The organism is Streptomyces sp. NPDC048600 (assembly GCF_055587025.1).
Genome location: NZ_JBVJGZ010000020.1, coordinates 1 through 57671 on the forward strand (window position 1 = coordinate 1; position 57671 = coordinate 57671).

General features: G+C 71.7%; 44 protein-coding genes and 1 riboswitch. Of the genes, 27 read left to right on the top strand and 17 right to left on the bottom strand.

Translation table 11 applies throughout. The features are described from left to right. Positions 1 to 124: 124 nt before the first annotated feature. Positions 125 to 658 carry a TerD family protein gene (locus tag ACZ6SQ_RS25105; protein ID WP_469565821.1) on the bottom strand — a complete coding sequence of 178 codons (534 nt, stop codon included), beginning with the start codon at positions 656 to 658 and terminating at the stop codon, positions 125 to 127. A 148-nt stretch (positions 659 to 806) separates the two neighbouring features. Here ACZ6SQ_RS25105 and ACZ6SQ_RS25110 point away from each other — a divergent pair, with 148 nt between their 5' ends. From ACZ6SQ_RS25110 to ACZ6SQ_RS25120, 3 genes are all read left to right on the top strand, one after another. Then, positions 807 to 1412: a YdbC family protein gene (locus ACZ6SQ_RS25110; RefSeq protein ID WP_469565823.1), complete on the top strand. Its 606-nt coding sequence runs from the start codon at positions 807 to 809 to the stop codon at positions 1410 to 1412. 188 nt (positions 1413 to 1600) lie between these two features. Next, the gene (locus ACZ6SQ_RS25115) at positions 1601 to 2260 is read left to right on the top strand and encodes a histidine phosphatase family protein (protein WP_389326917.1); all 660 of its coding nucleotides are present in this window, start codon (positions 1601 to 1603) and stop codon (positions 2258 to 2260) included. A gap of 12 nt (positions 2261 to 2272) precedes the next feature. Further along, the gene (locus ACZ6SQ_RS25120) at positions 2273 to 3178 is read left to right on the top strand and encodes an ADP-ribosylglycohydrolase family protein (RefSeq protein ID WP_469565826.1); all 906 of its coding nucleotides are present in this window, start codon (positions 2273 to 2275) and stop codon (positions 3176 to 3178) included. Between the two features lie 463 nt (positions 3179 to 3641). Here ACZ6SQ_RS25120 and ACZ6SQ_RS25125 read toward each other — a convergent pair whose 3' ends face one another. After that, the gene (locus ACZ6SQ_RS25125) at positions 3642 to 5192 is read right to left on the bottom strand and encodes an MFS transporter (protein ID WP_469565828.1); all 1551 of its coding nucleotides are present in this window, start codon (positions 5190 to 5192) and stop codon (positions 3642 to 3644) included. Between the two features lie 193 nt (positions 5193 to 5385). Between ACZ6SQ_RS25125 and ACZ6SQ_RS25130 the strand changes: the two genes are divergently transcribed. The 3 genes from ACZ6SQ_RS25130 (at position 5386) to ACZ6SQ_RS25140 (ending at position 7502) form a co-directional block, all read left to right on the top strand. Continuing rightward, positions 5386 to 6009, top strand: a complete 624-nt coding sequence (locus tag ACZ6SQ_RS25130; RefSeq protein WP_469565830.1) for a TetR/AcrR family transcriptional regulator — start codon at positions 5386 to 5388, stop codon at positions 6007 to 6009. A gap of 81 nt (positions 6010 to 6090) precedes the next feature. Beyond that, a complete protein-coding gene (locus tag ACZ6SQ_RS25135) occupies positions 6091 to 6792 on the top strand; it encodes a ribonuclease HII (RefSeq protein WP_469565832.1) in 702 nt (233 codons plus the stop codon). Between the two features lie 68 nt (positions 6793 to 6860). Further along, the gene (locus ACZ6SQ_RS25140) at positions 6861 to 7502 is read left to right on the top strand and encodes a hypothetical protein (RefSeq protein WP_469565834.1); all 642 of its coding nucleotides are present in this window, start codon (positions 6861 to 6863) and stop codon (positions 7500 to 7502) included. A gap of 492 nt (positions 7503 to 7994) precedes the next feature. Here ACZ6SQ_RS25140 and ACZ6SQ_RS25145 read toward each other — a convergent pair whose 3' ends face one another. Together ACZ6SQ_RS25145 and ACZ6SQ_RS25150 are read right to left on the bottom strand one after the other, a co-directional pair. Then, positions 7995 to 8621: a hypothetical protein gene (locus ACZ6SQ_RS25145; RefSeq protein WP_469565836.1), complete on the bottom strand. Its 627-nt coding sequence runs from the start codon at positions 8619 to 8621 to the stop codon at positions 7995 to 7997. A gap of 286 nt (positions 8622 to 8907) precedes the next feature. Beyond that, the gene (locus ACZ6SQ_RS25150) at positions 8908 to 11073 is read right to left on the bottom strand and encodes a RecQ family ATP-dependent DNA helicase (protein ID WP_469565838.1); all 2166 of its coding nucleotides are present in this window, start codon (positions 11071 to 11073) and stop codon (positions 8908 to 8910) included. Positions 11074 to 11396: 323 nt separating this feature from the next. Here ACZ6SQ_RS25150 and ACZ6SQ_RS25155 point away from each other — a divergent pair, with 323 nt between their 5' ends. The 7 genes from ACZ6SQ_RS25155 (at position 11397) to ACZ6SQ_RS25185 (ending at position 22655) form a co-directional block, all read left to right on the top strand. After that, on the top strand, positions 11397 to 13127 hold the full coding sequence (locus ACZ6SQ_RS25155) for a DUF4192 domain-containing protein (RefSeq protein ID WP_469565839.1): 1731 nt from the start codon (positions 11397 to 11399) through the stop codon (positions 13125 to 13127). A gap of 509 nt (positions 13128 to 13636) precedes the next feature. Further along, the gene (locus ACZ6SQ_RS25160; protein ID WP_469565841.1) at positions 13637 to 15562 is read left to right on the top strand and encodes a glycogen debranching N-terminal domain-containing protein; all 1926 of its coding nucleotides are present in this window, start codon (positions 13637 to 13639) and stop codon (positions 15560 to 15562) included. Between the two features lie 265 nt (positions 15563 to 15827). Beyond that, entirely contained in the window at positions 15828 to 16586 is a 759-nt protein-coding gene (locus ACZ6SQ_RS25165; RefSeq protein ID WP_469565843.1) for an NUDIX hydrolase, read from the top strand. Between the two features lie 145 nt (positions 16587 to 16731). Then, entirely contained in the window at positions 16732 to 18627 is a 1896-nt protein-coding gene (locus ACZ6SQ_RS25170; protein WP_469565845.1) for an ATP-binding cassette domain-containing protein, read from the top strand. Positions 18628 to 18789: 162 nt separating this feature from the next. Further along, positions 18790 to 19677 carry a FadR/GntR family transcriptional regulator gene (locus ACZ6SQ_RS25175; protein ID WP_469565846.1) on the top strand — a complete coding sequence of 296 codons (888 nt, stop codon included), beginning with the start codon at positions 18790 to 18792 and terminating at the stop codon, positions 19675 to 19677. A 434-nt stretch (positions 19678 to 20111) separates the two neighbouring features. Continuing rightward, positions 20112 to 21656, top strand: a complete 1545-nt coding sequence (locus ACZ6SQ_RS25180; protein WP_389326879.1) for an RNA polymerase sigma factor — start codon at positions 20112 to 20114, stop codon at positions 21654 to 21656. A 138-nt stretch (positions 21657 to 21794) separates the two neighbouring features. After that, on the top strand, positions 21795 to 22655 hold the full coding sequence (locus ACZ6SQ_RS25185; protein WP_469565848.1) for a S1 family peptidase: 861 nt from the start codon (positions 21795 to 21797) through the stop codon (positions 22653 to 22655). 206 nt (positions 22656 to 22861) lie between these two features. On the opposite strand, the gene ACZ6SQ_RS25190 is transcribed toward ACZ6SQ_RS25185, so the two are convergent. After that, positions 22862 to 23092, bottom strand: a complete 231-nt coding sequence (locus tag ACZ6SQ_RS25190; protein ID WP_469565850.1) for a DUF7455 domain-containing protein — start codon at positions 23090 to 23092, stop codon at positions 22862 to 22864. Between the two features lie 438 nt (positions 23093 to 23530). Here ACZ6SQ_RS25190 and ACZ6SQ_RS25195 point away from each other — a divergent pair, with 438 nt between their 5' ends. The 3 genes from ACZ6SQ_RS25195 (at position 23531) to ACZ6SQ_RS25205 (ending at position 27887) form a co-directional block, all read left to right on the top strand. Continuing rightward, positions 23531 to 25654 carry a DNA gyrase/topoisomerase IV subunit B gene (locus tag ACZ6SQ_RS25195; RefSeq protein ID WP_469565852.1) on the top strand — a complete coding sequence of 708 codons (2124 nt, stop codon included), beginning with the start codon at positions 23531 to 23533 and terminating at the stop codon, positions 25652 to 25654. An 89-nt stretch (positions 25655 to 25743) separates the two neighbouring features. Beyond that, positions 25744 to 26295, top strand: coding sequence for a DUF485 domain-containing protein (locus ACZ6SQ_RS25200; protein WP_469565854.1), 552 nt, complete (start codon positions 25744 to 25746; stop codon positions 26293 to 26295). Further along, positions 26292 to 27887, top strand: coding sequence for a solute symporter family protein (locus ACZ6SQ_RS25205; protein ID WP_469565856.1), 1596 nt, complete (start codon positions 26292 to 26294; stop codon positions 27885 to 27887). The genes ACZ6SQ_RS25200 and ACZ6SQ_RS25205 overlap by 4 nt, the downstream gene beginning before the upstream one ends. Positions 27888 to 28015: 128 nt before the next feature. Here the strand turns inward: ACZ6SQ_RS25205 and ACZ6SQ_RS25210 are convergent, their stop codons facing one another. The 4 genes from ACZ6SQ_RS25210 to ACZ6SQ_RS25225 all read right to left on the bottom strand — a co-directional run bounded on the left by ACZ6SQ_RS25210 (position 28016) and on the right by ACZ6SQ_RS25225 (position 32894). Beyond that, positions 28016 to 28696: a response regulator gene (locus tag ACZ6SQ_RS25210; RefSeq protein ID WP_469565858.1), complete on the bottom strand. Its 681-nt coding sequence runs from the start codon at positions 28694 to 28696 to the stop codon at positions 28016 to 28018. Then, positions 28693 to 30369: a sensor histidine kinase gene (locus ACZ6SQ_RS25215; protein WP_469565860.1), complete on the bottom strand. Its 1677-nt coding sequence runs from the start codon at positions 30367 to 30369 to the stop codon at positions 28693 to 28695. Before ACZ6SQ_RS25215 ends, ACZ6SQ_RS25210 begins: the two co-directional genes overlap by 4 nt. 213 nt (positions 30370 to 30582) lie before the next feature. Continuing rightward, positions 30583 to 31524 (bottom strand): sucrase ferredoxin, encoded by a 942-nt coding sequence (locus tag ACZ6SQ_RS25220; RefSeq protein ID WP_469565862.1) that lies wholly within the window; start codon positions 31522 to 31524, stop codon positions 30583 to 30585. An 80-nt stretch (positions 31525 to 31604) separates the two neighbouring features. Further along, positions 31605 to 32894, bottom strand: coding sequence for a citrate synthase family protein (locus tag ACZ6SQ_RS25225; protein WP_469565864.1), 1290 nt, complete (start codon positions 32892 to 32894; stop codon positions 31605 to 31607). 109 nt (positions 32895 to 33003) lie between these two features. Here ACZ6SQ_RS25225 and ACZ6SQ_RS25230 point away from each other — a divergent pair, with 109 nt between their 5' ends. Beyond that, on the top strand, positions 33004 to 34173 hold the full coding sequence (locus ACZ6SQ_RS25230) for a citrate synthase/methylcitrate synthase (RefSeq protein ID WP_469565866.1): 1170 nt from the start codon (positions 33004 to 33006) through the stop codon (positions 34171 to 34173). Positions 34174 to 34290: 117 nt separating this feature from the next. On the opposite strand, the gene ACZ6SQ_RS25235 is transcribed toward ACZ6SQ_RS25230, so the two are convergent. Next, positions 34291 to 34530, bottom strand: coding sequence for a hypothetical protein (locus ACZ6SQ_RS25235; protein ID WP_386382806.1), 240 nt, complete (start codon positions 34528 to 34530; stop codon positions 34291 to 34293). A gap of 317 nt (positions 34531 to 34847) precedes the next feature. Further along, positions 34848 to 35420, bottom strand: a complete 573-nt coding sequence (locus ACZ6SQ_RS25240; RefSeq protein WP_469565868.1) for a DUF6082 family protein — start codon at positions 35418 to 35420, stop codon at positions 34848 to 34850. Between the two features lie 614 nt (positions 35421 to 36034). On the opposite strand from ACZ6SQ_RS25240, the gene ACZ6SQ_RS25245 reads away from it, so the two are divergent. Then, a complete protein-coding gene (locus tag ACZ6SQ_RS25245) occupies positions 36035 to 37225 on the top strand; it encodes a CobW family GTP-binding protein (protein ID WP_469565870.1) in 1191 nt (396 codons plus the stop codon). 86 nt (positions 37226 to 37311) lie between these two features. Here ACZ6SQ_RS25245 and ACZ6SQ_RS25250 read toward each other — a convergent pair whose 3' ends face one another. Next, positions 37312 to 39768, bottom strand: coding sequence for a DNA gyrase/topoisomerase IV subunit A (locus ACZ6SQ_RS25250; protein WP_469565872.1), 2457 nt, complete (start codon positions 39766 to 39768; stop codon positions 37312 to 37314). A 236-nt stretch (positions 39769 to 40004) separates the two neighbouring features. Between ACZ6SQ_RS25250 and ACZ6SQ_RS25255 the strand changes: the two genes are divergently transcribed. From ACZ6SQ_RS25255 to ACZ6SQ_RS25270, 4 genes are all read left to right on the top strand, one after another. Next, positions 40005 to 41411: a M16 family metallopeptidase gene (locus ACZ6SQ_RS25255; RefSeq protein ID WP_389326843.1), complete on the top strand. Its 1407-nt coding sequence runs from the start codon at positions 40005 to 40007 to the stop codon at positions 41409 to 41411. Beyond that, complete coding sequence (locus tag ACZ6SQ_RS25260) at positions 41408 to 42796, top strand: M16 family metallopeptidase (protein WP_469565875.1); 1389 nt, start codon at positions 41408 to 41410, stop codon at positions 42794 to 42796. The genes ACZ6SQ_RS25255 and ACZ6SQ_RS25260 overlap by 4 nt, the downstream gene beginning before the upstream one ends. 296 nt (positions 42797 to 43092) lie before the next feature. Beyond that, a riboswitch (cyclic di-AMP (ydaO/yuaA leader) is annotated at positions 43093 to 43255 on the top strand. Positions 43256 to 43268: 13 nt separating this feature from the next. Beyond that, entirely contained in the window at positions 43269 to 44036 is a 768-nt protein-coding gene (locus ACZ6SQ_RS25265) for a M23 family metallopeptidase (RefSeq protein ID WP_469565877.1), read from the top strand. A 305-nt stretch (positions 44037 to 44341) separates the two neighbouring features. After that, entirely contained in the window at positions 44342 to 45037 is a 696-nt protein-coding gene (locus tag ACZ6SQ_RS25270; protein WP_469565878.1) for a GntR family transcriptional regulator, read from the top strand. A 215-nt stretch (positions 45038 to 45252) separates the two neighbouring features. Here ACZ6SQ_RS25270 and ACZ6SQ_RS25275 read toward each other — a convergent pair whose 3' ends face one another. Beyond that, entirely contained in the window at positions 45253 to 45534 is a 282-nt protein-coding gene (locus ACZ6SQ_RS25275) for an HPr family phosphocarrier protein (RefSeq protein WP_266474265.1), read from the bottom strand. A gap of 225 nt (positions 45535 to 45759) precedes the next feature. Between ACZ6SQ_RS25275 and ACZ6SQ_RS25280 the strand changes: the two genes are divergently transcribed. The 4 genes from ACZ6SQ_RS25280 (at position 45760) to ACZ6SQ_RS25295 (ending at position 51220) form a co-directional block, all read left to right on the top strand. Then, positions 45760 to 48636, top strand: coding sequence for a bifunctional acetate--CoA ligase family protein/GNAT family N-acetyltransferase (locus tag ACZ6SQ_RS25280; RefSeq protein WP_469565880.1), 2877 nt, complete (start codon positions 45760 to 45762; stop codon positions 48634 to 48636). A gap of 98 nt (positions 48637 to 48734) precedes the next feature. Continuing rightward, positions 48735 to 49331, top strand: a complete 597-nt coding sequence (locus tag ACZ6SQ_RS25285) for a DUF5998 family protein (protein ID WP_389327099.1) — start codon at positions 48735 to 48737, stop codon at positions 49329 to 49331. After that, on the top strand, positions 49331 to 50521 hold the full coding sequence (locus tag ACZ6SQ_RS25290; protein ID WP_469565883.1) for an alkaline phosphatase family protein: 1191 nt from the start codon (positions 49331 to 49333) through the stop codon (positions 50519 to 50521). The genes ACZ6SQ_RS25285 and ACZ6SQ_RS25290 overlap by 1 nt, the downstream gene beginning before the upstream one ends. A 45-nt stretch (positions 50522 to 50566) precedes the next feature. Further along, positions 50567 to 51220 (top strand): thymidine kinase, encoded by a 654-nt coding sequence (locus tag ACZ6SQ_RS25295; protein ID WP_386382840.1) that lies wholly within the window; start codon positions 50567 to 50569, stop codon positions 51218 to 51220. A 25-nt stretch (positions 51221 to 51245) separates the two neighbouring features. Here ACZ6SQ_RS25295 and ACZ6SQ_RS25300 read toward each other — a convergent pair whose 3' ends face one another. Beyond that, positions 51246 to 52049 (bottom strand): VOC family protein, encoded by an 804-nt coding sequence (locus tag ACZ6SQ_RS25300; protein ID WP_469565885.1) that lies wholly within the window; start codon positions 52047 to 52049, stop codon positions 51246 to 51248. Positions 52050 to 52352: 303 nt separating this feature from the next. On the opposite strand from ACZ6SQ_RS25300, the gene ACZ6SQ_RS25305 reads away from it, so the two are divergent. Next, entirely contained in the window at positions 52353 to 53204 is an 852-nt protein-coding gene (locus ACZ6SQ_RS25305; RefSeq protein ID WP_469565886.1) for a sulfurtransferase, read from the top strand. A gap of 293 nt (positions 53205 to 53497) precedes the next feature. Here the strand turns inward: ACZ6SQ_RS25305 and sepH are convergent, their stop codons facing one another. The 3 genes from sepH to ACZ6SQ_RS25320 all read right to left on the bottom strand — a co-directional run bounded on the left by sepH (position 53498) and on the right by ACZ6SQ_RS25320 (position 57642). After that, on the bottom strand, positions 53498 to 54532 hold the full coding sequence (gene sepH / locus ACZ6SQ_RS25310; protein ID WP_469565888.1) for a septation protein SepH: 1035 nt from the start codon (positions 54530 to 54532) through the stop codon (positions 53498 to 53500). Between the two features lie 592 nt (positions 54533 to 55124). Continuing rightward, positions 55125 to 56444: a D-arabinono-1,4-lactone oxidase gene (locus ACZ6SQ_RS25315; RefSeq protein ID WP_469565889.1), complete on the bottom strand. Its 1320-nt coding sequence runs from the start codon at positions 56442 to 56444 to the stop codon at positions 55125 to 55127. Continuing rightward, positions 56404 to 57642 carry an MFS transporter gene (locus ACZ6SQ_RS25320; RefSeq protein WP_469565891.1) on the bottom strand — a complete coding sequence of 413 codons (1239 nt, stop codon included), beginning with the start codon at positions 57640 to 57642 and terminating at the stop codon, positions 56404 to 56406. Before ACZ6SQ_RS25320 ends, ACZ6SQ_RS25315 begins: the two co-directional genes overlap by 41 nt. Between the last annotated feature and the right edge of the window lie 29 nt (positions 57643 to 57671).

Sequence of the window (57671 nt, forward strand, 5' to 3'; positions counted from 1 at the left end):
CCCCCCCCCCCCCCCCCCCCCCCCCCCCCCCCCCCCCCCCCCCCCCCCCCCCCCCCCCCCCCCCCCCCCCCCCCCCCCCCCCCCCCCCCCCCCGAGCCCACTCGCCCTGGGCCGCTCCGAGCCGTCAGGGACGCTTTATGGCGCCCATGGAGGGGATGAACGCCGCCGGATCGTCCTCGAAGGCGTGCAGGCCCGGCTGGAAGTCCCAGTTGCCGGCCTCGTCACGGATGAACTCGGCGACGGTCACGGCGGTCGCGCCGAGGACCGTCCCGAAGTCGTCCACGGCGAGGTCGGTGTACCCCTCACGGATCCTCAGGCCCGGGTTGGCCACCGTGACGAAGGTCCGCCCGGCGGGCCGCTGCTGGAGGATGACGCCGACGACCACGCGCGCGTAGCGCGCATTGAGACGGTCCAGCTCGAAGATCATGACCTCGTCCCAGCCGAGGCCCTTGCCGTCCTTGCTGTCCCGGTTCAGATGGATCGTGCCGTCTGGGGAGCGGCTGTCGAAGTGGACCACGTAGGCGGGATCGCCGTACGGCGCGTCGCGCAGATAGGTGGCGGACACCAGGTCCAGGTCCGTGGGCGGCTGTCCCGCTGGGCTCGGATCCCACTTCAGAGCCACCTCGACCTTGTGGATGCCCTTGATGAGGTCGCTCACCGAACTCCCCTTCCCCGTTTCGTCTGCGGACCCAACTTCCGTGCGGCGGAAGCCGGTTGCCATCCTGTCACGTCCACGCGTACCGCCGCCGGGGAGCTGTGTGGACGAGCGCGACCCTCGCCACGCTCCGTGGCCTTACCATGGCGCGGTGCTGGTCAAGTGGATTCGCTGCACCGTGGTGGACCGCCGCGGTTTCGAGCGCGGGCAGCGGAAATGGGCGGGGCTTCCCGGCGAACCGGGTTTTCGCGGGCAGGGCGGCGGCTGGAGCCGGGGACGGCCGTCGGTGGCCCATGTCTTCGCCTTCTGGGAGAGCCGCGCCTTCTACGACTCCTTCATGGCGCGCTCGCACGACCGGCTCGCCGCGTCCCAGGCCGGCACCTTCAAGGATGCCCAGGTCAGGCTGTTCGAGTACCGCTTCGACGTGAAGACCGGTTTCGAGCCGCGCTTCACCGACGCGGACCTGATAAGGGTCGCCCTGTGCCGTGTCCATGAGCAGCGCGTGGACAACTTCACGCTGATGCAGGAGAAGGTCTGGAATCCGGCGATGGCCGGTTCGCCCGGCATGATCCGCGGGCTGTTCGCCGAGGCGCCGGGACACGAGTTCATGGTTCTGTCGATGTGGCGGTCGGCCGCCGAGCACGGAAAATACCGGACCGAGCGGGTGGAACGGCTCGCGCTGCGCGCCCAGACCGAGGCCGACGTGGCCGCCCTCACGGGGGACATCGTGGAACTGGAGCCCTCCTGGACGGTGTGACGGTTCCTCGGTCGCCGCGCGACGCGACGGCTTCCCGCCGGCCACGTCTCCACGGCCGCCACGGTCGTCACGCGCCCACGAGTGCCGTGTGCGCACGGTGTGTCCACGGGTGTGCGGATGGTGTGACCTACGCCGTATGGAGCCCGTACCGGTGCTCTGTACGGCCTCGCTCGATCTAGGGTTTTGGCATGGCACGACCACGGCGCATCATCCTTGTCCGGCACGGCGAGTCAACCGGCAACGTTGATGACACCGTCTACGAGCGCGAGCCCGACCACGCGCTCGCCCTCACCGAACGCGGCTGGCGGCAGGCCGAGGAGAGGGGCAAGCACCTGCGCGAACTGTTCGGCCGCGAACACGTGAGCGTGTACGTCTCCCCCTACCGCCGCACGCTCGAGACCCTCCGCGCCTTCCACCTGGACCCCGAACGCATACGCGTGCGCGAGGAACCACGGCTGCGCGAGCAGGACTGGGGGAACTGGCAGGACCGCGACGACGTACGGCTCCAGAAGGCGTACAGGGACGCCTACGGTCACTTCTTCTACCGCTTCGCCCAGGGCGAGAGCGGCGCCGACGTCTACGACCGGGTGGGCGGCTTCCTGGAGAGCCTGTACCGCAGCTTCGAGGCCCCCGACCATCCGCCCAACGTGCTGCTGGTGACCCATGGCCTGGCCATGCGGCTGTTCTGCATGCGCTGGTTCCACTGGTCGGTCGCGGATTTCGAGTCGTTGTCCAATCCCGGGAACGGAGAGATGCGGATGCTCGTTCTCGGAGACGACGACAAGTACACGCTCGACCGGCCATTCGAACGTTGGCGGGATCCTGAGCCGTACGGGATCACCGGATAGGGTGGCAGGGCGATGACCGCTGATTCCTCTTCCGCAGGGCGCTTCGAGCGCGCCCTGTCCAGCCTGCGCGGACTGGCGGTGGGTGACGCGCTGGGCTCGCAGTTCTTCGTGCCGGCGAACTACCCGCTGCTCAAGCGCCGTGAGCTCCCGGACGGCCCGTGGCAGTGGACGGACGACACGGAGATGGCCTGCTCCGTGGTGGCCGTGCTCGCCACCCACCACCGCATCGACCAGGACGCCCTGGCCCTGTCCTTCGCCGAGCACCACGACTTCGACCGGGGTTACGGCCCCGCCGTCAACCGCCTCCTGCGACTCGTCCGGGAGGGCGGCGACTGGCGCGAACTGGCAGCCGCCCTCTTCAACGGCCAGGGGTCCTGGGGCAACGGCGCCGCGATGCGCATCGCGCCCCTTGGCGCCTGGTACGCGGACGATCCCGAGCAGGCCACCCACCAGGCGGAGATCTCCGCCTACCCCACGCACCAGCACCGTGAGGCCGTGGTCGGTGCCATGGCCGTGGCCGCCGCGGCGGCGCTGGTCGGTGCGCCCAGCGGGCCGCCGAGCCCCGAGTCGCTCCTCGACGACGTGATCGCCCTCGTGCCAAGGAGCGCGGTGGGCGCCGGTCTGCGCCGCGCCCGGGACATGCTGGACTACGCCGACGCGGCCACGGTCGCAGCGGTGCTGGGATGCGGACGGCGTACGTCGGCCCACGACACCGTGCCCTTCGCCCTCTGGTCCGCCGCCCGCAGTCTCGGGGACTACGAGCAGGCGTTCTGGACCACGGCCCAGGTCGGCGGCGACGTGGACACCACCTGCGCGATCGTCGGTGGAGTGCTCGCCGCGGGGAAGGCCGGGGCGCCGCCCGCCGCCTGGGTGGACCGGACCGAGGCGGTACCGGACTGGGTGCCGACCGACGCCTAGCCGGGCCGGGCGGGTGGGCGGTCCTGGCCTTCCGCCTGCCGAGCCTTGTCGTGTCCCCGGGTGGGCACTGTCCGAGCCTTGGCGTGCCTCCGGGCGAGCAGGGTCCGACCCTTCGCGTGTCCGCGGGAGAACACTGTCCGCGCCCTGCGCACTGAAAACTCTCCGTGTCCGCCGGGAACTCTCCGTGATTGCCGGGCGTTGTCGGGGTGAGCGCTGCACGAGAGGGGTGCATGCGGATTCCGGACGACGGTGGCGGCGGGGGTGATCGGGCATGGAGTCGCTGTGGATGCTGACCGTGATCGTGTGCTGCGCGGTGGCCGCGGCGATTCGCCGGAGCGGGCGAACGGCCGTGCCGTCCGCGGTCGTGCGGACGGTGCCGTGGACGATTCGGCCCGGCAGCCCTGGGCGTCTCCCTGCGACGCCCGTCGGCCGACTGCCGGGGCCGGACCGGTGTGTTCCTCCGTCAGCCGCCCATCGGCCCGGCGTTGCCCGCCAGCGCGTCCAGGTCGCTCTTGCGGAACCGCACCACCGACACGGCGGTGACCAGGGCGAGTACGGCCATCGCGGCGGCCGGGACGAAGGAGGCCGCGATGCCGTGCGAGAGCACCTCGTACCCCCAGGGCGCGGGCAGTTGGTGTGTCTGAGCGAACTGCGCCTTCTGCTCGGCCGTGCCGTCGGCCATGAAGTCCGGCAGCTGCTTCTTCGCCTCATCAGCGCTGGCGGTGCCGAAGACGGTGGTCAGGATGGACAGGCCGAGCGAACCGCCGACCTGCTGCGTGGCGTTGAGCAGCCCGGACGCGGCACCGGCCTCGTGCTGGGCGACTCCGGAGACCGAGGTCACCGTCACCGTCACGAAGATGAGCCCCATACCGAAGCCGAACACCAGCATCGGCCCGAGCACCCCGCCCGCGTACGAGCTGTCCGGGGTGACGAGGCTCTGCCAGGCGAGACCGGCCGTCACCAGGGCGGAACCCGTGATCATGAACAGCTTGGGGCCGAGGGTGGGCAGGAACCGCTGCGACAGCCCCGCGCCGACCGCGATCGCGACCGTGACGGGAAGGAAGGCCAGGCCCGCCTTGATCGGGCTGTAGCCGAGCACGTTCTGCACGAACAGCACGATGTAGAAGAACATGCCGAACATCGCCGCGGCCAGGCACAGCATGATCACGTACGTGCCGGAGCGATTGCGGTCGGCGAACATCTTCAGCGGGGTGATCGGCTCCCTGGCCCTCGTCTCGATGAAGACGAACGCGAGCAGCAGTACCAGGGCGGCACCGAAGGAGCCGAGCGCCAGTCCGTCGCGCCAGCCGTCCTCGGCCGCGCGGATGAAGCCGTAGACCAGCGAAGCCATACCCAGGGTCGAGGTCAGCGCGCCGGCGATGTCGAAGCGGCCGGGATGCCGTTCGGACTCGCTGATGTAGATCGGTGTGAGGACGGCGATCAGTACGCCGATGGGCACGTTGACGAAGAGGACCCAGCGCCAGTCGAGCCACTCGGTGAGCATGCCGCCGGCGAGGAGACCGACGGCGCCACCGCCCGCGGAGACCGCGGCGAAGACGCCGAAGGCCCGGTTGCGTTCCGGGCCTTCGGGAAACGTGGTCGTGACCAACGCCAGCGCAGTGGGCGAGGCGATCGCTCCACCCACACCCTGGAGGGCGCGTGCCGCGAGCAGCTGCCAGGGCTCCTGGGCGAGTCCTCCCAGCAGCGAGGCGAAGGTGAAGAGCAGGATGCCGGCCATGAAGACCCGGCGGCGGCCGAGGATGTCACCGGCGCGTGCGCCCAGGAGCAGCAGCCCGCCGAACGTGAGTGTGTAGGCGCTGACCACCCATGTGAGATCGGTCGTGCTGAAGTTGAGAGCGCCTTGAATGTGCGGGAGTGCGATGTTCACAATCGTCGCGTCGAGGACCACCATGAGCTGGCAGGCCGCGATGACGGTGAGCGCGATGCCGGGATGCCCCGCCCGGCGCGCCTCACCTCGTTTCTGGTGCTGAGTCAATTGAGAGGTCGTCACCATGGGTCCCCCACAAATGCCTTAGTGAACGATGGCGTTCACTGTTGTGTCCACGGTAGTGAGGCCCTTGTAGAGAACGCAAGCGTTCACTGGCGCCGCCTCGGCGCGTCGATTCCCCCGTCCCCGCAAGGTGACGCGTCCCCGTTGTCCCGGACCGTTTCCGGGATTCCCCGCTTCTGTTCGCTGGAGAGACTCGATGGTTACCTCGCCCTGGACGGCCGCCCCCGCTCGGCCGGCCTCGGTCCGTCGGCGCGGCGCGGTACTCGAACGCGCGATCCTCGACGCCGCCCTGGAGCAGCTCGGCACGGTCGGCTGGAAGGGCCTGACCATGGAGGGGGTCGCGGCCGGCGCCCAGACCGGGAAGGCCGCCGTCTACCGTCGCTGGCCCTCCAAGGAAGACCTCGTCGTCGACGCTCTGCAGGCGGGACTGCCCCAGCTGGAAGGGGCGCCGGACCTGGGCGGCGTCCGTGAGGATCTGCTGGCCCTGTGCCGCCAGGCGCGGGACGCGATGTACTCCCGCCCCGGTCACGCCTTGCGTGCGGTCATTCACGAATGTGATCCCACTCAGGCCGAGCGCTTCCAGGGTGTGATCTTCGATTCGGTCGTGGAGCCGACGATCAAGCTGCTCCGAGAGGTCGTCACCCGTGGGATAGAGCGAGGCGAGGTGCGGGGCGACGCGGCCAACGGCTATGTCTTCGACGTCATTCCGGCGATGATGATGTACCGCTCGAAGATGTGCGCGAGTGAATGGAACGACGTGGATCTCGAGGAGCTCATCGACCTGCTGATGATGCCGCTGCTGCGGCCGGTCACCCTCTGACGGACGCCCCCGGCCGCTGGAAGCTCCACGGGGAAACCGGGGTGTCGCGGGGGCTTCCGGGCGTCGTAGGCTAAGGGCGTCATGGCGTACGAACCACCTACTCACACCGTCGAGCGCTCCCTTCGAGCCACGACCGGAGCGAAGATCGTCGCTGGTGTCGACGAGGTGGGGCGCGGCGCTTGGGCCGGTCCCGTCACCGTCTGCGCGGCGGTCACCGGTCTTCGCCGGCCCCCCGAAGGTCTCACCGACTCCAAACTCCTCACCGTCAAGCGGCGGACCGAGCTCGCCGGGGAACTCCAGAAATGGGTGACCTCCTACGCGCTGGGCCACGCCTCTCACGAGGAGATCGACCGGATGGGCATGACGGCCGCCCTGCGGCTGGCCGCGGGGCGCGCTCTGGACGCCCTGCCGGTGCGCCCCGACGCGGTCATCCTCGACGGCAAGCACGACTACCTGGGCGCCCCGTGGCAGGTCCGCACGGTGATCAAGGGTGACCGCTCCTGCGTCGCCGTCGCCGCGGCCTCGGTGATCGCCAAGGTCCAGCGCGACAAAATGATGGCCGAACTGGGTATCGAACATGCACACTTCGGTTTTGCGGACAACGCCGGGTATCCGTCGCCCGTGCACAAGGCCGCGCTGGAGGAATGGGGACCCACTCCCTTCCACCGGCTGTCGTGGGCGTATCTTGATGCGCTGCCCCAGTGGCGGCACCTCAAGAAGGCCCGCAGCTGGGCGGACGGAAGCGCTCCGGAAATCGAGGGTCAGCTCGGCTTCGATTTCTGACGGTTCCGCTCGCACGTATGTGCCACCCGCTGACGCGAGCCGCACCAACGTTTGATAGACATCAGCTCATGCCTCTCATCCCCGAGGAGCCTCAGATTCACGAGAGTGCCCAGGGTCCCCGCGCCACGCCGTCCAGCGGCCGTACCGCGCCGACCCCCCGCCCCGTACCCGGCCCCCGCCCCGTGGCGCCGCCGCGCCCCGGTCGCCCGGGACCGCTTCGGCCCACGCCGCCGGCCCAGCGCACCCCGCGCGACGTGGCCACCGTCGAGCCCGGCCCTTCGGGCCCGGCAACCCCCACCGCTTCCGGCAAGGCTTCCGCCGCGCCGCAGATCCAGCTGATCCCGGCCTCCGCCGAAGGCGCGCTCGACGCCGCCGACGAAGCCGTGGACATGCTTCTGGACTCGGGCCGAGCCCCGGGTGACGTTCTGGTGATCACCACCGGAGAACAGCACCCGTGGGCCGCGCACGAGCTCTCCTTCGGAGAGACCGCCTACTGGGCTCTGCACGACTCCGGTGACGACGTCTTCTACGCCGACGCCTCGCATGTCGGCCGTGCGGCGACCAGGCCCGTGGTCGTGGTCGCGGTCAACGGCGGGTCCGACGCCGCGGCCGCCCAGACGCTGCCGCTGGCCCTCACCCGGGCCGGTGCTCTGCTGGTCGTCTGTGGAGACCCGCAGCAGATCAACTCGGTTCTGGGCGCGGGCGTCTGACCCCGTCCTGAGACGTTCGGGACGAGACGGGGCGACGAGGCCGCCGCCTCGGCCGTCACCTCACAAGGGCCGAGGCGCGGACGACCGGAAGCGCGCTGATGCGTGCCTCCGCTTGGTCTGCGCCCGCGTGCGCCGCGGCTCGCGGTGCGGCGCGGAGCCTTAGGAGCGGTGCGACTGCGGGCAGGCCGGGTTCACCGGCCCGCCCGGTGCCGACCTGGCCGGTTCGAGCCCTGGGGCGAGGCACCGCCGCCTTCTCCCAGGCGGCAACTGCCCGATCTCTCTGCCGAAGCCCCCAATGCGAGCCGCAGCGCACTGCGGAGATCTGTGAGCACGCTGACGGGGCCACCAGGTGTGCCGCCGCCACCCGTGCGGTTCCTCACCCGAACCGACTGGCCGCCATCGGTGAACACGACGTCGGAGCAGCGGGCCGCCGCCCGCCCGCTCCCGTCGGAACCGGCGCGCCGCCGCGCGTGAGAGCGTCGGCGGATTCGTTCAGCGGGCCGCCACGCGCCGCAGGCCGTCGGATCCCGCGCCGCCGGTACGCGGCAGCGCCGGAGGGACCTGGATGGCGTCGAAGGGTTCGGGAGCCGAGTCCACGCTGGGGCGGCGACCGGCTCGGCCCTCGCCGAGCACCTGCCAGCCGTCGTGCGTGAGCGTGATGTACGCCCCGCACCGCAGCCCGTGCAGTGTGCAGGCGTCGCGCAGCCCCCACATCCAGGCGCCGTCCTCCTCGGTCCAGCGGGCGTCGCCGTCCCGGCAGTAGAGCAGGATCGCGGTGCGCGCGGGTGTACGGCGCCGAAGGTCGTGCGGGATGACCCGGCGGAGCTGGGCCAGCAGGGAGTTGCGGAACATCCAGCCGTCGGCGGGCGCCGACCGGCGGGTGAACGAGGCGCTCGCCCGCAGCCGTTCGTCCTGGTCCAGCACGGCCACGATCGCCGTCGAGAGCCCGGGGCGGTGCCGTGCGTGCAGTCCGCTGACGACCTCGCGGGGATTGCGCAGCAGAGGGATACCGGCCGCGGCCCATTCCGCAGGCTCCAGCACACGGGCGGCGGAAGCGGTGGACAGGTCGGCGGACGTCGACGTCGATGCCGTGGGAGACGGAGCGAATCCGAAGGTCACGATCCTCCCTTCGGCTACGCGCCCACACTGCGGGCGGGGTGGAATTCAGGGGAGCGCGCACCGCAGTGAAGCCCTTCCGGGCCACGGACCGGGCCGTGCGGGGAGCGGACTCCAATTCTTCCTGTCGAACTGGGATGCGGCAACGAGCAATTGGGGCCACCGCCCCTTATCAAGCGATGCGTGGCTTATATCACTACCCCGTGAGGCCCCAGATGATGCCCGGAAGACCGTGACGCACCGGGAACCTCACGGGGAACTGTAGATGCCGGACGGTGGACCGGCCGGTTCAGCCCTGGACGGCAAGCACCAGGGGCAGCACCCCGGCCGCACCCGACTGGCGGAGCATGCGTGCCGCCACCGCGAGAGTCCAGCCCGTCTCGGTGAAGTCGTCCACCAGGAGGACCGGTCCCCGCGTTTGATCGAGCGTCGCCTTCAGAGCGGGAGGTACGACCAGCGCCCCGTCGAGGGCCTTGAGGCGTTGCGCGCTGTTGCTGCGGGAGATGTGCGACCCGTCGTGCGCGTACTCCACGGCGCCCAGCAGAGGCAGCCGGCCGACCTCGGCGATCCGTGTCCCCAAGGAGCCGATCAACTGGGGGCGGGTGCGGGAGGCGATGGTGACGACACCCACGGGGCGGGGTGGCGCGTCCGCGTCGCCGGATGCCCAGCCACCCGGGCCCCTGGCCCAGTCCGTGAGGACACCCACGACCGCGCGTGCCACGTCGTCCGGAACGGGACCGTCCCCAGCCTGCGGCGCGAGCATCGGACGCAGCCGGTTCCCCCATCCGATGTCCGACATCCGCCCCAGGGCGCGCCCCGGCGCGGCCTGCTCGTCGGCAGGAATGCGTCCCTTGAGATTCACGCCGATCGAGGGAAGCCCCGTCGGCCACATGCGCCTCGGCTCGACATCGACTCCGGCCCGCCCGAGGTCGACCCGTGCGGCGTCCACAGAGGCGTCGGTGGTGTCCGCGGTGAAGCGGGCCCCCGCGCAGTTGTCGCAGCGACCGCAGGGGCGGGCCGCCTCGTCGTCCAGCTGGCGCTGGAGGAACTCCATCCGGCAGCCCGTCGTCGAGGCGTACTCCCGCATGGCCTGCTGCTCGGTGGCACGCTGGCGCGCGACCCACTCGTAGCGCTCGCCCTCGTACGTCCACGGCTGCCCCGTCGCGATCCATCCGCCCTTGACCCGCCGGACCGCCCCGTCCACGTCGAGGACCTTGAGCATGGTCTCCAGCCGGGATCGCCGCAGTTCCACCAGTGGTTCGAGGGCAGGCAGCGAGAGCGGGCGGTCCGTACTAGACAGGACGTCGAGGGTACGGCGGACCAGGTCCTCCGAAGGGAAGGCCAGGGAGGCGAAGTACTGCCAGATCGCCTCGTCCTCCTTGCCGGGCAGCAGCAGGACTTCGGCGTGCTCGACGCCGCGTCCGGCGCGGCCGACCTGCTGGTAGTAGGCGATGGGGGAGGACGGGGAGCCGAGGTGCACGACGAAGCCGAGATCGGGCTTGTCGAAGCCCATGCCCAGCGCGGAGGTGGCGATGAGCGCCTTGACCTTGTTGTTCAGCAGGTCGTCCTCGGCCTGCTGACGGTCGGCGTTCTCCGTCTTGCCGGTGTACGAGGCCACGGTGTGACCGCGTTGCCGCAGGAAGGCCGTGACCTCCTCGGCGGCGGCGACGGTGAGGGTGTAGACGATGCCCGAACCCGGAAGGTCGTCCAGATGATCGGCGAGCCAGGCCATGCGGTGCGCGGCGTCGGGAAGCGCCAGCACGTTGAGGCTCAGGCTCTCCCGGTCCAGCGGGCCCCGGAGCACCAGTGCGTCGGACGACCCGCCCGTGCCCAGTTGCTCCGCGACGTCCGCCGTCACACGCGCGTTGGCGGTGGCGGTGGTCGCGAGCACGGGCACGCCCGGTGGCAGGTCGCCGAGCATGGTCCGCAGCCTGCGGTAGTCGGGACGGAAGTCGTGCCCCCAGTCGGAGATGCAGTGGGCCTCGTCGACGACGAGCAGGCCGGTGGCCGCCGCGAGCCGGGGCAGCACCTGGTCGCGGAAGTCGGGGTTGTTGAGCCGCTCGGGGCTGACGAGCAGGACGTCGACCTCGCCGGCCGCGATCTCGTCCTGGATCGCGTCCCAGTCCTCGGTGTTCGAGGAGTTGATCGTCCGGGCATGGATGCCGGCCCGTGCGGCGGCCTCGACCTGGTTGCGCATGAGCGCGAGCAGCGGGGAGACGATCACGGTGGGTCCGCTGCCCCGCGACCGCAGCAGCGACGTGGCGACGAAGTACACCGCGGACTTGCCCCAGCCCGTGCGCTGCACGACCAGGGCTCTGCGCTTGTCGGCGACCAGTGCCTCGATGGCCCGCCACTGGTCCTCGCGCAGCCGTGCCGTGCCGGTGGCATCTCCGACGAGGCGGGCGAGGACCGAGTCGGCCTCCGTCCGCAGATCCGCGTTGCTCACGTGCTCCATGGGTCCATACAACAGGACGCCACTGACATCACGCGGTCGCGCCGCTGACTCTCGCGAGGTTGCGCCGCTGACCTCCGCGAAGTCGTGCGGCCGACTCCCGCAAGGTACTGCGGCTTACCCGGCGAGGTCGCGGGGCCGACCCCGCGAGGTCGTTCGACCGCTCCCGCGAGGCCGTACAGCGCCCGACGAAGCGTGGGAGCACGCTGCCACCGAACTGCGCGGCCGACGTGAGCCCGCTGGCATCCGCCGGTCTGTGGCATGTCCCCGACCGGAGTTATCCACAGGGTCAAGCGGAAATCGGCGATCCACGAGATCGTCTGCGCATGACGAATCACAGCGAAACGACCGGATCGTTCGGAAACGACGACATCACCGGCGAGGGCGGACACATCAGGCCGAACGGCTGGGACGGACACATCACGCCGAGCGGCGACGGTGTACGCGGTGGGTCCACGCCGCCCGCGGATCACGCACACCCCCTCACCACGGGCGCGCTCGGCCCGCACCAGGTCACCCTGCGCACCCCGGCCGAGCTGGCCGACGCGCTGCCCTACCTCCTCGGTTACCGGCCCGAGGACAGCATCGTGATGGTCGCCCTGCACGACGCGGACGGTCGCGGCAGGTTCGGCGGCCGGGCCCGGCTCGGTATCCCCGCGAACAAGGAGGACTGGCCCGGCGCGGCCAAGCAGCTCGCGCACGGCCTCATCACGGGCAGCGTGCGGCGCGGCTCCCCACCCGAGCAGATGGTCGTCTACCTCTGCCAGGAGCCCGAGGAGGGGGAGACGGGCCGACAGGTCATGAACCGGCTGAGGCCCCTCGCCCACGACCTGCGCGTCGAGTGCGGAAACCACGAGGTGCCGGTGATCGAGGCACTGTGCGTCTCCGACGGCCGCTGCTGGTCGTACTGCTGCGACCGGGACGACTGCTGCCCGTCCGAGGGCCGCCCGATGGGCCTGCCCGGTACGTCGGTCCTGGCCGCGGCCGCCACCTACGCCGGCCTTCAGGTCCGCGGGACCCTGCGAGAACTGCGCGCCCGGCTCCAGCCCTGGGAGACCTCCGCCGCGCTGCAGCAGGAAATCGCCCTGGACGCCGCGGGAATGGCCCTCGTCCCCAGGATCCTCGACGAGGAGAGCCGCGCAGCCGTCGCCCAGGAGACCCTCGATCTGGCCCGTCGCGTGATGAGCCGCCTCGCGCACGCTCCGTCGGTACAGGGCGCCTTCGCCGCGGACCTGCGCGACGACGAACTGCTCGGCCACGACGAGGCGGCCGCCCTGATCCTCGGCCTCCAGGACCGTGGAACCCGCGACCGTGCCGCCGAGTGGATGGAAGGTGACGAGGTCGGCCCCGCCCTGCGTCTGTGGCGGGCCCTGGCCCGGCGCTGCGTGGGTCCCTATGCCGAGCATGCCGCCGCCCCGCTGACCCTGGCGGGCTGGGTCGCCTGGTCCAGCGGTGACGAACTCGAGTCCCGCGAAGCCCTGGCCATGGCCCTGGGAGCCGACCCCGACTACCTCTTCGCCCGCCTCCTGCACCAGGCCTGCAACGAGGGCCTCGACCCGGAGTCCCTGCGCCGCTGCCTGCGCGTGGAGCGCGGCGAACGCGAGGGCGGGGGAGCGGAAAGCACACGCCAGGGAGCGGAACTGGAAAGCGCCGGGTGCGGCCCGGTCGACGCGACACGTGACGCCGACGCGCTGGTCCCCACCGAGGGCGCCCCCGGCGACGGCAGCTGTTGCGAGCCGTCGTCGGCCCGGCCCCTGAGCCCGGCCGCGCGACGCTTCCGCGCCGACCGCGCCCGAACCGTCACCGCCGATGTGAGGTCCGACGGCACCCACCAGACCTCTTCGCCCGGTGCCCGACGCACAGGACGTGGAACGGCACGGCCGGACATCTCCCGTCCTCCGCGGCAGGGCTCCCGTGCCTCGCGAGACGGCTCCCCTGCACGGCGCGACGCCTCCCGTCCCCCGCGTACGTCGGCGAAGGACGGAGGCCGGCACAAGGGTTACGACCCCTCCACGGCCGCGTGGCCCGAGCACGACCGCGCGCGGGACGACTCGTGAGCCGCCACGCGGTCGGGGCCGTCGGCCGGTGCCGGGCGGTGGCCGGGTGGGTCGTGCGGGCGGTCGTGGCAGTCCAGAACCGTCGACGCCGCCATTCGGCTCGGTCCCGGGGGCCAAGGCGTGACCCAAGGAACCCCGGCCCCGTTCACCTGGGTGACGGATGTCCCTCGCGGCCCAGCCGTACCGCCACTTCACACATGCCCCGTCGTATCCGTCGACCGCCACCGCACCCGCCCGAGGCGAACCCACCGCAGAAAAGCCGCCGTATGCACCAGCCGCCCCCATCCCCTGCCGACGACGCCCGCCCAACCCCCAGCGTTCCTGGCCCTTCGAGGAGGGCGGGAACCACACTGCCGTCGCCGCTGACGGAGGCCACGAACCGACGGCCATCCGGACCGCGCGCCGACACGGATCGACCGGTCGGAGGTGCGAGCCGGCAGCCGCAACACCCCCCAGGCGCCCTTCCTCCACCACGCAACCCCGCCGAACTGCCGCCCGCCCACGCGGTCATGATCTGCGTCGCCCTCCCGAGCCTCGCCATCTCCACCGATCAGGGGCAGTTGACGGGCCGGGGCCTGGAGGGGGTCTACCACGCGGGCCGACGAGTACTGTCCCGCTCCCTGGTCCGGGTCGCGGGGCGTGAACCGCTGGCGATTCGGGCGTGGATGACCGGGGCCGACCGGGCCCGGTTCGTAGGCACGGTGCGGACGTCGCCGCAAGCGGGTCCGGACCCGGACGTCGTGGTCGAACGTGTCCGTCACGCCGACGGCGCGGAGCGCATCACCCTGCACAGCTCGGCTCCCCGCCCCCTGCGACTGCCCGTCGAGATCGCGCTCGGCGCGGACCTCGCCCCTCTCGGGGCGATCGCCGCGGGCGGAGCGGGACCCGAACTGCCTGCAAGTGTCCATGCATTGGGCCTGCGATGGTCAGGCCCCGACGGTGGTTCCTCGGTCACGGCAGAACCGCCGCCCGCCGACGCCCTGGCCTCCGCCGGACTGCTCCGTTGGGAGTTGGAGATCCCGCCGGGCGGCAGTACCACCGTGGAGCTGCGGGTCCGCCCGGACGCGGCGGGCTCCGGTGCCGCCCGGCCGGTCGGGCGGACGGCCGCCAACCCGATCTCCGTGGCAGAGGCGAGCGGCGACGACGCCGGAGTCACGGCGCTGCTGAGAACCGGTGTCGAAGATCTCCAGGCCCTGCTGATCAGAGACCCCGCCCAGCCCACCGACATCTGTCTGGCGGCCGGCGCACCCTGGCGCTGCGGCCTGGCCCCGGCCGAGGCGCTGGCGGCCGCCCGGATGGCACTTCCGCTCGGCACCCGTCTGGCGGCCGGAACCCTGCGCACCCTCGCCAGGACCCAACTCGGAGGCTCCGGGCCGCAGTCGGGCATGATTCCCGGACCGCGCAGGGATGCGGGCGCGCATCTGCCCCCGGCCTGTACCGGCACCGAGGCCACACTGCTGTTCCCCGCCCTGCTGGCCGAGGCCCGCCTCTGGGGCATGCCGGACCAGGAGACGGAGGCACTGCTGCCCGTGGCCGAGCGCTGCCTGGACTGGCTGCTCAGAGCCGTCGGTGACGGCGTCTACCTGGCGGACCCGCAGCCCGCGGGCCCCGCACGCGCAGAGACCCAGGCGCACGCCCACCGGGCGGCCTGTCTCGGAGCCGACCTTCTCGACGCCTGCGGCAGACCGGGTGGCGCCGGACTGTGGGAGTGGGCCCGGACGCTGCGGGTGGCGTTCCGGGACGAGTTCTGGATCGAGGACCGAAGCGGAGGCCGCCCGGCCGCTGCCCGCACCCCCGGTGGACGTCTGCTCCCGCACCTGGGCGCCGGCGCCGCGCACCTCCTCGACACAGGCCTCCTCGGCGGTGGACGGTACGCCGACGGGCTGCTCGGCACAGCGCAGATCGAACAGCTGGCGCGGCTGATGGGCAGCCCGGTGTGGGATTCGGGCTGGGGCCTGCGGAGCCTGGGCACGAAGGAAGCCGGATACAACCCCTTCGGCCACCGCACGGGAGCGGTGCGCTTTCACGAGACGGCGGTAGCAGTGGCCGGGCTCGCAGTCGCGGGCCATGAGAGGGAGGCGGCCGCCCTGCTGCGGGGGCTGCTGGCCGCGGCCGACGCCTTCGGCCACCGGTTGCCGGAGATGTGCGCGGGGGAGCAGCGCACCGACGCGAGTGTCCCCCTTGCCCACCCGGCGGCCTGCCGCCCCGCGGCCACAGCGGCAGCGGCGGGGGTGCTGCTGCTGACCGCACTCGTCGGCATGCGCCCGGACGCCCCGGCCAGGACGATCACACTGCGCCCCCTGCGCGGCGCACCCCTGGGCGAGATCGCCCTGACCGGCCTGCGGGTCGCGGCCGCCCCCTTCTCCGTGCGGGTGAGCAGGCTCGGCCTCGCGATGGTCGAGGAGGCGGCGGACGGACTGCAACTGGGGTCGTGACCGCCGCGCCACCCGAGCCGGACACGCCCGCCACCACGCCTGAACCCAAGCACGACCGAAGCCCGAGCCATTCCCGAAAGGGCGTCTGACCTCGTACAACTGGCCCCCGAGCCCGCCTACGGCCACCAGAACGATCACATGTGACTCCGCCCGCCCCACCGCCCGGACCGCCCCGGCACCCGCATACCGGTCAACGAGACGATCAGCCGCCGATGCGGCCGAGGAAGGGAGTGTTTATCGTCAGGAAGACGACTATGATCACGGCATGCCCTACGACCCGTCAGCCTTCCCGCCCTTCGCCGTCACCGTGGATCTGGTCGTGCTGACCGTGCGACGCCATGCTCTGTGCGCGCTGGCGGTGCGCAGGGGAGAGCAGCCGTTCCAGGGGCGCTGGGCGCTGCCGGGAGGGTTCGTACGGGAGGACGAGGATCTGTCGCAGGCCGCGGCGCGCGAGCTGGTGGAGGAGACGGGGCTGCATGCCCACGACCCGTCCGTGCCGGTCCAGGACAACGGTGCTCACCTGGAACAGCTCGCCACCTACGGCGACCCCAAGCGTGATCCGCGGATGCGGGTGGTCAGTGTCGCGCACCTCGCGCTCGCCCCGGACCTGCCCGCGCCCCGTGCCGGAGGGGACGCGAGCAACGCCCGCTGGGCCCCGGTCGAGGAGCTGCTGAAGCAGGGCGGCTACGGCCGTGACGGGGAGCCGATGGCGCCGCTCGCGTTCGACCATGCCCAGATCCTGGCCGATGGCGTCGAGCGGGCGCGTTCGAAGATCGAGTACTCGTCGCTGGCGACGGCGTTCTGCACGCCGGAGTTCACCGTCGGTGAGCTGCGCCGCGTCTACGAGGCGGTGTGGGGCGTCGCGCTCGACCCGCGCAACTTCCACCGGAAGGTGACGGGTACGCCGGGTTTCCTGGTGCCCACCGGCGGTACGACCACGCGCCAGGGCGGCCGGCCCGCCCAGCTTTTCCGGGCCGGCGGCGCCACGCTGCTCAACCCGCCCATGCTGCGCCCCGAGGTGTGAGGCGGGCGTCGGCACAGCGTCGGCCGACCTCAGGACCGGGAGCGGTCGGGGCGACGGGCTCAAGTGCCGCACTGGGGCGTCCCGCCTTTTCCAACGGGCCGTTCGGTGCCGGGAAAAAGGGACATAGCGCGCTATCTTGCTGCGGGTGATCCAGGCCTTCGGATTGACCAGCAACTCTCGTAAGGGACTTCCGGCCGCCGTCGACGACGTCTCGTTCGACGCCCGCGCGGGACATCTCACCGCGCTGCTCGGGGCCCCTGGTTCGGGCAGGACGACCGTGCTGAGGCTGATGCTCGAACTCCAACAGGGCCGCGGGATCACCTACTTCAGAGGCAGACCCCTCCATCGCATCGCGCACCCCTCGCGCGAGGTCGGCGTGCTGCTGGGAGATGTGCCCGGCCATCCCGCGCGTAGCGTCCGGGGGCACCTGCGCATGCTGTGCGCCGCGGCGGGCGTACCGGTGCGGCGAGCGGACGAGGTGCTCGAAGTCGTGGGCCTCGTCAGCCTGCGCGACGAACGGCTCGGCACCCTCTCCCGTGCCATGGACCGCAGGCTTGGCCTCGGCTGCGCGCTGCTGTCCGACCCACACACGTTGGTGCTCGACGACCCGGCCGACGGGCTCTCCGCACGGGAAAGCCGTTGGCTGTACGGCGTTCTGCGGGCGCACGCGGATCAGGGCGGCACGGTGCTGTTCACCCTCGACGACCCCAAGGAGGCGGCCCGCACGGCAGACCGGATCGTCTCGCTCGAAGAGGGCAGAGTCGTCGCCGACCAGGACGCCGGGGACTTCGCCCGCACACGACTGCGGCCCCGCGTCGCCGTCCGCAGCCCCCACGCCGCCCGCCTGGCGACCCTGCTGGCCAAGGAGGCCCGCACCAAGAGGCGCTCCGTGGAGGTCGTACGCGAGGACGGAAACCGCCTCTACGTCTACGGCAGCACGTGTGCCGACGTCGGCGAGACGGCGTTCCGGCACGGCGTCCTCGTCCATCAACTCGCAGATGAGATTGGGGACATGGGAGCGAGTGCTGCCCGGCGTGCCGAGGAGGGCGAGCCGGTCGCGGTCGCCGAGCCGGTCGCTGACAGTCCGGCTTCCGTACGGCCCGACCCGGACGTCACCGCGGACACCGAGCCCGCGACCGAAGCGCAGGCGAATGCGCCCGAGGGCAAGGCCGGGACGGACGTCCGAGAGCCACAGGCCGGCCTCCCCGAAGACGCCAAGCCCGCACCGAACGCGCTGTCCTCTCTGCCGCCCCCCATCTCGGTCCGATCCGCTCCCAGCCCTCTACGCCCGCTCCGCTACGAGCTGCGCAGGGCGGCCGGGATCGGGACGGGATTTCTCACCGGGGCCGCCGTGCTGGTCGTCTCCGCGCTCACGGCGGTGATCCTGGCGCGGATCGGCCACACCCCACAGGCGAGGCTGCTCGCCGCCTGGCCGAGGGAACTGCCGCTGCCACCCGCGGCACTCGGCGCGGGCCTGCTGGGCGCGCTCGCCTTCGGGGACGAGTTCCGCCACCCCGCCCTGGCCGCCGACCGGGGCACGGTGCCCCGCCGGCTGGGGCTGCTCGTCGCCAAGCTCCTCGTCGCCGCGGCCACCGCCCTGGCCCTGGCCGTCCTCACCGTGGGATGCGACGCCGAGGCGCTGTACCTCGTATACGGACGGGAGCTCTCCCGAGTTCCCGCGGACTGGCTCTCTCTCGGGGCGAGTTGGATCGGACTCGTGGTCGGCTGTGCCTGGGCGGGCGTACTGGCGGCCGGGATCTTCCGGTCCTCGACGGCGGGGCTCGCGGCCGTCGTCGCGGTGCCGGTGGTGGTCGTACCACTCGTACAGAAGGCCTGGGAGGGACCGTCCGTGCGAAACGCGGCCGGATTCCCGGTGCGGTTGCGTGAGGTGCTGCTGTCGCAGTGGCCCTTCGGCGGAGAGCGCTATCTGGGCGGTGTGGTGCGGGTGCTGGCCCAACCCGTGGGTGGTGCGCTGGCGTTGTCGCTCACCGCGCTGTTCTGCGCATATCTGCTCATGACCCTGCGCGGGAGGGTTCGATGACCGGTGTCCGGGCGGTTCCGGACCCGGGCTGCGCACAACTCCCCCGAGAAAGCCCATTTCTTTCCGATAAGGCGTCAATTGCGACGGGGTGAGCGATCACCCTTTCGTGTGCTTTTCACCAAAGCCCTCAAGGGAGTTGGAGGCAACGCCGACAAAGGATGCGTGAGTACCCTTGCGCACACCATGATGACCCCCGCCCGCACCGCCGACGCCGGTCTCGCCGGTCCGGGCGAACTCGACCGCTACCCCTACGCGGAGGCCCCCGCCGCCGACCGCGTCGGGCCCCCTGCCTGGGAGAGCGCGGACCCCGAGCTGGGCCGCGTGGGCCGGCGCGCCGCGGGCAGCCGCGGACGCGGACTCCACGGCCAACTCGTTCAGCAACTCGGCCAGATGATCGTCTCCGGCGACCTGGGAGCCGACCGTCCGCTGGTGCCCGAGGAGATCGGCCAGCGCTTCGAGGTGTCCCGCACCGTCGTCCGTGAGTCGCTTCGTGTCCTGGAGGCCAAGGGCCTGGTCAGCGCCCGCCCGAACGTGGGCACGCGGGTGCGCCCCGTCAGCGACTGGAACCTGCTCGACCCGGACATCATCGAATGGCGCGCCTTCGGGCCGCAGCGCGACGACCAGCGGCGTGAGCTCACCGAGCTGCGCTGGACGATCGAGCCGCTCGCCGCGCGCCTCGCGGCTGGACACGGCCGGGAGGAGGTCCAGCAGCGGCTGGCCGACATGGTCGAGATCATGGGCCACGCCATGGCTCAGGGTGACGCGCTGACCTTCTCGCGTGCCGACGCCGAGTTCCACTCGCTGCTCATCCAGGTCGGCGGCAACCGCATGCTCGAGCACCTCTCCGGGATCGTCTCCGCCGCCCTCCAGGTCTCCGGCGGCCCGGTCACGGGCTGTGACCGCCCGAACGAGGCCTCGCTGGCGCACCACGGCCGGATCGTCGACGCTCTCGCCACGGGGGACGGCGCGGGGGCGGAGGCTGCCATGCGCCAGCTGCTCATCGTCCACCCCGAGGTGGAGCGCGTCGTGCCCGCCCCGCGCGAGCACTGATCGCGCGCCACGGGCGGCCCGCCGGGGGATGCCTCTCCCCTCCTGTGGCATCGTCGGCCGGCGGACCGCTCCCCGTCGGACCCCGCAGGACCTTCTTCCTGCGGGGTCCTGCGGGGTACCGCGGCGCCGAGGTGCGGCCCGCTCGTCCCGGCGAGCCCGCGTCTGCACCCGCCCGGCGTTCTTTGTCCGGGCTTGACTGCTTTTGATCGCTTACGGGGTGTGACTCGGGCCACGCGGATTGGGCGTAACGCTCGCGGGAGCAGCGCGATGACCTAAGAGGTGACAGCCGCGGAGGGAATACGGACGCCTTAGAAGGCGCTGTGCATCTTCCCGGCCCCCGCCCGCACCGTCGGCCCATCCCCAAGCCGGTGGTCGGCTCCTGTCCGTCGTGGACGGGGCCGGAAGCCGTTTTCCAACGTTCCGAGAGGTTGTTCGTGTCGGCCAGCACATCCCGTACGCTCCCGCCGGAGATCGCCGAGTCCGTTTCTGTCATGGCGCTCATCGAGCGGGGAAAGGCTGAGGGGCAGATCGCCGGCGATGACGTGCGTCGGGCCTTCGAAGCTGACCAGATTCCGGCCACTCAGTGGAAGAACGTACTGCGCAGCCTCAACCAGATCCTCGAGGAAGAGGGTGTGACGCTGATGGTCAGTGCCGCAGAGCCCAAGCGCACCCGCAAGAGCGTCGCAGCGAAGAGCCCGGCCAAGCGCACCGCCACGAAGACGGTCGCGGCGAAGACGGTGACCACGCGGAAGGCCACCGCCACCACGGCCGCCGCACCGGCCGCGCCCGCCGCCGACTCCGACGTCGACCCCACCGAGGAAGCCGCTCCCGCCAAGAAGGCGGCCGCGAAGAAGACGACCGCCAAGAAGGCGGCCGCGAAGAAGACCGTCGCCAAGAAGACCGTGGCCAAGAAGACCGCGGGCAAGAAGGACGACGCCGAGCTGGTCGAGGAAGAGGTCCTCGAGGACGCCAAGCCCGGCGACGAGCCGGAGGGCACCGAGAGCGCCGGATTCGTGCTGTCCGACGAGGACGAGGACGACGCGCCCGCGCAGCAGGTCGCCGCCGCGGGTGCCACCGCCGACCCGGTCAAGGACTACCTCAAGCAGATCGGCAAGGTCCCCCTGCTCAACGCGGAGCAGGAGGTCGAGCTCGCCAAGCGCATCGAGGCGGGCCTGTTCGCCGAGGACAAGCTGTCCAACGCCGACAAGCTGGCCCCCAAGCTCAAGCGCGAGCTGGAGATCATCGCCGAGGACGGCCGCCGCGCCAAGAACCACCTCCTGGAGGCCAACCTCCGACTGGTGGTCTCCCTGGCCAAGCGCTACACCGGCCGCGGCATGCTCTTCCTGGACCTGATCCAGGAGGGCAACCTCGGTCTGATCCGCGCGGTCGAGAAGTTCGACTACACCAAGGGCTACAAGTTCTCCACGTATGCCACCTGGTGGATCCGTCAGGCGATCACCCGCGCGATGGCCGACCAGGCCCGCACCATCCGTATCCCCGTGCACATGGTCGAGGTCATCAACAAGCTCGCGCGTGTGCAGCGCCAGATGCTCCAGGATCTGGGCCGCGAGCCCACCCCGGAGGAGCTGGCCAAGGAACTCGACATGACCCCCGAGAAGGTCATCGAGGTCCAGAAGTACGGCCGCGAGCCCATCTCGCTGCACACCCCGCTCGGCGAGGACGGCGACAGCGAGTTCGGTGACCTCATCGAGGACTCCGAGGCCGTCGTCCCGGCCGACGCGGTCAGCTTCACGCTCCTCCAGGAGCAGCTGCACTCGGTCCTCGACACCCTGTCCGAGCGCGAGGCGGGCGTCGTGTCCATGCGTTTCGGTCTCACCGACGGTCAGCCGAAGACCCTCGACGAGATCGGCAAGGTCTACGGCGTCACGCGTGAGCGCATCCGCCAGATCGAGTCCAAGACCATGTCGAAGCTGCGCCACCCGTCCCGTTCGCAGGTGCTGCGCGACTACCTCGACTGAGTCTCCGTACGGCCATGAGGGCCCGGCTTCCCGACAGGGAGCCGGGCCCTCGTCGTATGGGCGGGGTGCGCGGGTGCGAGGGGGCTGCCCCTGGAACACTCTGAGTGTCTGATCGACACCTCAGAGTGAGGAGCGCGCATGTGTCGTCCCTTTGTCCGGACCCTGGCAAGGCCGCTTGTCCTGGCGGCCGCGGCCACCGCCATACCGCTGATGTCCACCGCGCCGGCGGCCGCCGACAGTGTGGTGGGCGGATTCCCCGTCGACATCTCCGACAGTCCCTGGACGGTAGCCCTGTCCAGTCGTGACCGGTTCGGGGGTACGCGCTCGGGACAGTTCTGCGGAGGAGTGGCGGTCGGGCGGTCCACGGTGCTCACCGCCGCCCACTGTCTGAGCGAGGAGGTCCTCGGTGGCCCGCCGGGCAGGGCGAACGACCTCAAGGTGATCACCGGCCGCACCGATCTGCGGTCGAGACAGGGGCGGGAGATCCAGGTGCGCGAGGTATGGGTGAACCCGGACTACGACAGCGTCAGCAACGCCGGGGACTTCGCCGTGCTCTCCCTCGCCGAGCCCGTGGCGCAGGACGCGGTCGTCCCGATGGCCGCCGCGGGCGATGCCGCGTACCAGCCGGGCACGCCGGCCACGGTCTACGGCTGGGGCGATGTCACGGGGGCCGGGGACTACGCCTACGGCCTGCGCGGGGCGCGGGTGCACGTGCTGCCGGACGAGATGTGCGCCGAGGCCTATCCGGGCAGTGCCGAAGGGACCTTCAGCGCGGACAGCATGGTGTGTGCCGGTGAGGAGTCCGGGGGCCCGGACGCCTGCCAGGGGGACAGCGGGGGTCCGCTGGTCGCCGAGGGGCGGTTGATCGGGCTGGTGTCCTGGGGCAGCGGCTGTGGCCGGGCCGGTGATCCGGGGGTCTATACGCGGGTGTCCGATGCCCTGCGGGTGCTGGGCTGGAGCGGTGACCTGCGTGCCGCTGGGGGCCGCAGGGGCGCCTGAGGGGCCGTGTCGCGGCCATGGCCGGCCTGAGCTGCTGCGGGCGACTCAGGAGCCTGCCGTAGGGCCTGTGGGCCCGTCGCGCGGCAGTAGGGACCGTCTGTCCGCCGGTCTTCCGTCCACGAGTGCGGGCGATGGCCCCTGAGGCCCAGGGGCCACCGCCCGTCCACCGGCCGACGCCGGTGCTCGCTCGTCGTGGACGCGGAAGGTCAGCGCTCTTCTTCGGAGGCGGCTCCGGGAACGGTGGTGAGCCGCTCGGTCTCGTCCTGTATCTCAGCGGCGATCTTCTTGAGTTCCGGCTCGAACTTGCGACCGTGGTGGGCGCAGAAGAGCAGTTCTCCGCCGCTCAGCAGCACGACGCGCAGGTAAGCCTGGGCGCCGCAGCGGTCGCAGCGATCAGCGGCCGTCAGTGGGCTCGCGGGGGTCAGAACAGTAGTCACGTCGCCTCTTCTCTAGCTCGACGAGCTGTCGTACCAGGGTCAACATCCAACCAGCCCGAATTCGTTCCCGCTCGGGGCTTCCTCTCGAAAAAATCTTTCCGAGTGGTTGTCTGCTGCCGGTTGGCGGCGAATGTGCCGTATCGCGTGTCTATGAGTCGTACGGGTTCGCGCTGTGTCGGTCTCGGTCCTCCCGGCTGGGTTGCCGGTTGTTCATGAGGACGTGCCCGGAGCCTAAATGGTTCATGCGCCGAAGGGAACGTGATTCCTGCTTCACTCCATCGAGGGATCGAACACCCATGCGATGCTGGACTAGGCTGTGTTTCGGACGAGGGTGGCGTTACAACGGCTCTACCAGGCCTCGGTACCCTCTGAGCGGCGACCGAAGCCGCGCCCTTACCCAGAAGGGCCCCAACTGAAATTCAGCGAGGAGCGAACCGCGTGACCGCCGAAACGTCCGTGCCGTCCACAGCGCTGCTGGCAGGAGCAGACCGGGACGGTTCCAACTACACCGCGCGGCACCTCCTCGTCCTCGAGGGCCTCGAGGCTGTGCGCAAGCGCCCGGGTATGTACATCGGATCCACCGACAGTCGTGGTCTCATGCACTGTCTGTGGGAGATCATCGACAACTCAGTGGACGAGGCCCTCGGGGGCTACTGCGACCACATCGAGGTGATCCTGCACGACGACGGCTCGGTGGAGGTGCGCGACAACGGCCGCGGCATCCCGGTCGACGTCGAGCCCAAGACCGGTCTGTCCGGCGTCGAGGTCGTGATGACCAAGCTCCACGCGGGCGGCAAGTTCGGCGGTGGCTCCTACGCCGCCTCCGGCGGTCTGCACGGCGTCGGCGCCTCCGTCGTCAACGCCCTGTCCGCCCGCCTGGACGTCGAGGTCGACCGCAGCGGTCACACCCACGCCATCAGCTTCCGGCGCGGTGTCCCCGGAGCGTTCGCCGGCGTCGGCCCGGACGCGAAGTTCGAGGCCAAGGGCGGACTGCGCAAGACCAAGAAGCTGCCGAGGACGCGTACCGGCACGCGCGTGCGCTACTGGGCCGACCGCCAGATCTTCCTCAAGGACGCCAAGCTCGCCCTGGAGACCCTCCACCAGCGCGCCCGGCAGACCGCCTTCCTGGTGCCCGGCCTGACCATCGTCGTGCGCGACGAGTTCGGTCTCGGCGAGGGCGGCAGCAAGGGCGAGGAGTCCTTCCGCTACGACGGCGGCATCAGCGAGTTCTGCGAGTACCTGGCCAGTGACAAGGCCATCTGCGACATCCTCCGCTTCACCGGACAGGGCACCTTCAAGGAGACCGTCCCGGTGCTCGACGAGCACGGCCAGATGACCCCCACCCAGGTCACCCGTGAGCTGGTCGTCGACGTCGCCCTGCGGTGGGGCACGGGGTACGACACGACCGTCAGGTCGTTCGTCAACATCATCGCCACCCCCAAGGGCGGCACGCACGTGGCGGGCTTCGAGTCGGCCGTGGCCGGCACGATCAACGAGGTCCTGCGCACCAAGAAGCTGCTGCGCGTCGCCGAGGACGACGTCGTCAAGGACGACGCCCTGGAAGGTCTGACCGCGGTCGTCACGGTCCGTCTCGCCGAGCCGCAGTTCGAGGGACAGACCAAGGAGGTGCTCGGCACCTCGGCCGCCCGCCGCATCGTGAACGGCGTGGTGACCAAGGAGCTCAAGGCGTTCCTCACGGCCACCAAGCGTGACGCCGCCCAGCAGTCCCGGGTGGTCCTGGAGAAGGTCGTCGCCGCGGCCCGTACGCGTATCGCGGCCCGCCAGCACAAGGACGCCCAGCGCCGCAAGACGGCCCTGGAGTCCTCGTCGCTGCCCGCGAAGCTGGCCGACTGCCGCAGCGACGACGTCGACCGCAGCGAGCTGTTCATCGTCGAGGGAGACTCCGCGCTCGGTACCGCCAAGCTCGCCCGGAACTCCGAGTTCCAGGCTCTGCTGCCGATCCGCGGCAAGATCCTCAACGTCCAGAAGTCGTCTGTCACGGACATGCTGAAGAACGCCGAGTGCGGCGCGATCATCCAGGTCATAGGGGCCGGCTCGGGCCGCACCTTCGACATCGACGCGGCCCGCTACGGCAAGATCATCATGATGACCGACGCCGATGTGGACGGCTCCCACATCCGCTGCCTCCTCCTGACGCTCTTCCAGCGCTACATGCGGCCGATGGTCGAGGCCGGCCGGGTCTTCGCCGCGGTGCCTCCGCTGCACCGGATCGAGCTCGTCCAGCCCAAGAAGGGGCAGGACAAGTACGTCTACACGTACTCGGACCGCGAACTGCGCGACACCCTCATGGAGTTCCAGAGCAAGGGTGTCCGCTACAAGGACTCGATCCAGCGCTACAAGGGTCTGGGTGAGATGGACGCCGACCAGCTGGCCGAGACCACCATGGACCCGCGCCACCGCACCCTGCGTCGGATCAACCTGTCCGACCTGGACGCGGCCGAGCAGGTCTTCGACCTCCTCATGGGCAACGACGTGGCGCCGCGCAAGGAGTTCATCTCCAGCTCCGCGGCGACGCTGGACCGGTCCCGTATCGACGCCTGACCGCTTCCGGCCTCGGGCGCATCACCTGAAGGGGTGAAGCGCCCGAGGAAGAAGAGCCGGGGATCTTCCCGTTCTGTCCATCCTTGGGCATGCACTCAAGCAATGGTCGCCCCCGCGTGCACGGGGGCGGTCCGGGAAGACCGGCGGACACCCGTGACACCGCGACAGATCCGTCCGCCGACGCGCCGGAGCCCATGGGCTACGACGACCCCTGGTACGACGCGCTCGCGGCGGGCTGGGGAGAGTCGGCCGGACCCGTCGGCGCCGTGCCCTCCGCGCGCGCGGAGGGCGGCCGCACCGCCCTCGCGGCGGCCGACGTGTACCTGGAGGTCCAGCGCAGCGCGGCCTTCCAGGAGGTGCGCAGCCGCTACCGCCGGTTCGTGGTGCCGGCCGTCGTCGCCTTCCTCGCCTGGTACCTGGGCTATGTCGTCGCGGCCACGACCGCGCCCGGCCTGATGGCGCGTCCGGTCGCGGGAGCCGTGAACGTGGCGATGCTCGCCGGGCTCGGACAGTTCCTCACGACCTTCGCCCTCACCTGGGCCTACGCCCGGCACGCGCGCCTGCGCCGGGACCGCGCGGCCCTCGAACTGCGCTGGGACACACAGGAACTGACGCGGGGCGTCAGAGGCGGTGCACGGTGACGGACGATCACCAGATGCTGGTATTGGTGCTGTTCAGCGCGTTCGTCGCCGTCACTCTGGCGATCACCACCTGGGTGAGCCGCAACCGGCACGGTTCGGCGGAGGAGTTCTACGCGGGCGGGCGGCTGTTCTCGCCGATGGAGAACGGATTCGCCATCGCGGGCGACTACATGTCGGCCGCGTCCTTCCTCGGCATCTCGGGCCTGATCGCCCTGTTCGGCTACGACGGGCTGCTGTACTCGGTCGGTTTCCTGGTCGCCTGGCTGGTGGTGCTGTTCCTGGTCGCCGAACTGGTGCGCAACTGCGGGCGTTTCACACTCGCCGACGTGGTCGCCGCACGGATGCGTGAGCGGCCGGTGCGGATCGCGGCGGGAACTTCCTCGGTCGTCGTGTCCGTTCTCTATCTGGTGGCGCAGATGGTGGGTGCGGGCAGCCTGGTCGCCCTGCTGCTGGGCGGCACGAGTGAGGCGGCGCAGGCCTGGACCGTCGTCGTGGTCGGTGCGCTGATGGTCGTCTATGTCTCGATGGGAGGGATGCGAGCCACCACCTGGATCCAGATCGTCAAAGCGGTCCTGCTCATGGGCGGGGCGATCGCCCTGACCGTGCTCGTACTGCTGCGGTTCCACGGGGACTTCGACCATCTGCTGCGCAGCGCGGCCGAACGCAGCGGGCACGGCGCCAAGTTCCTCGCGCCCGGACTGAAGTACGGCGGCGACTGGACGGCCCGCTTCGACTTCATCAGCCTCGGTCTGGCCCTCGTGCTGGGTACGGCCGGACTGCCGCACATCCTGTCCCGGTTCTACACCGTGCCCACCGCGCGGGCCGCCCGCCGGTCGGTGGTCTGGTCGATCGGGCTCATCGGCGGCTTCTACCTGATGACGATCGTGCTCGGCTTCGGCGCCGCCGCCATCGTGGGACCGGACGCCGTACGCGGCTCGAACGCGGCGGGGAACACGGCCGTACCGCTGCTCGCCCTCGACCTCGGCGGCGGCGCGGACTCCACGGGCGGCACGGTGCTCTTCGCGATCGTCGGCGCCATCGCCTTCGCCACCATCCTGGCGGTGGTCGCCGGGATCACCCTCGCCTCGTCGGCCTCCGTCGCCCATGACCTGTACGCGTCCCTGCGGCGTCGCCGCACCCGGCCGCCGCGCAGCGAGGTGGCCGTGGCCAGGGTCGCCGCGGTCGGGATCGGGGTGATCGCCATCGGGCTGGGCCTGCTGGCCCGGGACCTGAACGTCGCGTTCCTGGTCGGCCTGGCGTTCGCGGTGGCCGCGTCCGCGAACCTGCCCGTCCTGCTGTACTCGCTCTTCTGGCGCGGCTTCACCACACGCGGAGCCGTGTGGTCGGTCTACGGCGGGCTGATCCCCGCCGTGGTGCTGGTACTGCTGTCACCCGTGGTGTCGGGCAGTCCCGACGCGCTCTTCCCGGCTGTCGACTTCCAGTTCTTCCCGCTCCAGAATCCGGGCCTGGTCTCCATCCCGCTGGGCTTCCTCGCGGGCTGGATCGGCACATTGACCTCCGCCGAGAAGGCGGACGAGGCGAAGCACGCCGAGACCGAGGTGCGGTCGCTGACGGGCGCGGGCGCGGTGTAGCGGGGCCTGGGACGGACGAGGCCGGCCGTGGTGCGGACCGGCGTGGATGTGGTGCGCTCGCCGACCGGGCGCGGTGCCTCGGCCGCGCCCTGACCTCGGTGCCGTCGGCCCTCGCGCTTCAGGTCGCGTCAGGTGCGGGTCGCCCACACGTAGCGGTGCTCGGGGCGGCCCGCGTCGCCGTACTTGAGGGTCAGCGTGGCGCGGCCGGTGCGCTCCAGGAGCTTCAGATAGCGCTGGGCGGTCTGGCGGCTCAGCCCCGTGCGCTCGGCGATCTCCTGGGCCGACAGAGGGCCGTCGGCGTGCATCAGTGCCTGGCGGACCAGTTCCGCGGTGGTGGGTGAGTGGCCCTTGGGCAGATCCGGCTCCGTCGCGGTGGACAGGGCGCCGAAGATCCGGTCGACCTCGGCCTGCTCGGCCTCGCCACCGCCGTCCAGGGTGCGCCGCAGCCGTGCGTACGCCTCCAGCTTGGAGCGCAGCCCGGCGAACGCGAACGGCTTCACCAGGTACTGCAACGCCCCCTGCCGCATGGCCTCCTGCACCGTCGAGACGTCCCGGGCCGCGGTCACCATGATCACGTCCGTGTGCCGGCTGCGGCGGCGCATCTCCCGGACGACGTCCAGCCCCGTCGCGTCGGGCAGATAGTGGTCCATGAGGACGAGATCGAGGCGAGGCAGTTCCGTCAGCAGACGCAGCGCCTCGGCGGCGCTGTGCGCCTCGCCCGCGACATGGAAGCCGGGCACCTTCTCGACGTACGCGGCGTTCACCCGTGCCACCCTGATGTCGTCGTCCACGACCAGGACCTCGATCATCGGGACTCCTCCTCGGGGGCCGTCGGCCCGGTGGCTGGTGCGGTCAGGGCCGGTTCCTGGGCGGACGCGTCCAGCGCCTCGGGCAGGACGACGGCGAACTCCGCGCCCCCGCCGGGTGCGTCGGCCACCGTCGCGCTGCCGCCCTGGCGCTCGGCGAGCCTGCGGACCAGGGAGAGCCCGATGCCGCGTTCCCGGTGGGCCGGACGCTCCTTGGTCGACCAGCCCTCGGTGAAGATCAGTTCGCGCCGCTCGGGCGGAATGCCGGGCCCGGTGTCCCGCACCCGGAGCACAACCGCGCGTCCCTCCGCGCGCAGTTCGACCTCCACGCGCGCGTGCGGCGTCGCGGTGGCCGCGTCGAGCGCGTTGTCCACCAGGTTGCCGACGACGGTGACCAGACCCCGCGGGTCGACCAGCCGGTCCGGGAGCCGGGTCCCGTCGGACACCCACAGGGCCACTCCGCGCTCGGCCGCGACGGTCGCCTTTCCGACCAGTACGGCCGCCAGCAGCGGATCGTGGATCCTCTCGGTGACCTGCTCCGAGGTCACCCGGTGATCGCCGACGACCTCACCGACGAACTCCACGGCGTCGTCGTACATCTCCAGCTCCAGCAGCCCCAGCAGGGTGTGCATCCGGTTGGCGTGCTCATGGTCCTGCGCGCGCAGCGCGTCGATCAGACCCCGGGTGGAGTCCAGCTCCCGGCCGAGCTGCTCCAGCTCCGTGCGGTCGCGCAGAGTGGCGACCGCGCCGCCGTCGTCGGTCGGCATACGGTTGGCGACCAGCACGCGCGGGCCGCGGACCGTCAGCAGGTCGGTGCCGGAGACCCGCCCCGCCAGCACGTCGGCCGTGCGCCCCTCGCCGAGCGCCTCGTCCGGGGAACGGCCCACCGTCTCCTCGCCGACGCCGAGCAACCGCTGCGCCTCGTCGTTGAGCAGGCGGATACGGCCGGAGCCGTCCAGGGCGACGACGCCCTCGCGGATGCCGTGCAGCATCGCCTCGCGCTCGGCGAGCAGCGCGGAGATGTCCGAGAAGGCGAGGTCCCGCGTCTGCCGCTGCACCCGGCGGGCGATGAGCCACGCGGCCAGCGCCCCGACCGCCAGGGCACCGCCGGCGTACGCGAGCAGCCCCGGGATCGCGTGGATCAGCCTGGCCCGCACGCTGTCGTAGGCGATACCGACCGACACCGCCCCGACGATCTCGCCCCCGGCGTTCCGCAACGGCACCTTGCCCCGGGCGGAGCGGCCCAGGGTGCCGTCGTCGATCTCCATCACCTCGTGGCCCGCGAGCGCCTGGCTGGGGTCGGTGGAGACCGTGCCGCCGATCGCCCCGGGCTCGGTGTGCGACCACCTCACGCCCCGTCGGTCCATCACCACGACGTACTCGGCCCCGGTGGCCTTCCGGATGCGTTCCGCCTCCCGCTGCACGGGCCCGTCGGGTGTCGCGGGCGTGCGGACCAGATCCTCGGCGACCTGCGGCTGGGCGGCGGTCGTCTGCGCGATGGCGAGCGCCCTGCGCATCGCCTGGTCGTCCAGCTGTGCACCGAGCGGAGCGAGGAACAGACCGGTCGCGAGTACCGCGACTCCCGCGGCGATCGCCACCTGCATGAGCAGCACCTGCGAGAACACCCGGCGCGGCAGGCCGAGCCGCAGGCGGCGTGCGGGGGGAGTGGTGGGCATAGCCACGACGGTACGTGGACGCACCGGGACTGCCGCAATTGTGTGGGCTTGATCTCTTGAGCGGGCCGGGTCGCGGGTCGGACGCGGGTCAATGTGGTGCAGATGGGTCGACAGGGTCAACCCATGCATGGGTCCATGCGTGGCATTGACCGACCGCCGAGAGTTGATCAACGCGGACGGATCGGCGACGGCGATCAACTGTGGAGCGGGCCGTCAGCTCGCCAGCGCCGCCGAGACCAGCTCCCGTACGGCCACCACGTCCATCCGCGCGGGCGCCCCGAGGATCGACGTCCCGCAGCTCTCCGGACGCGGCGGCTGGGACGCGCCCTGCGCCACGGTCACCCGCCAGTGCCGCCCGTCGACGTGCCCGACGGTGACCTCCCAGCGGGGAGCCGCGCCGTCCGTCCGTACGACGGTGAGGGCCTCGGCGGCGTACTCGCCGACCGCCTCGCGCACGGCCAGTTCGGCCGCCTGGCCGGGACGCTCCCAGGCGGAGGCGCCGCGGCACCCGTCCATGGCCACCCGGCCCTCGCGGACGCCGTGCAGGGCCTCCCTGACGGTGTGCGCCTCGGCGCGGCCGTACGCGTAGCCGTAGGGGAGGACGAGCACGGTGGGGGAGAAGCGGTGACCACCCAGATGGGTGACCTCCCAGACCCCGTCGACCCCCGAGGCCGTGAGTTCGGCCGCGAGCGGGCGGCCGAGGAGGGCGCAGCAGCGGTCCCGCTTGCCGTTGGTGCACACGAGGGCGAGCGGGCCGTCCGTGTGCCGGCGGCCGTCCAGGACGGCGTCGAAGGAACTGTGGTCGCCCCGGCCGAGCGCGGTGAAGTCCAGGTCCAGGAGCCGGCGCGGGTCGACGGTGGTGGCCTCGCGCAGCCAGACGTTGCCCGGCACGGTGTGCGAGACGTACACCCTGCGCACGGACGGAGAGTGGCTGTCGGCGTGACGGCCGGAGCGGCGGATGAGCGCGATGCGCACGCCCGTGCCCTTCGCGGCGGCCTCGAGGGCGCGCCCGAGGACGGGGTCGAGATGGCTGGAGGTGAGAGCTCGGGCACCCCACGGGCCGGGCTGTTCCAGCAGCAGCCAGGTCTTCGCGGGGGCAGCGGTGCCGGAAACGGGCTCGTCGAAGTCCCGCGAGACGCTTGCACACGTACTCACAGAGGTGAGCCTAACCTGACTTGGCTCGGCGTGACTTCCTGGAGTGCCCGTGTCCTCGGGCGCGGCGGCCGAGACGCCCGTTACGGGTGGGGCGGTGGTGATTCGCCGCCGCCGTCCGGCAGCGGCTGGGGCGGCTTGGGGCCGACGTAGAGGCCGCTGGGCCGCATCCTCAGCGGGCGCTCGCCGTACTCCTCCAGGGCGTGCGCGATCCAGCCGGCCGTACGGGCCACCGCGAACATCGTCTCGCCCGCCGTGGACGGCATCCCGGCGGACGCCGTGAAGACGGCCAGGGCGAGATCCACGTTGGCGTGCAGCGGGGTGTGGCGCGCGGCCGTCTCCACGACGTGGCGGGCGGCGGCGAGGGCCGGGCCGGCGTTCGGGATCTCCTCCAGGAGGCCGAACAGCACACGCGCGCGTGGGTCCTCACCGGGATAGAGCCGGTGGCCGAGTCCGGGAACGCGGCGTCCCGCGCGCAGTTCGTCGGCGACCACGGGTGCCGCGTCGCCCTGGTCGAGCACCTCCAGCAGCATGCGGTGGGCGAGCCCGCTGGCCGCGCCGTGCAGCGGGCCCTCGATCACGCCCAGCCCCGCCGAGACCGCCGCGTAGGCGTGTGCCCGGGCCGAGGCGGCGACCCGCACCGCGAGGGTCGAGGCGGCCAGGTCGTGGTCGGCGAGGAGGCCGAGCGCCGTGTCCAGGACGCGCAGCGACGCCTCGTCGGGCTGCTTGCCGGACAGCCGTGTCCACAGGCGTTGGGCGAGGGGACTGTCGTGCCGGCTCGCGCCCAGCAGCACCGGAGGCAGTGCGTCGACGATCGTCGGGATCAGGGTGCGCGCGGTGCCGAGCACCGCCTCCTCGGACAGGTCGAAACGCAGCGGATCCGCGGTGGCGGCGGCGATGGCGGCGACGCGCAACCGGTCGGTGGGTCCGGCGTGTTCGGGCAGCGCGTCCACGGCCCGGCGGGCCACGGCCATGGAGGCCTCGGGAGCGGTGAAGGTGACCCCGGTACGCATCCGTCCCGTCCACAGCCACTCGGCGATCTCCTCGTAGGAGTGGCGCACGGCCAGTTCGGACGCGTCGACGCCCCGGAAGTAGTACCGGTCCGCCTCGATGAGCGTGATGCGGGTGCGCACGGACAGCTCGCCCCCGATGCTCTGACTCACCGCGCTCTCACGCCTGTTGCGCCGGGCGAGCGCCTCGACCTCCTCGGCGGCGAAAGTGCTGCCGCGGCCGCTGGGCGAGCGACGGCTGCTGAGCTGGCCGCGGCTGACGTAGGCGTAGACCGTCTCGGGCTTCACACCGAGCACCTCGGCGGCCTCCTTGGTGCTCAGGCGTCGCTCCGAGGGGCCGGTACCGGCTTGCTGATCGCGCATGGCGGTCACCGTATCCACATCTGTGACGTATTGATTGCATATTGATTCAATCAATATTGACAGACATTGAGTCAACCATGGACAGTCGAATCAAGTCCAGGGAGGAAACATGTCCGTCAACCGGTCCGCATCAACTCTTGTCGACGTACCGCGAGGGCTCTCGGGCGTCGTCGTCACCGACACCGAGATCGGCGACGTACGAGGACGCGAGGGCTTCTACCACTACCGCCAGTACTCGGCCGTCGAGCTCGCGCAGACCCGCGGCTTCGAGGACGTCTGGCATCTCCTGGTCCACGGCGAGCTCCCCGATGCCGGGCAGAGCGCCGCGTTCGCCGCCGAGACCGCCGCGCTGCGGCGCCTGCCCGACGAGGTGGCGGCGGCGCTGCCCGCGATCGCGGCGGGCGGCGGCCGCTCCGGCCCGCTCGCGGGTCTGCGTACGGCGTTGTCGCTGCTTGGGGCCGCCAAGGGCTTCCGGCCCGTGTACGACATCGACGCCGCGCGGCGACGGGCGGACGTCGTGACGGCGACCGCCGCGGTGCCGACGCTGTTGACGACACTGCACCGGCTGGGTCAGGGACTTGATCCGGTCCAGCCTCGTGAGGATCTGTCGTACGCGGCCAACTACCTGTACATGTTGACCGGTTCGGAGCCCGATCCGCGGCACGCCCGTGCTGTCGAGCAATACTTGATCTCAACCATTGACCACGGATTCAATGCGTCAACCTTCACGGCGCGCGTGGTCGCCTCGACCGGCGCGGACGTCGCCGCCTGTCTCGTGGGCGCCGTCGGCGCGCTCTCCGGCCCGCTCCACGGCGGTGCCCCCAGCCGTGCGCTCGACACACTGGACGCCATCGGGACACCGGACCGCATCGACCCATGGGTGCGGGAGCGTGTCCTCGCGGGCGTCCGGATCATGGGCTTCGGGCACGCGGTGTACCGCACCGAGGACCCCCGTTCGAGGATGCTGCGGGAGATCGCGCAGGGGTTCGGGGGCGAGCGGGTGGAGTTCGCCGTGCAGGTCGAGCGCGGGGTCGAGGCGGTGCTCGCCGAGCTGAAGCCGGGCCGCGAGCTGCACACCAACGTCGAGTTCTACGCGGGCCTGGTCATGGAACTGTGCGGGCTGCCGCGGGAGATGTTCACGCCGACCTTCGCGGCGGCGCGGGTGGTGGGCTGGAGCGCGAACATTCTGGAGCAGGCCGAGGACTCGAAGATCATCCGGCCGGCGGCGCGGTACGTCGGGCCGGTGCCGCCGGTACCGGTTCCCGGCCGGGCCGCCTGAGGCCGAGCCGGGAGACCTGGGGCAGGCCTGGGCCGCTCAAGGGGCGGGCGGCCCGGGAACGGGCCGGGGCCCCGGCGTCGTACGGGGGACGACGCCGGGGCCCCGGGCACGGCCGGATCAGACGTCGGGGATGTCGGCCTTCGCGCGGACGAGGGTCTCGCGGCTGATGACGACGATGCGTTCGTAGTCGGCGCGCGAGGCGTCCGAGGGCAGGTCGGGTTCCAGCGAGTCCGTGGCGTCCGTTCCGATGACCGCGAAGTTGCCGTCGGCCAACTCGAAGATGTCGGGGCAGTTCGCTCCACTCACGCTGCCTCTCGCGCGCGGGGAGACGCCGATCCGACGGATGATCTGACTCACTGTTGAATTCCCTCTGGTGTCGCGTACGGAAAAGCCTGCACGGGGCGACCGTGGAACGAGGGCGGCCCTGTGGGGTGCGGCTCTCCAAGCGGTGGTGCAAGCGAGTGCTGCGGAGTCGCCCTCGACACGGTCATGCGTGAGTCAACTCCTGTGGCGACTCAGACAACTGGGGACTTCACAGGTTCGTTATGGGCCGGGGGTGTGATTTCGCTGTGAACGCGGTTCACGCCCCCGGTGCCCTGCCCTGCCCTGCCCTGCCCCCGCCTCCGAAGCCCGTCCCTACGCCCCCCGCTACGAAGCCCCCTCTGCACCCCGCGCTACGAACCCCCCGTCTCCGGCGCTTCCGGCGGCTCTCCCACCACCCACCACTCCTCCCCGTCCGCCTCCTCCAGTTGTGCGAGGAGTTCGTCCACCATGCGGCCGAGCTCCGCCTCGTCGGAGTCGTCGGCGATGGTGGCCCGTTGGTGGCTGGTGGCGTACCAGTACTCGCGTACGACGGGGTTCTGGAGGATGCCGCGGACGAAACCGTGGAACTCCTCGCGGCTGATGTTGCCGATGCGGTAGTAGAACAGGGCGTTCGTGTAGAGGGCGTTGGCGAAGAGGTACTGACGTCGCCGGCCGGGGGAGACGGGAGGCTCGTACAGGTCGAGCACCTCGGCGAGTTCGGGGTCGTCGATGGCCTTGCTCAGCAGCTCCCAGTGAAGACGCTGCTGATGGGCCAGGTTGGCGTGATGCTGGGCGCGGGCGGCCCGGTCCAGCTGGTCGAGGCGTAACGCGAGCGTCTCCAGCCGGTCCAGCCGGGTGGCGAGTGACTCCAGCCGTTCCAGGCGTGTCGTCAGGGTCGCGAGCGCCTGGCGGTGGACGGCCAGGGTGACAAGCGCTCCCGTCATCAGCCCGAGGCCGGCGGCGACCGCCGTTCCCGGCCCCCGTGCTCCAAAACTCCGTGTGCCCATGTCAACCCCCGAATCGTGCGGCAGTCCGCCGGTCGTCGGGTGCGGGTCGACGGGGGAACCGGCGAGCGATGGGTGGCGCCAGAGCGTCGTGCGGTGGGACGGGCGGGGGGCATCCTGGCCTCCCAGGGCCTTTCCTGGCCTGCGGGGGTACCTCCCCCGATCTGCCGAGCCCCCTTCGCCGACGCCGACGCCGCCGAGCCGACGGACCCGACAGCGCGCCGAGCCGACAACCCCTCGAGTCGACCGACCGACAGCCCCTCGAGCCGGCTCACCCCGGACCCGGCCCACGGCAGGCGTCTCCGGCCGTCTCCCAGAGTGCCGAGCGGCTCTGATCGGCGGGGAGGCGGAGAGAGGAGGCGCACGGAGGGATGCGAGGGTCGCACGCGTCTCGCACTCCCCGGCGCCTTGCCAGACGTCTGCCCCGCAAATGCTGCTAACAATCGTTCACAACACCGGGTTTCCTGCGGCTCGTATCCTGGGGCGGCAGTCAATCCTCAAAGGCGCGCACGGTTGCGATCCGGTGTGCGCGTGGGCGCGAGAGAGGTCGCACATTGGGTCCGAGTCCGCGGCAGATCCCCGTCGTCGTGCTAGCCGGATTCCTGGGTTCCGGCAAGACCACACTGCTCAACCACCTCCTGCACCACAGCGGAGGCAGCCGTATCGGCGCGATCGTCAACGACTTCGGCGCGATCGAGATCGACGCCCTGGCCGTGGCCGGCGCGGTGGGCGACTCGACCGTCTCCCTCGGCAACGGCTGCCTGTGCTGCGCCGTGGACGCAAGCGAACTCGACGTCTACCTGGAGCGGCTCGCCCACCCCGCGGCCGGGATCGACGTCATCGTCATCGAGGCCAGCGGACTCGCCGAACCCGAGGAACTCGTGCGGATGGTGCTGGCCAGCGAGCTGCCGGACATCGTCTACGGCGGGCTCGTCGAGGTCGTGGACGCGGTCGAGTTCGACGACACGCGCGCGCGGCACCCCGAGATCGACCGGCATCTCGCCCTCGCCGACCTGGTCGTGGTCAACAAGACCGACCGGGCTACGGACGCCGCGCGCGTCCTCGGCCTCGTCCGCTCCCTCGCCGACCGTGCGGCCGTCGTCCCCGCCGCCTACGGCCGCATCGACCCGGAGTTCCTCTTCGACTGCCGGCCCGCCGAGGAGCGCGTCGGACAGCTGTCCTTCGACGACCTCTACGAACGCCGCGAACGGCACGACGACCCGGCCCACGACGACGCGGCCCAGGGAGCCGTCGGCCACCACCACGCGGACCGCCCCTCGGCGGACGGTCAGGCCCATCACGCCGGCCACCTCCACACCGCCTACGACAGCGTGTCCTTCGTCTCCGGACTGCCCCTCGACCCGCGCCGCTTGATGAGCTTCCTCGACAGCCGCCCGGAGGGGCTGTACCGGATCAAGGGCTACGTCGACTTCGGGCCCCACGACCCGCGCAACCGGTACTCCGTGCACGCCGTGGGACGGTTCCTGCGGTTCCGGCCGGAGCCCTGGGCGGCCGGCGCGGCGGCCGAGGACCGCCTGACCCAGCTCGTCCTCATCGGCTCCGGCATCGACGCGGCCGCCCTCGCCAAGGAGCTCGACACGTGCAGGAGCGACGCCTCGCACGCCGATGAACACGGCATGTGGGGCGTCCTGCGCTACGTCCGCGACCCGGAGGCCGACCTCGGCCCGCAACCGGCGGCGGAACCGAGCGACTGCCTCGGCCCCGCAGAGGACGCCCGCCCTTAGAGGACCGTCCTCGAGCAGGCGCCCTCCAGAGGACGCCCGCTCCGGAAGCCCGTCCCTTGCAGGGCACCCGCCCCATAAGCCCCGCCCTAGAACACCCGCCCCGCCACCACCGACACCGTCTTCGCCAGCGAGACCCCCGAGCCGTCACGGCGCGGATCGGGCTCGGGCAGCTCCACCGGCGTGCCGTTCTTCTGCGCGGCCCGCGCCGGAGCGGGGCCCGCCCAGGCCAGGGACAGACAGTCCTCGCCCTTCAGGAACCGCTGGCAGCGCACGCCACCGGTGGCCCGGCCCTTGCGCGGATACTGGTCGAACGGGGTCAGCTTGGCCGTGGTCTGCACGGAGTCGTCCAGCGTGCCGCGCGAGCCCGCCACCGTGAACACCACCGCGTCCGCCGCCGGGTCCACCGCCGTGAACGAGATGACCTTCGCGCCCTCGGTGAGCTTGATGCCCGCCATGCCGCCCGCCGGACGGCCCTGCGGACGCACCTGCGCGGCCTGGTAGCGCAGCAGTTGCGCGTCGTCCGTGATGAAGACCAGGTCCTCCTCGCCGGTGCGCAGCTCCACCCCGCCGACGATCCGGTCGCCGTCCTTGAGGGTGATGACCTCCAGCTCCTCCTTGTTCGACGGGTAGTCGGGCACGACGCGCTTGACCACGCCCTGCTCGGTGCCGAGCGCCAGACCGGGGGAGGACTCGTCGAGCGTGATCAGGCAGACGATCGTCTCGTCGCCCTCCAGGGAGACGAACTCCGTGAGCGGTGCCCCGCCCGACAGGTTCGGCGCGGTCGCCGTGTCCGGCAGCTGGGGCAGGTCGATCACGTTCAGCCGCAGCAGCCGGCCGGACGAGGTGACCACACCCACCTCGCCCCGCTGGGTGGCCGGCACCGCCGAGACGATCACGTCGTGCTTGGTGCGCCGCCCGTCGCTGTCCTCCGGCAGCTCACCTGTCGCCGTACGCGCCATCAGGCCCGTCGAGGACAGCAGCACCCGGCACGGGTCGTCGGCGACCTGGAGGGACACCGTGGGGGCCGGGGCGCCCGCGGACTCCAGCAGGACCGTACGGCGGTCGGTGCCGAACTTCTTGGCGACCGCGGCCAGCTCGTTGGAGACCAGCCGGCGCAGCTCGGTGTCCGACTCCAGGATCCGGGTCAGCTCCTCGATCTCGGCGTTCAGCCGGTCCTTCTCCGACTCCAGCTCGATCCGGTCGAACTTGGTCAGACGGCGCAGCGGCGTGTCGAGGATGTACTGCGTCTGGACCTCGCTGAGCGAGAAGCGCTCGATCAGGCGCTCCTTGGCCTGCGCGGAGTTCTCGCTGGAGCGGATCAGGCGGATCACCTCGTCGATGTCCACCAGCGCCGTGAGCAGGCCCTCGACCAGGTGCAGCCGGTCACGGCGCTTGCCGCGGCGGTACTCGCTGCGGCGCCGCACGACCTCGAAGCGGTGGTCGAGGTAGACCTCCAGCAGCTCCTTGAGGCCGAGGGTGAGCGGCTGGCCGTCGACGAGCGCGACGTTGTTGATGCCGAAGGACTCCTCCATCGGCGTCAGCTTGTAGAGCTGCTCCAGGACCGCCTCGGGCACGAAGCCGTTCTTGATCTCGATGACCAGGCGCAGGCCGTGCTCGCGGTCGGTGAGGTCCTTGACGTCGGCGATGCCCTGGAGCTTCTTCGAGCCGACCAGGTCCTTGATCTTGGCGATGACCTTCTCAGGACCGACGGTGAACGGCAGCTCGGTGACGATCAGACCCTTGCGGCGCGCGGTGACCGTGTCCACGGCGACCGTGGCGCGGATCTTGAAGGTGCCGCGGCCGCTCTCGTAGGCGTCGCGGATGCCGGCCAGGCCCACGACCCGGCCGCCGGTGGGCAGATCCGGGCCCGGCACGTGCCGCATCAGGGTGTCGAGATCGGCGTTCGGGTACTTGATCAGATGGCGGGCGGCCGCGATGACCTCGCGCAGGTTGTGCGGCGGCATGTTCGTCGCCATACCGACGGCGATGCCCGAGGCGCCGTTGACCAGCAGGTTCGGGAAGGCGGCGGGCAGGGCCACCGGCTCCTGCTCCTGGCCGTCGTAGTTCGGTGCGAAGTCGACCGTGTCCTCGTCGATCGACTCGGTCATCAGGCTGGTGGCCTCGGCCATCCGGCACTCGGTGTACCGCATGGCGGCGGGCGGGTCGTCGTTGCCCAGCGAGCCGAAGTTGCCGTGTCCGTCGACCAGCGGCACCCGCATCGAGAACGGCTGGGCCATCCGCACCAGGGCGTCGTAGATCGACGCGTCGCCGTGCGGGTGGAGCTTGCCCATGACCTCGCCGACGACCCGGGCGCACTTCACGTAGCCGCGCTCGGGGCGCAGCCCCATCTCGTTCATCTGGTAGACGATGCGGCGGTGCACCGGCTTGAGGCCGTCGCGGGCGTCCGGCAGGGCGCGGGAGTAGATGACCGAGTACGCGTACTCGAGGAAGGAGCCCTGCATCTCGTCCACGACGTCGATGTCGAGGATCTTCTCCTCGAACGACTCGTCGGGCGGCGGGGTCTTCGTGCTGCGGCGGGCCATCGCTGCCGGCTCCTTGATCTGAAGCGTGAACGGGATCTGACGCGGACCATTGTGGACCTCGGTACTGACAACACCGGACGAGGACCCGGCCCCACGTGTCCGCAGGCTACGGGATCTCGCTCTCGGCGTACGGCGGCCGGGAACTCCACCGGTGGTCCGCACGCTTGCATACAGTGGCAGGACCGGCAGGAGAACAGCGGTTTTCAGCGACCGCGACAGCGATCGAAGGGACGTACATGCCCATGGGTCACACGGCCACAGACCAGGCAGGCTCCGGGGGCCTGACAGCGACCGAGCACCGACTGGCCAACGGCCTGCGCGTGGTGCTGTCCGAGGACCACCTGACCCCGGTCGCGGCGGTGTGCCTCTGGTACGACGTCGGCTCCCGCCACGAGGTCAAGGGACGAACCGGTCTGGCTCACCTCTTCGAGCACCTGATGTTCCAGGGCTCCGGACAGGTCAAGGGCAACGGACACTTCGAGCTGGTGCAGGGCGCGGGCGGCTCGCTCAACGGCACCACCAGCTTCGAGCGCACGAACTACTTCGAGACCATGCCCACCCACCAGCTGGAGCTCGCCCTCTGGCTGGAGGCCGACCGCATGGGCTCGCTGCTCGCGGCCCTGGACGACGAGTCCATGGAGAACCAGCGCGACGTCGTCAAGAACGAGCGCCGCCAGCGCTACGACAACGTGCCCTACGGCACCGCGTTCGAGAAGCTGACCGCCCTCGCCTACCCCGAGGGCCACCCGTACCACCACACCCCCATCGGCTCGATGGCCGACCTGGACGCGGCGACCCTGGAGGACGCGCGGGCGTTCTTCCGGACGTACTACGCACCCAACAACGCGGTCCTGTCCGTGGTCGGCGACATCGACCCCGAGCAGACCCTCGCGTGGATCGAGAAGTACTTCGGCTCCATCGCGGCCCACGACGGCAAGCCGGCCCCGCGCGACGGCACCCTCCCCGACGTCATCGGCGAGCAGCTGCGCGAGGTCGTCGAGGAGGAGGTCCCCGCGCGGGCCCTGATGGCCGCCTACCGGCTGCCGCACGACGGCACGCGCGCGTGCGACGCCGTCGACCTCGCGCTCACCGTCCTCGGCGGCGGCGAGTCCTCGCGCCTGTACAACCGGCTGGTACGCCGTGACCGTACGGCCGTCGCGGCCGGCTTCGGTCTGCTGCGCCTGGCCGGGGCACCCTCGCTGGGCTGGCTGGACGTCAAGACCTCCGGGGACGTCGAGGTGCCGGTCATCGAGGCCGCCATCGACGAGGAGCTCGCGCGGTTCGCCGCCGAGGGGCCGACCGCCGAGGAGATGGAGCGCGCCCAGGCGCAGTTGGAGCGCGAGTGGCTGGACCGGCTCGGCACGGTCGCGGGCCGTGCCGACGAACTGTGCCGTTTCGCCGTGCTGTTCGGCGACCCGCAGCTCGCCCTGACAGCCGTGAAGCGCGTGCTGGAGGTGTCGGCCGAGGAGGTCCGCGAGGTCGCCGCGGCCCGGCTGCGGCCCGACAACCGCGCGGTGCTCGTCTACGAGCCGCTGTCCCCGGAGTCCGCGCAGCACACCGAGGACGAGGACTTCCCCGAGGACCCGGAGGCCGAGGCCACCGTCGAGGCCGGTGCCGACACGAACGAGGAGACGGCCAAGTGACCGAGCTCGCCACCATGGACTTCCACCCCCAGCCGCAGCCCGGCGACGCCCGCCCCTGGGCGTTCCCGGCGCCTGAGCGCGGGACCCTCGACAACGGCCTGACGGTGCTGCGCTGCCACCGCCCCGGCCAGCAGGTCGTCGCCGTCGAGGTGCTCCTGGACGCGCCGCTCGACGCCGAGCCGGCCGCCCAGGAGGGCGTGGCCACGATCATGGCCCGGGCCTTCTCCGAGGGCACCGACAAGCACTCCGCCGAGGACTTCGCGGCCGAGCTGGAGCGCTGCGGCGCCACCCTCGACTCGCACGCCGACCACCCGGGCGTCCGCCTCAGCCTGGAGGTTCCCGTCTCCCGGCTGGCCAAGGCGCTCGGCCTGCTCGCCGACGCGCTGCGGGCGCCCGCCTTCGCCGACAGCGAGATCGAGCGGCTGGTGACCAACCGTCTCGACGAGATCCCGCACGAGCTGGCCAACCCGGCCCGGCGCGCGGCCAAGGAGCTCTCCAAGGAGCTGTTCCCGGCCGACTCGCGCATGTCCCGCCCGCGCCAGGGCTCCGAGGAGACGGTCACCGCGATCGACTCCGCGGCCGTGCGCGCCTTCTACGAGCGGCACGTGCGCCCCGGCACGGCCACGGCGGTCGTGGTGGGCGACCTGGAGGGCGTCGACCTGGACGCGCTGCTCGGCGACACCCTGGGCGCCTGGACGGGCTCCAAGGCCGCGCCCCGGCCGGTCCCGGCGGTGACCGCCGACGACACCGGCCGGGTCGTCGTCGTGGACCGGCCCGGCGCCGTCCAGACGCAGTTGCTCATCGGCCGCGTCGGGTCCGACCGGCACGACCGCGTGTGGCCCGCGCAGGTCCTCGGCACGTACTGCCTGGGCGGTACCCTCACCTCCCGCCTGGACCGCGTCCTGCGCGAGGAGAAGGGCTACACCTACGGCGTGCGGTCGTTCGGCCAGGTGCTGCGCTCCGCGCCCGACGGCTCGGGCGTGTCGATGCTCGCCATCAGCGGTTCCGTCGACACCCCGAACACCGGCCCCGCCCTGGCGGACCTGTGGACGGTGCTGCGTACGCTCGCGGCGGAGGGCCTGACCGACGGCGAGCGGGACGTCGCGGTGCAGAACCTGGTCGGGGTGGCGCCGCTGAAGTACGAGACCGCCGCCGCGGTCGCGGGCACGCTGGCCGACCAGGTCGAGCAGCACCTGCCCGACGACTTCCAGGCGACGCTGTATCAGCAGCTCGCCGCCACCGGCACGGTGGAGGCCACGGCGGCCGTCGTGAACGCCTTCCCCGTGGACCGGCTGGTGACGGTCCTGGTCGGCGACGCGGCGGAGATCAAGGAGCCGGTCGAGGCCCTCGGGATCGGTGAAGTGACTGTCGTGGCGGCCGAGTAGGGACGTGACGGCACGCGCGCGTGGCGAGGAAGTCCGCGTCACGCGCGTGGGGTCCTGCGGTGACGAGCGCGAAGGACCCGAACGCGGACAATCCACGTCACGCGCGCGTGGGGCCCTGGTGACCGGAGTGTCACCAGGGCCCGTTTTTGTCTGTATTGGCAGTGGATTATGGGAGAGAAACCCCTTCTGCCCTGTGGCATGCGCTACAAATCCTCTGATCGGTTTGAGGATTGAAAGACGATCCCCTTAGCGTCATGCGGGCTGTTCGTCAGGCAGTGCGCCGCAGCCGCGGCACCGGACAGTCATCGCCGAGTCCCCCCACGGCGCGAGCCAGGGGAGCCGGGGACCCATCGAAGTCCCTGGGGTGAATCGGACGCCCGCGCGCAGGCGAGGGGGTCCGTAGGAGACCTTCCTGCTCCGAACCCGTCAGCTAACCCGGTAGGCGAGAAGGAAGGAAAGGACCAGCCACTACATGGCGTTCACCCGCGCCACCGGGAAGCACCGTCGTCCCAGCCGGATGCAGCGCGGCACCGTCCGCGCGGCGGGCGTCGCGGCGCTCGCCACCACCGGCGTCATCGGCACCCTGGCCGCTCCGGCCCTCGCCGCCGAGCAGCCCGAGGCCGAGCAGACCGGTCTGCTGCCGGTCATCACCCTCGGCGACTCGGTCGCCGACCAGATCGACGCCCAGGCCGACGCGCAGAAGCTGGCCGCCGAGAAGGCGCTCGCCGAGCAGCTTGCCGAGGCGGCCGCCAAGAAGCGCGCCGAGGAGCGTGCGGAGGCGGCCCGCGAGGCCGAGGAGCGCGCCGCCCGCGAGGCCGAGCGCAAGCGCCTCAACACCTTCGTGTCGCCGATCGCCGACTCCTACGTCTCCACCGGCTACCGCACCGGCGGCGCCGTGTGGTCCTCCGGCAGCCACACCGGTGTCGACTTCCACGCCGCCAGCGGCACGGTCGTCCAGGCCGTCGGCATGGGCACCGTCGTCGAGGCGGGCTGGGGCGGCGCGTACGGCAACCAGGTGGTCGTCCGGATGCACGACGGCACCTACACCCAGTACGGCCACCTGTCCTCCATCGCCGTCGCGGTGGGCCAGTCGGTCGTCCCGGGCCAGCAGCTGGGACTGTCCGGCGCCACCGGCAACGTCACCGGCGCGCATCTGCACTTCGAGGCCCGCACGGGCGAGGAGTACGGCTCGGACATCGATCCGATCTCCTACCTGCGCTCGCACGGCGTGAACATCTGATCCCCGTGTCCGCGCCCACGTGGGCACCGCGCAGCGGGTGACCACGTACGCCGCACCGAAAGCCCCGGCCGTCACGGCCGGGGCTTTCGGCGTTCCCGCCCCGCCCCCGGAGGGCGCCGCCCCTGTAGCCCAGGTGTTCGCCGCCCGTCGCCGGAGCGTTCGATTCGGCCGTCCGGAGGCGGTCGTATGTCCAAAAAATATTCATGGATTCCGGCCTGCCTTCGGAAATTCGGCGTGATTGCAATAGAGTCGCTGAACACACGTCAATCGTCGACGTTTCACGGGGATTAATGCGGAGGTCGGTCATGCGTGTTCCGGCGCACTCGGTGTGCACGGCGATCCGGGACGACATCGTCGCGGGTGTCTACGAACGCGGCGGCCGGCTCACCGAGGAAGTGCTGGCGAAGCGCTACGGCGTCTCGCGCGTCCCCGTCCGGGAGGCCCTGCGCACGCTGGAGGCGGAGGGGTTCGTGGTGACCCGTCGGCACGCGGGCGCCTGTGTCGCCGAACCCACCGAGCAGGAGGCCGCGGACCTGCTGGAGATGCGCATGCTGCTGGAGCCGCTCGGCGCCTCCCGGGCCGCGCAGCGCCGCACCGAGGCCCATCTGAAGGTGCTGCGCGGTCTGGTGCGGCTGGGTCAGGAGCGGGCCAGACGGGGCAGCAGCGACGATCTGAGGTCCCTGGGGGGCTGGTTCCACGAGACGCTCGCCCAGGCCTCCGGCAGCCCCGCGCTGATCTCCGTGCTGACCCTGCTGCGGCACAAGATCGCCTGGATGTACTCCGTGGAGCCGCCGGCCGGGCCCGTGGAGTCCTGGGCCGAGCACGGCGCGATCGTGGACGCGGTGGCGCGCGGCGACAGCGAGCGCGCGCGGGCGGTCACCGCACTGCACGCCGAGCGGGCGAGCGCGGCGCACCGGCTGCGCATTCCCGGCGGGGTGGACCGCGGCGACCGCGTGAGGACTTCGCAACATCCCGTAAACATGTCGGGTCTGCGGCATTAACAAGCGCGCCGTATACAAAGAGGAGATATTCGCGGTGGAGGTGTATTTCCGCTGCCTTTTTCGCGTGCGCCGATAATTCCGGCTGTGCGCTCCAAGGCGTGCCCGGAGAATTCTCTCGCCCGCCGCGGGAATTGCTGACGGTGTCCCGGGAAACGGCAGAAGCCGCGTCGCCCGGACGGGTGACGCGGCTTCTGTATGTGAGCTGCCGGGGCCGCTCAGACGGTCTCGGGGAGCTCCTCGAGACCCTCGGCGACCAGCTTGGCCAGACGGTCGAGGGCGACGTCAGCGCCCTCGGCCTCGGAGGCGAGCACGATCTCCTCGCCGCCCTGGGCGCCCAGGCCGAGGACGGCCAGCATGGAGGCCGCGTTGACGGGGTTGCCGTCGGCCTTGGCGATCGTCACCGGGACGCCTGAGGCAGTGGCGGCTCGGACGAAGATGGAGGCGGGGCGGGCGTGGAGACCCTCGGCCCAGCCGACGTTGACGCGGCGCTCAGCCATGTGATGCTGCCCTTCACTTTCCCAGGGTTGTCTAGACCAGTGTTCCACACCGTGGAGGGTGCCCGGAACGGTCCGCCGTCCCGCGCCGGAACAGTCCTCCGTCCCGCACGGTAAAGGCCCTCCGTCTCGCACCGGCCCGGCCGCCGGACCGCGGCCCCGGCCCGGCGTGTTTTCTCCACAGACTGCCCCGCGCCGTTGTCGTACGCGAGCCGTACGCTGGGCCCCATGCAGAGCGCGCCGGACCGGCAGGAGTACCCCGACCACTGGGAAGCCGACGTGGTGCTGCGCGACGGCGGCACCGCGCGCGTCCGCCCCATCACCGCGGACGACGCCGAACGCCTGGTCAGCTTCTACGAGCAGGTCTCCGACGAGTCGAAGTACTACCGCTTCTTCGCGCCCTACCCACGCCTGTCCGCCAAGGACGTCCACCGCTTCACCCACCACGACTTCGTGGACCGGGTGGGCCTCGCGGCCACCGTGGGCGGCGAGTTCATCGCGACCGTGCGCTACGACCGCATCGGCGCCGACGGCCTGCCCGCCTCCGCGCCCGCCGACGAGGCCGAGGTGGCGTTCCTGGTGCAGGACGCCCACCAGGGGCGCGGTGTCGCCTCCGCGCTCCTGGAACATGTCGCGGCCGTCGCGCGCGAGCGCGGGATCCGCCGCTTCGCCGCCGAGGTGCTGCCCGCCAACAACAAGATGATCAAGGTGTTCACCGACGCCGGGTACACCCAGAAGCGCAGCTTCGAGGACGGCGTCGTACGCCTGGAGTTCGACCTCGAACCCACCGACCGCTCGCTCGCCGTGCAGCGCGCGCGGGAGCAGCGCGCAGAGGCGCGGTCCGTGCGCCGGCTGCTCGCCCCCGGGTCCGTCGTCGTGGTCGGCGTCGGCCGCACCCCCGGCGGCGTGGGCCGCGGCATCCTCGACAACATCCGGCAGGCGGGCTTCACCGGGCAGTTGTACGCGGTCAACCGGGCCTTCCCCGAGGACCTCAAGGAGATCGACGGGGTGCCGGCCCACCGCTCGGTGCGGGACATCCCCGGGCCGGTGGACCTCGCGGTCGTCGCCGTACCCGCCCCACGCGTGCCCGACGTCGTCACCGAGTGCGGCGAGCACGGGGTGCAGGGGCTCGTGGTGATCTCCGCCGGATACGCCGAGAGCGGGCAGGACGGCCGCGCGCGCCAGCGCGAACTCGTCCGCCACGCGCGCGCGTACGGCATGCGGATCATCGGGCCCAACGCCTTCGGGATCATCAACACCTCACCCGAGGTGAGCCTGAACGCCTCCCTCGCGCCCGAACCGCCCCGGCCCGGCCGCATCGGCCTGTTCACCCAGTCCGGCGCCATAGGCGTCGCGCTGCTGTCCCGGCTGCACCGGCGTGGCGGCGGCGTCACCGGCGTCACCGGCGTGTCCACCTTCGTCTCCGCGGGCAACCGCGCGGACGTCTCCGGCAACGACGTCGTGCAGTACTGGTACGACGACCCGGACACCGACGTCGCCCTGATGTACCTGGAGTCCATCGGCAACCCCCGCAAGTTCACCCGTCTCGCCCGGCGGACGGCGGCGATGAAGCCGCTGGTCGTCGTACAGGGCGCCCGGCACGGAGGCGCCGCCCCGCAGGGCCACGCGGTACGGGCGACGCGGCTGCCGCACGACACGGTGTCCGCGCTGCTGCGGCAGGCCGGGGTGATCCGCGTCGACACGATCACCGAGCTGGTCGACGCGGGACTGCTGCTCGCGCGCCAGCCCCTGCCGGGCGGCCCCCGGGTGGCGATCCTCGGGAACTCCGAGTCCCTCGGGCTGCTGACGTACGACGCCTGCCTCTCCCAGGACCTGCGGCCGCTGCCGCCGCTGGACCTGACGACGGGGGCCTCCGCGGAGGACTTCCGGCGCGCGCTGTCCCGGGCGCTGGCCGACGAGACGTGCGACGCGGTCGTCGTGACGGCCATCCCGGCGATCGGTGAGGGCTCGCCCGACGACGCGGAGCTGGCGGAGGCCCTGCGGTCGGCGGCGGCGGAGACACCGGGCAAGCCCGTGCTGGTCGTGCATGTCGAGCTCGGCGGACTGGCCGCCGCGCTGTCGGCCGCGACGAGCACCGCGCCCCAGACCGGGGACCGGGCGGCCGCCCCCCACCCCTTCCGACCCCTGCGCCACGCCACCGCCGCCCCGGCCGGACCGCCCGCCGCCCCGGCCGGACCGCCCGCCGAGGACCCGGCCAGCACTCCCGCGGGCCCCACGGCCCCCCGCCTCATCCCCGCCTACCCCGCCGCCGAACGGGCCGTGCGCGCCCTCGCCGAAGCCGTGAAGTACGCCCAGTGGCGGCGGGAGGCCACGGACCCGGGCAAGGTGCCCGAGTACGAGGACGTCGACGAGAAGGGGGCCGCCGGACTGATCGGCGGGCTGCTCGCACGCGGGCAGGGGCTCACCCTCGGCACCGACGAGACCTGCGACCTGCTCGGGACGTACGGCATAAAGGTGCTGCGCGCCCTGCCCGCCCCCACCCCCGACGCCGCCGCCCGGGCCGCGCGGGACCTCGGCTACCCCGTCGCCCTGAAGGCCACCGCGCCCCACCTGCGCCACCGCGCCGACCTCGGCGGGGTCCGGCTCGACCTCGCCGACGAGGAGCAACTGAGGCGTGCGTACACCGAATTGACCGAGCTGTTCGGCTCGCCCGAGGAACTGCGTCCGGTCGTGCAGCGGATGGCACCGCGCGGCGTCGACACCGTCGTACGGGCCGTGATCGACCCGGCGGCGGGTGCCGTGCTGTCGTTCGGGCTGGCCGGGGCCGCGTCGCAGCTGCTCGGGGACACCGCGCACCGCCTGATCCCGGTCACCGACCGGGAGGCGACCTCGCTGGTCAGGTCGATCCGGACGGCGCCGCTGCTGTTCGGCTGGCGCGGTTCGACACCGGTCGACACCCCGGCCCTGGAGGAGCTGCTGCTGCGCGTCTCCCGGCTGGTCGACGACCATCCCGAGGTGGTGGCCGTCACCCTGGAGCCGGTCGTCGTCTCGCCGCACGGCCTGAGCGTCCTGGGCGCCACCGTCCGCCTGGCCCCGCCGCCCGCGCGCGGCGACCTCGGCCCGCGCACCCTGCCCGCGTACTGATGCTCACGGGTCGTCCCTGGGTATGAGGACCTCAGGCCGCTCCTCGGTATACCGAGGAGTGCGTGACCGGTCCCTCGCAGTCAGTGCGCCACCGTAGGATGGACGTCATGGCCAAGACCAGTACGACGACCCAGGGGCTGCGTGCGGCGATCGAGCGCAGCGGCTACTACCCGGCCCTCGTGGCCGAGGCGGTGGAGGCCGCCGTGGGCGGCGAGCCCATCCGGTCGTACCTGGTCCACCAGGAGACCACGTTCGACCAGAACGAGGTCCGCAGGCATGTGACCGTGCTCGTCCTCACCGGCAACCGTTTCATCGTCAGCCACACCGACGAGCAGGCCGCCGACACCACCTCCCCGACGCCGTACGCCACCACCTCCACGGAGTCGGTGAAGCTCGACCGGATCTCGTCGGTCGTGGTGAGCCGGGTCGTGGCCAACCCCGAGCAGTACGCGCCGGGCACCCTGCCCCGCGAGGTCGTGCTGACCATCGGCTGGGGCGCGGTCTCCCGCATCGACCTGGAGCCCGCGGCCTGCGGCGACCCCAACTGCGACGCCGACCACGGCTACACCGGCAGCTCCACGGCCGACGACCTCAGTCTGCGTGTGAGCGAGGCGGGGGACGGGCCGGAGACGGTGCGCCAGGCGCTCGTCTTCGCCCAGGCCATCTCCGAGGCCACCGCGGACACCGCCCGCTGATGGTGCACGCTGCCTCCTGGGACCACCCGGAACCCCTCGCCGTCGAGTCCGCGCCCGTACCCGAGTACGGCAGCGGCTCCCTCGCCGACCTGCTGCCCACGCTCGCCGCCGGCATGGGCGTGCCCGGCACGGCCGCGGCCATCCCCGAGCTGGCCGCCGCCGACCGCGCCTGCGTCTTCCTGATCGACGGCCTCGGCTGGGAGCAGCTGCGGGCGCACCCGGACGAGGCCCCGTTCATGGCCTCGCTGCTCTCGAGCTCGCGCGGCGGCACCGGCCGCCCGATCACCGCGGGCTACCCGGCGACCACCGCGACCTCCCTCGCCTCCGTCGGCACGGGTCTGCCGCCCGGCGCCCACGGCCTGCCCGGCTACACCGTGCGCAACCCGGCCACCGGCGAGCTGATGAACCAGCTCCGCTGGCAGCCCTACAGCGACCCGGTCGCCTGGCAGCCGTACCCCACCGTCTTCCAGCTCGCCTCCGACGCCGGTGTGCACGCGGCGCAGGTGTCCTCGCCGGCCTTCCAGAACACCCCGCTCACCAAGGTCGCCCTCAGCGGCGGCACCTTCCACGGGCGGCTGACCGGCGAGGAGCGCATGGACTTCGCGGCCGAGCAGCTGGCCGCCGCCGACCGCGCCCTGGTCTACACGTACTACGCCGAACTGGACGGCGCCGGGCACCGCTACGGCGTCGCCTCCGACACCTGGCGCGGCCAGCTGATGTACGTCGACCGGCTCGTGCAGCGCCTCGCCGAGCAGCTCCCGCCGCGCACCGCGTTGTACGTCACCGCCGACCACGGCATGATCGACGTTCCGTTCGACGAGCAGCACCGGATCGACTTCGACGAGGACTGGGAGCTCCAGGCCGGCGTCACCCTGCTCGGCGGCGAGGGCCGCGCCCGGCACGTCTACGCGCTTCCGGGCGCCGAGAACGACGTCCTGACCTGCTGGCGCGAGGTGCTCGGCGAGCAGTTCTGGGTGGCCTCCCGGGACGAGGCGATCGCGGCGGGCTGGTTCGGTCCGCACATCGACGAACGGGTGTACGGCCGGATCGGCGATGTCGTCGCGGCCGCCCGGGACGACGTCCTGATCATCGCCTCCGAGCGGGAGCCCAAGGAGTCGGCGATGGTCGGCAACCACGGCTCGATGACCCCGGTCGAGCAGCTCGTCCCGCTGCTCGAAGTACGCTCCTGACCCGTGCCCCGTACGTCCCCCACGCCGAAAGGTGCTCACTTTCCCATGCCCGAGCTGGTGTTCTTCTCCGGAACGATGGACTGCGGGAAGTCGACGCTGGCTCTCCAGATAGAGCACAACCGCTCCGCCCGAGGCCTCCAGGGCGTGATCCTCACCCGCAACGACCGCGCGGGCGAGGGCAAGCTCTCCTCGCGCCTCGGCCTGGTGACGGACGCGGTCGAGGTCGAGGACGGCACCGACCTCTACGCCTACCTGGTCGACCTCCTCTCGCAGGGCGGGCGCGCGGACTATGTGATCGCCGACGAGGCGCAGTTCCTCGCGGAGGAGCAGATCGACCAGCTCGCGCGGGTCGTCGACGACCTGGGCCTGGACGTCTACGCCTTCGGTATCACCACCGACTTCCGCTCCAAGCTCTTCCCCGGCTCCCAGCGCCTCGTGGAGCTCGCCGACCGCGTCGAGGTCCTCCAGGTCGAGGCCCTGTGCTGGTGCGGCGCCCGCGCCACCCACAACGCCCGTACCGTCGGCGGCGAGATGGTCGTCGAGGGCGCCCAGGTTGTCGTCGGCGACGTCACCCAGTCCGCCGACGAGATCGTCGGCTACGAGGTCCTCTGCCGCCGCCACCACCGCCGCCGTATGACCGCCGCCTCGGCCCGCGCGGCGGCGCTCTCCCCGGACGTCCTGCCGGTGCAGCCGGCCTGACGGCACCGGCCGCGCGGGCCGAGCGTCAGGCGTCGCTGCGGATCAGGGCGAAGCGGGCGCCCTCCGGGTCGGTGACGACGGCCGTGCGGCCCCACGGGCCGTCATGGGCCGGGGTGAGGACGTGGCCGCCGAGGGCCGTGAGCCGGGGGAGCGTCCCGTCGACGTCCGCGACCTCGAAGTACGTCAGCCAATGGGAGCCGCGGTCCCTCGGAAGGGCGTTGCCGACGCCGCGGATGTTGACGACGGGGCGGCCGCGCAGCAGCAGGGTGATGTCGTCCGAGTCGGGGGAGTCGGCCGGGCGGCGCTCGAAGCCGAAGACCGTCTCGTAGAACTTCAGGACGGTGGCGGACTCGAAGGTCAGCAGTTCGTTCCAGGCGGTCGAGCCGGGTACGCCGGTGACGGCGACGCCGAGGTACGAGGCCGCCTGCCAGACGCCGAACACCGCGCCCGAGGGGTCCGAGCCGATCGCGAGCCGTCCGGCCTCGTCGGCGTCCAGCGGCCCCACCCCGATCGTGCCGCCGCACAACCGGACGGTCTCGGCGGTCTGGTTCACGTCGTCCGAGGCCAGATAGGGCGTCCAGGCGATCGGCAGTTGCCGGTCCGGGGGCAGCTGACCGATGCCGGCCACCTCCCGGCCGTCCAGCACGGCCCTTACGTACGGCCCGAGTTGCTGCGGGCCCGGCCGGAACTCCCAGCCGAACAGTGCTCCGTAGAACTCCTGGGTCGAGGCCAGCCCGTGCACCATCAGGCTCACCCAGCAGGGCGTGCCGGGCGCGCGCCGGGCGTGTGCTGCGCCGTTCTGGCCGGCCGAACCCCGTGCCTCGGTCATCGTCACTCTCTCCTCGGCCCCTTCGCGGTGGCCGTGTCGCCTTCGCTCTGCGGATTCCGGTGCCGATGCTCGCACCACCCGTGGTCCGGTGCGCTCCGGGCGCGCCGCCGTGGTGCGGCCGGTGAGCCGCTCCACGCCGGAGGATGCCCGGCGCGCGGGTCCCCGGCCGTTTCCGTGTGATTGCCGACGGGTGGAGATCGGCTGTACAGCATGTGCCCGATTCCGTACGTGCGGTGACCGGTCAGGTCCGGCAGAGTAGCCGGACCTGGACGCTCGGGCCACCCCGTGCGCAAGGATGGGGCCATGAACGCCATCATCTCCGCACCCGAACTCGCGAGCGAACTGACCGGTGAGAACCCGCCGGTGGTGCTCGACGTCCGCTGGCAGCTCAGCCTCGCCAAGGCCGCGGGCGAACCGCCCTTCGACGGGCGCGCCGAGTACGCCGCCGGACACGTTCCCGGCGCGGTCTTCGTCGACCTGGACCGGGAGTTGGCCTCCGAGCCGGGCACGAACGGGCGGCATCCGCTGCCGGATGTGACCGAATTCGGTGCCGCGATGCGCCGCGCGGGCGTCACCCCCGCGCGAGGTGTGGTCGTGTACGACGGCGGCCAGGGCTGGGCGGCGGCGCGGGCCTGGTGGCTGCTGCGGTGGACCGGTCACCCGGACGTGCGTGTTCTGGACGGCGGGTTGCCGGCCTGGGAGGGCCCGTTGTCGACCGACCGCCCGGCGCCCGCCGAGGGCGATTTCCGGCCGGCCCCGGGTGCCGTCGGGCTGCTCGACGCCGACGGGGCGGCCGGACTCGCCCGTTCCGGCGTCCTGTTCGACGCCCGAGCGGGCGCGCGCTACCGGGGCGAGGTCGAGCCCATCGACCCGGTCGGCGGCCACATCCCCGGCGCGGTGTCCGCCCCGACCGACGACAACGTGGCCGGGGACGGCCGCTTCCTGTCCCCCGAGGCCCTGCGCCAGCGCTTCACGGCCCTCGGCGCCGGGGACGGCACCCAGGTCGGCGTCTACTGCGGTTCCGGCGTCTCCGGCGCCCACGAGGTGCTCGCCCTCGCCGTCGCGGGCATTCCGGCGGCCCTGTACGTCGGTTCGTGGTCGGAGTGGTCCCGAGACCCGTCCCGTCCGGTGGCGGTGGGCCCGGACCCGCAGTGACGCGGGCGGAGACCGCGGGGCGCCCGGGGCGTGGGCCCCGCGCCGACGGGTGAGACGCCCTCGGTGTCGCGGCCGACGCCCAAGGGCCGACGCCCAAGGGCCGTCGGCCGAACCGCCGTTGGACGGGGTTCCCCGCGCCGGCGCCGCTCTCTTCGAGACAGGACAGGACGACACACGACCTGGCGCCCCGCACAGCGTGAAGCAGCCATCCCGACGGCGACGGCGTCAACCCGCGCGCGGGCCCTGTCACTCGGCGGAGCGCTACTCCTGCACCGCTCCGCGCTGCTCCTGAGCTACTCCTGCTTCTTGCGGCGCGTGCCGAAGACGATCTCGTCCCAGCTCGGGACGGCAGCCCGACGGCCCGGCCGGACGCCGTCGGCCTCGGCCTGGCGGTCGGTGGCGCCGACGAGACGGTCGCGATGGCTGCCGACGGAGCGCGGCATGAGGACGTCCGCGTAGGCGGAGCCGGCCGAGGCCGCGGGGGCCGGGGGCTCCTCCGTCACCGGCTCGTCGACGGGCTCCTCCACGGGCTCCGCGGAGGGCAGCTCCGGCACCACCAGGTCGCCCCGGAAGCTCGGCACCGCCTCCAGCAGACTCGTCAGCGAGTCCCGCTCGCTCGCGGTCTCCTCCACGGGTTCCGGCGCGGGCGCGGGCAGGATCGGCCGCTCGCGGTCGGCCGTACGGTCCAGCGGGCGGTCACGCGGCAGCCGGGCGATCCGCGGTACGAACGGAAAGCTGGGCTCCGGCGAACCGAGGTCGTCGGACTCGCCGATCAGCGAGCGCGCCTCGGAGTCGACGGCCTGCACGAGCCGCCGGGGCGGGTCGTACGTCCAGCTCGCGGAGTGCGGCTCCCCGGCGACGCGGTAGACCAGCAGGACCTCCCACGTGCCGTCGTCGCGGCGCCAGGAGTCCCACTGCACGGTGTCCTTCTCGGCGCCGCGCAGCAGCAGTCGCTCCTGGACGGCCTCGCCCAGCAGCGGGCCGGAGTTCTCGCCGGGGCGCCGTACGGGTGTCTTGCGGGCGCGCTCGGCCATGAAGGCGCGCTCGGCCAGCACGGGGCCCTCGAAACGCCGTACGCGATCGACGGGGATGCCGGCCATCTGGGCGACCTCTTCCGCGGTCGCGCCGGCGCGTATACGCGCCTGGATGTCGCGGGGGCGGAGATGACTCTCCACCTCGATCTCGATCTGGCCGAGGCGGGGACGGTCGCCGCGCACGGCGGCGCGGAGCCGCTCATCGATCGGAAGCGTGTACTCCGTACTGTCCGCAGCCTTCAGCACCAGCCGTGTGCCGTCATTGGAGACGGCCACGACACGCAGTTCGGGCATGGGGACCTCCCGGGTGGTGCCTGCCGACGTCACGTGCGTCGCTGCTTCCGCTAGTCGAGTGTGGCCTGCCCGGGTGCAGCCTGCCACAACCTTGCCGAGTTGCCCGGCGTGTCGGGCACGGGCCCTGGACCGCCGTTATGGCACGGTTACCTATTCGCAACGCTAAGTGACCAACTCCGTCACCCTGTGCAACAAGCCCCCTCCCGGCGGTCCTTGAAGGTCGTGGACACCCTGGCGGGAGGCCGGACCCAGGGCTCGCAACAGTACTCCATTCGGGCCATGTGCGGTGATGGGCACACCGCTCAACTTCCCCCGGAACGCGGGAGTAGGCCGCCTCGGGCGGATTTCCTGATCTTGAGCGTGGCGCACTTCACGCAATCGACAGAAACGGAACGAACTGTTTCGACCGTACGTCCCTCTCTCGTACGGTCCGTCGAGTGCGTGGCGGAAAGGGGGTGGAATTCCGGAATGCGTGAAAGGCCCGACAAGGAAGGCGAGTTGTGGGTCGGCGTCCTCCGGCATTCCCTCCAGCGCGCGGGGAAGCGGATCTGTGACACCCGCCGCCCCGGCGCCCTGTGCCCCGCCGCCTCCGTCACGCCCCCAGGACCCGCCGCAGGTAGTCGTTCTGGAACAGTCGCTGCGGATCCAGCCGGTCCCGCAGCTTCGTGAACTCCCCGAAGCGCGGGTAGACGCCGGCGAAGTACTCGGCGTCGCGCGTGTGCACCTTGCCCCAGTGCGGTCGCCCCTCGTGCGCGGTGAAGATGCGCTCGGCGGCGGTGAAGTACTCCTGGTAGGGCGTGCCCCGGAACATATGGACGGCGATGTACGCGCTGTCCCGGCCCGACGCGGTGGACAGGGCGATGTCGTCGGCCGGGGCGGTGCGCACCTCGACGGGGAAGCTGACGCGCAGCCGCGAGCGGTCGACCATGGCCCTCAGCTCGCGCAGGGTGTCGACCAGCGCCTCGCGCGGAACGGCGTACTCCATCTCCACGAACCGCACGCGCCGCGGCGAGGTGAAGACCTTGTAGGGGATGTCGGTGTAACTGCGGGCCGACAGCGCGGTGCTGGCGATCCTGGCGATCGAGGGGATCGTGCCGGGTGCCGCGCGGCCGACCCACTGGGCGGCCTGGAAGACGCCGTTGGAGAGGAACTCGTCCTCGAACCAGCCCGCGAGCCGGCTCACCGGCTGCTCCGGGCCCGCGCTGCGGTTGTTGCGCTTGGTGCTGGTGTTCCCGGTGTGGGGGAACCAGTAGAACTCGAAGTGCTCGTTCTCGGCCCACAGCTGGTCGAACTCGGAGAGCACGCGGTCCAGCGGCATCGGCTCCTCGCGCGCGGTGAGCAGGAAGACCGGCTCCACGGCGAAGGTGATGGCGGTGACGATGCCCAGGGCGCCCAGGCCGATGCGGGCGGCGGCGAAGACGTCCGGGTTCTCCGTCTCCGAGCAGGTGAGCACCGAGCCGTCGGCCAGGACCAGCTCCAGGCCCTTGATCTGCGCGGCGATGGAGGCCGACGTACGGCCGGTGCCGTGGGTGCCGGTGCTGGTGGCGCCGGAGACGGTCTGCTCCATGATGTCGCCCATGTTGGTGAGCGACAGCCCCTCGCGCGCGAGGGCCATGTTGAGTCTCTTGAGCGGGGTGCCCGCCTCGACCGTGACCGTCATGGTGTCCCGGTCGATGGTGCGGATGCCCGTCAACAGTTGAGGGCGGATCAACACACCGTCGGTGGCCGCTATGGACGTGAAGGAGTGGCCGCTGCCTATGGGCTTGACCTTCAGCCCTTCCCGCGCCGCCGAGCGCACCACGGCGGCCAGTTCCTCCACCGAGGCGGGTGTGGCCTCCCGCGCGGGACGGGCGCTGACGTTGCCGCCCCAGTTACGCCACGTGCCGTTCTTCCCGCTCGCTGTGCTGCTCAACGGTGCCTCCCCGACCCGGAGCCGGCTTGCCGAGCCGGCGGTAGCCAAGGAAACCCACCGCGACCGCGACGGCCCCGGCGGCCGCCGGAACCACGTACCCGGTGCGCGCGCCCGAGGCGTCGATCACCCAGCCGGCGACCGAGGAGCCCACCGCGATCCCGACCGCCAGCCCGGTGCTCACCCAGGTCATGCCCTCGGTCAGCCGTGCGCGGGGTACGTGCTGCTCGATGAGGGACATGGTGGTGATCATCGTGGGAGCGATGGCCAGACCCGCAACGAACAGCGCCACGGCCAGAAACGGCAAGTTTCCGACCAGTAGGAGGGGGATCATACTCACGGCCATCGCACAGACGCCCAGCAGCCAGCGGCGCTCGGGCGCTCCCTCGAACTGCAGCAGCCCGAACACCACGCCCGCGGCACAGGAACCCGCCGCGTACAGCGCGAGCACGACGCTCGCGGCGGCCTTGTGGCCCTGCTCCTCCGCGAAGGCGACGGTGACCACGTCGACCGCGCCGAAGATCGTGCCGGTGGCCACGAACGTGCCGACCAGCACCTGGAGGCCGGGGGAGCGCAGTGCCGTGCCGCCGCCGTGGTGTTCGCGCGGATGCGGCTCGGGCTCGGTGGCGCGCTGCGCGGTCAGCCAGAAGACACCCGCCGCCAGAAAGCACGCGGCGAGCAGCGGCCCGGCCTCCGGGAACCAGACGGTGGACAGACCGATGGAGATGATCGGCCCGAAGATGAAGCAGATCTCGTCCACCACGGACTCGAAGGAGTACGCGGTGTGCAGCTGCGGGGTGCCGCGGTACAGGGCCGCCCAGCGGGCCCGGATCATCGCACCGACGCTCGGCACGCAGCCGATCCCCACACAGGACACGAACAGCACCCAGTCCGGCCACCCGTAGTGCGCGGCCAGCAGCAGCACCGCGCCCGCGCTCAGCGACAGCAGGGTCGCCGGCCGCAGCACCCGGCGCTGCCCGTGCAGGTCGACCAGCCGCGAGATCTGGGGCCCGGCCACCGCCGCGGAGAGCGCGATGGTCGCCGACAGCGCGCCGGCCAGGCCGTACCGGCCGGTCAGCTGCGACACCATGGTCACCACGCCGATGCCCATCATCGACAGCGGCATGCGGCCGAGGAAGCCCGCCGCGGAGAAGGCTCTGGTGCCGGGGGCGGCGAACAAGGCGCGATAAGGGCTTGGCACGGGGCACTCCGAGGGAACGGGACGCCGCG

Bases quoted from the DNA above. Each gene is read 5' to 3' on its own strand.
- ACZ6SQ_RS25210 (WP_469565858.1), bottom strand. From the start codon at position 28,696: ATGATCGAGGTCCTGGTCGTGGACGACGACATCAGGGTGGCACGGGTG.
- ACZ6SQ_RS25250 (WP_469565872.1), bottom strand. From the start codon at position 39,768: ATGGCCCGCCGCAGCACGAAGACCCCGCCGCCCGACGAGTCGTTCGAG.
- ACZ6SQ_RS25300 (WP_469565885.1), bottom strand. From the start codon at position 52,049: ATGACCGAGGCACGGGGTTCGGCCGGCCAGAACGGCGCAGCACACGCC.
- ACZ6SQ_RS25155 (WP_469565839.1), top strand. From the start codon at position 11,397: ATGACGAATCACAGCGAAACGACCGGATCGTTCGGAAACGACGACATC.
- ACZ6SQ_RS25125 (WP_469565828.1), bottom strand. From the start codon at position 5,192: ATGGTGACGACCTCTCAATTGACTCAGCACCAGAAACGAGGTGAGGCG.
- ACZ6SQ_RS25270 (WP_469565878.1), top strand. From the start codon at position 44,342: ATGCGTGTTCCGGCGCACTCGGTGTGCACGGCGATCCGGGACGACATC.
- ACZ6SQ_RS25130 (WP_469565830.1), top strand. From the start codon at position 5,386: ATGGTTACCTCGCCCTGGACGGCCGCCCCCGCTCGGCCGGCCTCGGTC.
- ACZ6SQ_RS25200 (WP_469565854.1), top strand. From the start codon at position 25,744: ATGCACTCAAGCAATGGTCGCCCCCGCGTGCACGGGGGCGGTCCGGGA.
- ACZ6SQ_RS25115 (WP_389326917.1), top strand. From the start codon at position 1,601: ATGGCACGACCACGGCGCATCATCCTTGTCCGGCACGGCGAGTCAACC.
- sepH (WP_469565888.1), bottom strand. From the start codon at position 54,532: ATGCCCGAACTGCGTGTCGTGGCCGTCTCCAATGACGGCACACGGCTG.
- ACZ6SQ_RS25255 (WP_389326843.1), top strand. From the start codon at position 40,005: ATGCCCATGGGTCACACGGCCACAGACCAGGCAGGCTCCGGGGGCCTG.
- ACZ6SQ_RS25305 (WP_469565886.1), top strand. From the start codon at position 52,353: ATGAACGCCATCATCTCCGCACCCGAACTCGCGAGCGAACTGACCGGT.
- ACZ6SQ_RS25285 (WP_389327099.1), top strand. From the start codon at position 48,735: ATGGACGTCATGGCCAAGACCAGTACGACGACCCAGGGGCTGCGTGCG.
- ACZ6SQ_RS25280 (WP_469565880.1), top strand. From the start codon at position 45,760: ATGCAGAGCGCGCCGGACCGGCAGGAGTACCCCGACCACTGGGAAGCC.
- ACZ6SQ_RS25215 (WP_469565860.1), bottom strand. From the start codon at position 30,369: ATGCCCACCACTCCCCCCGCACGCCGCCTGCGGCTCGGCCTGCCGCGC.
- ACZ6SQ_RS25230 (WP_469565866.1), top strand. From the start codon at position 33,004: ATGTCCGTCAACCGGTCCGCATCAACTCTTGTCGACGTACCGCGAGGG.
- ACZ6SQ_RS25120 (WP_469565826.1), top strand. From the start codon at position 2,273: ATGACCGCTGATTCCTCTTCCGCAGGGCGCTTCGAGCGCGCCCTGTCC.
- ACZ6SQ_RS25185 (WP_469565848.1), top strand. From the start codon at position 21,795: ATGTGTCGTCCCTTTGTCCGGACCCTGGCAAGGCCGCTTGTCCTGGCG.
- ACZ6SQ_RS25240 (WP_469565868.1), bottom strand. From the start codon at position 35,420: ATGACGGGAGCGCTTGTCACCCTGGCCGTCCACCGCCAGGCGCTCGCG.
- ACZ6SQ_RS25135 (WP_469565832.1), top strand. From the start codon at position 6,091: ATGGCGTACGAACCACCTACTCACACCGTCGAGCGCTCCCTTCGAGCC.
- ACZ6SQ_RS25160 (WP_469565841.1), top strand. From the start codon at position 13,637: ATGATCTGCGTCGCCCTCCCGAGCCTCGCCATCTCCACCGATCAGGGG.
- ACZ6SQ_RS25150 (WP_469565838.1), bottom strand. From the start codon at position 11,073: ATGGAGCACGTGAGCAACGCGGATCTGCGGACGGAGGCCGACTCGGTC.
- ACZ6SQ_RS25165 (WP_469565843.1), top strand. From the start codon at position 15,828: ATGCCCTACGACCCGTCAGCCTTCCCGCCCTTCGCCGTCACCGTGGAT.
- ACZ6SQ_RS25140 (WP_469565834.1), top strand. From the start codon at position 6,861: ATGCCTCTCATCCCCGAGGAGCCTCAGATTCACGAGAGTGCCCAGGGT.
- ACZ6SQ_RS25265 (WP_469565877.1), top strand. From the start codon at position 43,269: ATGGCGTTCACCCGCGCCACCGGGAAGCACCGTCGTCCCAGCCGGATG.
- ACZ6SQ_RS25275 (WP_266474265.1), bottom strand. From the start codon at position 45,534: ATGGCTGAGCGCCGCGTCAACGTCGGCTGGGCCGAGGGTCTCCACGCC.
- ACZ6SQ_RS25295 (WP_386382840.1), top strand. From the start codon at position 50,567: ATGCCCGAGCTGGTGTTCTTCTCCGGAACGATGGACTGCGGGAAGTCG.
- ACZ6SQ_RS25290 (WP_469565883.1), top strand. From the start codon at position 49,331: ATGGTGCACGCTGCCTCCTGGGACCACCCGGAACCCCTCGCCGTCGAG.
- ACZ6SQ_RS25225 (WP_469565864.1), bottom strand. From the start codon at position 32,894: ATGCGCGATCAGCAAGCCGGTACCGGCCCCTCGGAGCGACGCCTGAGC.